Source organism: Polyangium fumosum (assembly GCF_005144585.1).
Lineage (GTDB): Bacteria > Myxococcota_A > Polyangia > Polyangiales > Polyangiaceae > Polyangium > Polyangium fumosum.
The window spans coordinates 112974-169543 of the sequence record NZ_SSMQ01000012.1 but is presented as its reverse complement, the minus strand read 5'-3'; the positions used below and the strand labels follow the sequence as shown (position 1 = coordinate 169543).

The 56570-nt window shown below is 69.4% G+C and carries 52 protein-coding genes (2 of these 52 cut by a window edge); 16 read left to right on the top strand and 36 right to left on the bottom strand.

The window, feature by feature from the left end:
- The 8 genes from gabT to E8A74_RS14240 all read right to left on the bottom strand — a co-directional run.
- Positions 1 to 626, bottom strand: the 5' end (the start) of a protein-coding gene (gene gabT / locus E8A74_RS14275; protein ID WP_136929539.1) for a 4-aminobutyrate--2-oxoglutarate transaminase. The gene continues 703 nt to the left of window position 1, outside the view; 626 of the gene's 1329 nt are visible here — the first part of the coding sequence; the start codon lies at positions 624 to 626; its stop codon lies off the left edge, out of view.
- Positions 627 to 649: 23 nt separating this feature from the next.
- On the bottom strand, positions 650 to 2116 hold the full coding sequence (locus E8A74_RS14270) for an aldehyde dehydrogenase family protein (RefSeq protein WP_136929538.1): 1467 nt from the start codon (positions 2114 to 2116) through the stop codon (positions 650 to 652).
- A gap of 216 nt (positions 2117 to 2332) precedes the next feature.
- The gene (locus tag E8A74_RS14265) at positions 2333 to 2872 is read right to left on the bottom strand and encodes a hypothetical protein (RefSeq protein WP_136929537.1); all 540 of its coding nucleotides are present in this window, start codon (positions 2870 to 2872) and stop codon (positions 2333 to 2335) included.
- 6 nt (positions 2873 to 2878) lie between these two features.
- Positions 2879 to 3478, bottom strand: a complete 600-nt coding sequence (locus tag E8A74_RS14260; protein WP_136929536.1) for a hypothetical protein — start codon at positions 3476 to 3478, stop codon at positions 2879 to 2881.
- 27 nt (positions 3479 to 3505) lie between these two features.
- Entirely contained in the window at positions 3506 to 3736 is a 231-nt protein-coding gene (locus E8A74_RS14255) for a hypothetical protein (protein WP_136929535.1), read from the bottom strand.
- A gap of 47 nt (positions 3737 to 3783) precedes the next feature.
- Positions 3784 to 4452: a hypothetical protein gene (locus E8A74_RS14250; RefSeq protein WP_136929534.1), complete on the bottom strand. Its 669-nt coding sequence runs from the start codon at positions 4450 to 4452 to the stop codon at positions 3784 to 3786.
- A gap of 400 nt (positions 4453 to 4852) precedes the next feature.
- Positions 4853 to 5698: a Uma2 family endonuclease gene (locus E8A74_RS14245; RefSeq protein ID WP_170229117.1), complete on the bottom strand. Its 846-nt coding sequence runs from the start codon at positions 5696 to 5698 to the stop codon at positions 4853 to 4855.
- Between the two features lie 152 nt (positions 5699 to 5850).
- On the bottom strand, positions 5851 to 7242 hold the full coding sequence (locus tag E8A74_RS14240) for a M12 family metallopeptidase (protein ID WP_136929532.1): 1392 nt from the start codon (positions 7240 to 7242) through the stop codon (positions 5851 to 5853).
- Positions 7243 to 7271: 29 nt separating this feature from the next.
- On the opposite strand from E8A74_RS14240, the gene E8A74_RS55485 reads away from it, so the two are divergent.
- A complete protein-coding gene (locus E8A74_RS55485; RefSeq protein WP_136929531.1) occupies positions 7272 to 7484 on the top strand; it encodes a DUF4377 domain-containing protein in 213 nt (70 codons plus the stop codon).
- Positions 7485 to 7511: 27 nt separating this feature from the next.
- Here the strand turns inward: E8A74_RS55485 and E8A74_RS14230 are convergent, their stop codons facing one another.
- Genes E8A74_RS14230 through E8A74_RS14220 form a run of 3 tightly spaced genes read right to left on the bottom strand, consistent with a single transcriptional unit; the run spans position 7512 to position 13272 of the window.
- Positions 7512 to 7814 carry a hypothetical protein gene (locus E8A74_RS14230; protein ID WP_136929530.1) on the bottom strand — a complete coding sequence of 101 codons (303 nt, stop codon included), beginning with the start codon at positions 7812 to 7814 and terminating at the stop codon, positions 7512 to 7514.
- Positions 7811 to 12346 (bottom strand): sigma 54-interacting transcriptional regulator, encoded by a 4536-nt coding sequence (locus tag E8A74_RS14225; protein ID WP_136929529.1) that lies wholly within the window; start codon positions 12344 to 12346, stop codon positions 7811 to 7813. Before E8A74_RS14225 ends, E8A74_RS14230 begins: the two co-directional genes overlap by 4 nt.
- Positions 12347 to 12366: 20 nt before the next feature.
- Complete coding sequence (locus E8A74_RS14220; RefSeq protein WP_136929528.1) at positions 12367 to 13272, bottom strand: hypothetical protein; 906 nt, start codon at positions 13270 to 13272, stop codon at positions 12367 to 12369.
- A 282-nt stretch (positions 13273 to 13554) separates the two neighbouring features.
- Here E8A74_RS14220 and E8A74_RS14215 point away from each other — a divergent pair, with 282 nt between their 5' ends.
- The gene (locus E8A74_RS14215) at positions 13555 to 14598 is read left to right on the top strand and encodes an alpha/beta hydrolase (RefSeq protein WP_136929527.1); all 1044 of its coding nucleotides are present in this window, start codon (positions 13555 to 13557) and stop codon (positions 14596 to 14598) included.
- Between the two features lie 83 nt (positions 14599 to 14681).
- Here E8A74_RS14215 and E8A74_RS14210 read toward each other — a convergent pair whose 3' ends face one another.
- Positions 14682 to 15125, bottom strand: coding sequence for a hypothetical protein (locus E8A74_RS14210; protein ID WP_136929526.1), 444 nt, complete (start codon positions 15123 to 15125; stop codon positions 14682 to 14684).
- 172 nt (positions 15126 to 15297) lie between these two features.
- On the opposite strand from E8A74_RS14210, the gene E8A74_RS14205 reads away from it, so the two are divergent.
- Positions 15298 to 15600, top strand: a complete 303-nt coding sequence (locus E8A74_RS14205; RefSeq protein ID WP_136929525.1) for a hypothetical protein — start codon at positions 15298 to 15300, stop codon at positions 15598 to 15600.
- Here E8A74_RS14205 and E8A74_RS14200 read toward each other — a convergent pair.
- The 8 genes from E8A74_RS14200 to dnaB all read right to left on the bottom strand — a co-directional run bounded on the left by E8A74_RS14200 (position 15597) and on the right by dnaB (position 25603).
- Positions 15597 to 16025: a hypothetical protein gene (locus E8A74_RS14200; RefSeq protein ID WP_136929524.1), complete on the bottom strand. Its 429-nt coding sequence runs from the start codon at positions 16023 to 16025 to the stop codon at positions 15597 to 15599. The genes E8A74_RS14205 and E8A74_RS14200 overlap by 4 nt on opposite strands.
- 225 nt (positions 16026 to 16250) lie before the next feature.
- On the bottom strand, positions 16251 to 18305 hold the full coding sequence (locus E8A74_RS14195; protein WP_136929523.1) for a PrkA family serine protein kinase: 2055 nt from the start codon (positions 18303 to 18305) through the stop codon (positions 16251 to 16253).
- 21 nt (positions 18306 to 18326) lie between these two features.
- Entirely contained in the window at positions 18327 to 19511 is a 1185-nt protein-coding gene (locus E8A74_RS14190; protein WP_136929522.1) for a hypothetical protein, read from the bottom strand.
- Between the two features lie 58 nt (positions 19512 to 19569).
- Positions 19570 to 20880 (bottom strand): YcbK family protein, encoded by a 1311-nt coding sequence (locus E8A74_RS14185; protein WP_136929521.1) that lies wholly within the window; start codon positions 20878 to 20880, stop codon positions 19570 to 19572.
- Positions 20881 to 20941: 61 nt separating this feature from the next.
- On the bottom strand, positions 20942 to 21946 hold the full coding sequence (locus E8A74_RS14180; protein ID WP_232379549.1) for an L-threonylcarbamoyladenylate synthase: 1005 nt from the start codon (positions 21944 to 21946) through the stop codon (positions 20942 to 20944).
- A 40-nt stretch (positions 21947 to 21986) separates the two neighbouring features.
- The gene (locus tag E8A74_RS14175; protein WP_136929520.1) at positions 21987 to 22742 is read right to left on the bottom strand and encodes an isochorismatase family protein; all 756 of its coding nucleotides are present in this window, start codon (positions 22740 to 22742) and stop codon (positions 21987 to 21989) included.
- A gap of 100 nt (positions 22743 to 22842) precedes the next feature.
- Positions 22843 to 24099: a hypothetical protein gene (locus E8A74_RS14170; protein ID WP_136929519.1), complete on the bottom strand. Its 1257-nt coding sequence runs from the start codon at positions 24097 to 24099 to the stop codon at positions 22843 to 22845.
- Between the two features lie 40 nt (positions 24100 to 24139).
- Positions 24140 to 25603: a replicative DNA helicase gene (dnaB, locus tag E8A74_RS14165; protein WP_232379548.1), complete on the bottom strand. Its 1464-nt coding sequence runs from the start codon at positions 25601 to 25603 to the stop codon at positions 24140 to 24142.
- An 88-nt stretch (positions 25604 to 25691) separates the two neighbouring features.
- Between dnaB and E8A74_RS14160 the strand changes: the two genes are divergently transcribed.
- Positions 25692 to 26711, top strand: a complete 1020-nt coding sequence (locus tag E8A74_RS14160; protein WP_170229116.1) for a PfkB family carbohydrate kinase — start codon at positions 25692 to 25694, stop codon at positions 26709 to 26711.
- A 64-nt stretch (positions 26712 to 26775) separates the two neighbouring features.
- On the opposite strand, the gene rplI is transcribed toward E8A74_RS14160, so the two are convergent.
- The 6 genes from rplI to E8A74_RS14130 form a co-directional block, all read right to left on the bottom strand.
- Positions 26776 to 27231, bottom strand: coding sequence for a 50S ribosomal protein L9 (gene rplI / locus E8A74_RS14155; protein WP_136929516.1), 456 nt, complete (start codon positions 27229 to 27231; stop codon positions 26776 to 26778).
- 13 nt (positions 27232 to 27244) lie between these two features.
- The gene (rpsR, locus tag E8A74_RS14150; RefSeq protein WP_136929515.1) at positions 27245 to 27562 is read right to left on the bottom strand and encodes a 30S ribosomal protein S18; all 318 of its coding nucleotides are present in this window, start codon (positions 27560 to 27562) and stop codon (positions 27245 to 27247) included.
- 3 nt (positions 27563 to 27565) lie between these two features.
- A complete protein-coding gene (gene rpsF, locus E8A74_RS14145; protein ID WP_136929514.1) occupies positions 27566 to 28105 on the bottom strand; it encodes a 30S ribosomal protein S6 in 540 nt (179 codons plus the stop codon).
- Positions 28106 to 28228: 123 nt separating this feature from the next.
- The gene (gene pth / locus E8A74_RS14140; RefSeq protein ID WP_136929513.1) at positions 28229 to 28921 is read right to left on the bottom strand and encodes an aminoacyl-tRNA hydrolase; all 693 of its coding nucleotides are present in this window, start codon (positions 28919 to 28921) and stop codon (positions 28229 to 28231) included.
- Positions 28922 to 29021: 100 nt separating this feature from the next.
- Positions 29022 to 29756 (bottom strand): 50S ribosomal protein L25/general stress protein Ctc, encoded by a 735-nt coding sequence (locus E8A74_RS14135; RefSeq protein WP_232379547.1) that lies wholly within the window; start codon positions 29754 to 29756, stop codon positions 29022 to 29024.
- A 169-nt stretch (positions 29757 to 29925) separates the two neighbouring features.
- The gene (locus E8A74_RS14130; RefSeq protein ID WP_136929512.1) at positions 29926 to 30870 is read right to left on the bottom strand and encodes a ribose-phosphate pyrophosphokinase; all 945 of its coding nucleotides are present in this window, start codon (positions 30868 to 30870) and stop codon (positions 29926 to 29928) included.
- 199 nt (positions 30871 to 31069) lie between these two features.
- Here E8A74_RS14130 and E8A74_RS14125 point away from each other — a divergent pair, with 199 nt between their 5' ends.
- Positions 31070 to 32065: a bifunctional riboflavin kinase/FAD synthetase gene (locus E8A74_RS14125; RefSeq protein WP_136929511.1), complete on the top strand. Its 996-nt coding sequence runs from the start codon at positions 31070 to 31072 to the stop codon at positions 32063 to 32065.
- Between the two features lie 10 nt (positions 32066 to 32075).
- Here the strand turns inward: E8A74_RS14125 and E8A74_RS14120 are convergent, their stop codons facing one another.
- Genes E8A74_RS14120 through E8A74_RS14115 form a run of 3 tightly spaced genes read right to left on the bottom strand, consistent with a single transcriptional unit; the run spans position 32076 to position 35459 of the window.
- A complete protein-coding gene (locus E8A74_RS14120) occupies positions 32076 to 33089 on the bottom strand; it encodes an Lcl C-terminal domain-containing protein (RefSeq protein ID WP_170229115.1) in 1014 nt (337 codons plus the stop codon).
- A complete protein-coding gene (locus E8A74_RS52250) occupies positions 33086 to 33985 on the bottom strand; it encodes a hypothetical protein (protein ID WP_170229114.1) in 900 nt (299 codons plus the stop codon). The genes E8A74_RS14120 and E8A74_RS52250 overlap by 4 nt, the downstream gene beginning before the upstream one ends.
- 55 nt (positions 33986 to 34040) lie before the next feature.
- Positions 34041 to 35459 (bottom strand): serine/threonine-protein kinase, encoded by a 1419-nt coding sequence (locus E8A74_RS14115; RefSeq protein WP_170229113.1) that lies wholly within the window; start codon positions 35457 to 35459, stop codon positions 34041 to 34043.
- Between the two features lie 318 nt (positions 35460 to 35777).
- On the opposite strand from E8A74_RS14115, the gene aroA reads away from it, so the two are divergent.
- From aroA to E8A74_RS14070, 9 genes are all read left to right on the top strand, one after another.
- Positions 35778 to 37142, top strand: coding sequence for a 3-phosphoshikimate 1-carboxyvinyltransferase (aroA, locus tag E8A74_RS14110; RefSeq protein ID WP_136929508.1), 1365 nt, complete (start codon positions 35778 to 35780; stop codon positions 37140 to 37142).
- Positions 37139 to 37861 (top strand): (d)CMP kinase, encoded by a 723-nt coding sequence (gene cmk, locus E8A74_RS14105; RefSeq protein WP_136929507.1) that lies wholly within the window; start codon positions 37139 to 37141, stop codon positions 37859 to 37861. The genes aroA and cmk overlap by 4 nt, the downstream gene beginning before the upstream one ends.
- Complete coding sequence (locus tag E8A74_RS14100) at positions 37830 to 38807, top strand: hypothetical protein (protein WP_136929506.1); 978 nt, start codon at positions 37830 to 37832, stop codon at positions 38805 to 38807. The genes cmk and E8A74_RS14100 overlap by 32 nt, the downstream gene beginning before the upstream one ends.
- Positions 38808 to 38826: 19 nt before the next feature.
- A complete protein-coding gene (locus E8A74_RS14095) occupies positions 38827 to 39987 on the top strand; it encodes a hypothetical protein (protein WP_136929505.1) in 1161 nt (386 codons plus the stop codon).
- Between the two features lie 231 nt (positions 39988 to 40218).
- Positions 40219 to 41997: a 30S ribosomal protein S1 gene (locus E8A74_RS14090; protein ID WP_136929504.1), complete on the top strand. Its 1779-nt coding sequence runs from the start codon at positions 40219 to 40221 to the stop codon at positions 41995 to 41997.
- An 89-nt stretch (positions 41998 to 42086) separates the two neighbouring features.
- Positions 42087 to 42485, top strand: coding sequence for a YfiM family protein (locus E8A74_RS14085; protein ID WP_136929503.1), 399 nt, complete (start codon positions 42087 to 42089; stop codon positions 42483 to 42485).
- A 39-nt stretch (positions 42486 to 42524) separates the two neighbouring features.
- Complete coding sequence (locus E8A74_RS14080; protein WP_136929592.1) at positions 42525 to 43061, top strand: HIT family protein; 537 nt, start codon at positions 42525 to 42527, stop codon at positions 43059 to 43061.
- Complete coding sequence (locus tag E8A74_RS14075) at positions 43058 to 44440, top strand: AI-2E family transporter (RefSeq protein WP_232379546.1); 1383 nt, start codon at positions 43058 to 43060, stop codon at positions 44438 to 44440. Before E8A74_RS14080 ends, E8A74_RS14075 begins: the two co-directional genes overlap by 4 nt.
- A 58-nt stretch (positions 44441 to 44498) precedes the next feature.
- A complete protein-coding gene (locus tag E8A74_RS14070) occupies positions 44499 to 45494 on the top strand; it encodes a tetratricopeptide repeat protein (RefSeq protein ID WP_211365356.1) in 996 nt (331 codons plus the stop codon).
- Between the two features lie 45 nt (positions 45495 to 45539).
- Here E8A74_RS14070 and E8A74_RS14065 read toward each other — a convergent pair whose 3' ends face one another.
- Complete coding sequence (locus E8A74_RS14065) at positions 45540 to 45950, bottom strand: response regulator (protein ID WP_276567948.1); 411 nt, start codon at positions 45948 to 45950, stop codon at positions 45540 to 45542.
- Positions 45951 to 46055: 105 nt separating this feature from the next.
- On the opposite strand from E8A74_RS14065, the gene E8A74_RS14060 reads away from it, so the two are divergent.
- Positions 46056 to 46481 carry an HIT family protein gene (locus E8A74_RS14060; RefSeq protein ID WP_136929502.1) on the top strand — a complete coding sequence of 142 codons (426 nt, stop codon included), beginning with the start codon at positions 46056 to 46058 and terminating at the stop codon, positions 46479 to 46481.
- A 7-nt stretch (positions 46482 to 46488) separates the two neighbouring features.
- Positions 46489 to 47913: a hypothetical protein gene (locus E8A74_RS14055; protein WP_136929501.1), complete on the top strand. Its 1425-nt coding sequence runs from the start codon at positions 46489 to 46491 to the stop codon at positions 47911 to 47913.
- Positions 47914 to 47928: 15 nt separating this feature from the next.
- On the opposite strand, the gene E8A74_RS14050 is transcribed toward E8A74_RS14055, so the two are convergent.
- The 6 genes from E8A74_RS14050 to E8A74_RS53910 all read right to left on the bottom strand — a co-directional run.
- Positions 47929 to 50604 (bottom strand): PEP/pyruvate-binding domain-containing protein, encoded by a 2676-nt coding sequence (locus E8A74_RS14050; protein ID WP_136929500.1) that lies wholly within the window; start codon positions 50602 to 50604, stop codon positions 47929 to 47931.
- Positions 50601 to 51065 (bottom strand): MarR family winged helix-turn-helix transcriptional regulator, encoded by a 465-nt coding sequence (locus E8A74_RS14045; RefSeq protein WP_170229112.1) that lies wholly within the window; start codon positions 51063 to 51065, stop codon positions 50601 to 50603. The genes E8A74_RS14050 and E8A74_RS14045 overlap by 4 nt, the downstream gene beginning before the upstream one ends.
- A gap of 120 nt (positions 51066 to 51185) precedes the next feature.
- Positions 51186 to 52577: an asparagine--tRNA ligase gene (gene asnS / locus E8A74_RS14040; RefSeq protein WP_136929498.1), complete on the bottom strand. Its 1392-nt coding sequence runs from the start codon at positions 52575 to 52577 to the stop codon at positions 51186 to 51188.
- A 57-nt stretch (positions 52578 to 52634) separates the two neighbouring features.
- Positions 52635 to 53486, bottom strand: coding sequence for a sulfurtransferase (locus E8A74_RS14035; protein ID WP_136929497.1), 852 nt, complete (start codon positions 53484 to 53486; stop codon positions 52635 to 52637).
- Between the two features lie 13 nt (positions 53487 to 53499).
- A complete protein-coding gene (locus E8A74_RS14030; protein WP_136929496.1) occupies positions 53500 to 54792 on the bottom strand; it encodes a hypothetical protein in 1293 nt (430 codons plus the stop codon).
- An 8-nt stretch (positions 54793 to 54800) separates the two neighbouring features.
- Positions 54801 to 56570: the 3' portion of a serine/threonine protein kinase gene (locus tag E8A74_RS53910; protein WP_211365355.1), read on the bottom strand. Its footprint extends 78 nt past the window's final position; the window shows 1770 of its 1848 coding nt (coding positions 79-1848); its start codon lies off the right edge, out of view; the stop codon is at positions 54801 to 54803.

Sequence of the window (56570 nt, the reverse complement as noted above, 5' to 3'; positions counted from 1 at the left end):
GCGCCGACGTGGTGCAGGACGAGTTCACGGAACGCACGCAGGGCCCACGCGGAGGCATCCGGCTCGGGCGAGCGGTAGGCGTAGGGGAACGGCGTGCGGTAAACCTCGGGGACGAAGGGCGCGAAGCCCTGCCGATAGCCGACCTTGCTGGTCATGCTCATCGCGAGGTAGGTGCGGCCGTGGAAGGCGTGGTCGAAGACGACGACGCCCTGGCGTTTCGTGTGGGCGCGGGCGATCTTGACGGCGTTCTCGACGGCCTCGGCGCCGCTGTTCGCGAGGAAGGCCTTCTTCGCGAAGCTGCCGGGCGTGATGCGGTTCAGGCGCTCGCAGAGCGTGACGTAGCCCTCGTACGGGACGACGTTGAAGCTCGTGTGCAAGAAGCGCTCGGCCTGCGCCTGCACGGCCTGCACGACGTCCTCCGGCGTGTGGCCGAGGTTCGTCACGGCGATACCCGACGCGAAATCGAGGAGTCGATTGCCGTCGACGTCCTCGATCACCGCGCCGTGCGCCTTCGCGACGAAGATGGGCGTGCCGTGGAACGGCCCCCGAGCGACCGCCGCGCGCCGCTGGTCCATGAGTGCCCGGCTCCGAGGCCCCGGGATCTCGGTCTTCAATTCGATCCGCATGCGGTCTCTCCCAAAATCTTCGGCTAGTACCAGCCGAGCGGGGCCTCGTCCAGATTGATGTTGACCTGCTTGGTCTCGAGATACGCCTCGATGCCGTAGAGCCCGAGCTCGCGGCCGGTGCCGCTCTGCTTGTAGCCGCCCCAAGGCATCTCGTTGAACGTCGGATGATACGTGTTCACCCAGGTGATGCCGGCGCGAAGCTCACGGATGACGCGATGCGCGCGCGTGAGGTTCTTCGTCCAGACCGCCGCCGCGAGGCCGTACTCGCTGTCGTTCGCGAGCGCGATGGCCTCCTCCTCGGTGTCGAAAGGCAGGACGCTGAGGACCGGCCCGAAGATCTCCTCGCGCGCGATGCGCATCGAGGGCTTGACGTCGACGAAGATCGTGGGCTCGAGGAAGTGCCCCTTCGCGAGCGCCGGATCCGCGGGTCGTTTGCCGCCGCAGACGAGCCGCGCGCCCTCGTCGACGCCGATGCGGATGTACGACTCGACCTTGTCCCGGTGCGCCGCCGAGACGAGCGGGCCCATCTTCGTCGCGGCATCGAGGCCATGGCCGACCTTCACGCGCGGGATCTTCTCGACCATCGCAGCGACGAGGCGATCGTGGATCGATCGCTCGACGAGGAGGCGAGATCCCGCGGAGCAGACCTCGCCCTGGTTCGCGAAGGCGCCGAAGAGCGCGCCGTCGACGGCGGACTCGAAATCGGCGTCGGCGAAGACGATGTTCGGGTTCTTGCCGCCGAGCTCGAGCGTGACCTTCTTCAAGTTGCCCGAGGACGCGAGGAGGATCTTGCGGCCGGTAACGGTGCCGCCGGTGAAAGCGACCTTGTCGACGCGCGGGCTCTCGGCGAGCTCCTCGCCCGCGCCGGCGCCCGGGCCCGTGATGATGTTGACGACGCCGGGCGGAAACCCGACCTCGGTGAGGATGCGGCCGAGCTCCAAGGCCGTGAGGGGCGTCAGCTCCGACGGTTTGAGCACACACGTGTTGCCGGCCGCGAGGGCGGGGGCGAGCTTCCACGCGGCCATGAGGAGCGGGTAGTTCCAGGGGATGATCTGGCCGCAGACGCCGAGGGGCTCCCGGACGACGAAGCTGACGCTGTTCGCCGGGACGTTCATGGTCTCGCCGGCGATCTTGGTGGCGAGGCCGCCGTAGAACTCGAAGCAGTTGGCGGCGTCGGCGACGTCGAACTGGGCCTCGGCGAGGGGCTTGCCGCAGCTCTGGACTTCGAGGCGCGCGAGGGCGTCGGCCTCCTTGGTGAGGGCCTCGGCGAGCTTGAAGAGGAGTTTTGCGCGATCGAGCGCGGTGGTCTTGCGCCAGGGGCCACGATCGAAGGCCACGCGCGCGGCCTCGATGGCCGCCCGCGCGTCCTCCCGGGAGGCCTCGGGGACCGTGGCGACGATCTCGCCATTGGCCGGGTCGTGAAGCTCACGCGTCTGACCGGAGACGCTGTCCACCCAATTCCCACCGATGAGCATCTGATAGCGTTTCATTGCGCGGCCCTCTCCTCCCCTCGGAAGGCGGGGAGTCTACCCGGGAAGAGGGCTGCCGCGGGAGAAAAAAGGGCGCGCGGGCGGACGAGGGAGCGACGCGGACGGAGGGGTGGGAGCAAGCGTGGGGGCGGGCGGAGGAGCAGGGCAAACGGGGGCGCGGCTACGGCGGCTCAGGCGAGCGCGACGGCAGAACGAGGAATTGTCAACGCGGGGAGGCTACGCGGCGGCTCGGCGATGGGCATTTTCGAGAAAGTCGCAGACTTGCCGCAAGGCAGGATCGTCCTTGAGCGGTGCCAGACTCTTGCCCGCCAATTTCCCAAGCAGAACCTTCTTGTAGCCCGGCTCCAATTCCCTGAGGACGCGGGGCGGATCGTACTCCGATAGCGCCCTCTGAACATCTGTCAGCTTCTTGCCGAGGATGTCTTCGAGGAAAGGGATGTTTCGAAAGAAGCAGCGCTCAATCTCCGGTTCGAACAGAGCCACCGTCCACAGGCTCGGATCGGCGACGAGACCAAGCGCGGTTTCCAGCTCCTGCCTTTGTTGGCGTATGAGGTCGGGTTTGACGGTATCGGCATCGATGACGAGCGCCAGGGGCTCTGGACTCTCGCGTAACATCGTTCGCGCGAGAGAAATTGTGTTTGACTTTCCCCCCGCATCGTCGACTTGAATGTCGAGCCCCGGCAACATTTCATCAACAAACAATTTAACCAGGTCTCGATCGAACCGACCACCTTCGATGACAACATGGCTCTTCATCGACTTTTACTCCTTGGGGGCATCGAGCTTGCTCACGTTATGGTCGGTGGCCCCGTGTGACAGAGCCTTGCGGTACTTCAACTTCAGGGCTTTGCAGAAATTGCGTCGCTCCAAGCAAGCCTCGATCTCCTCTGCCGTCCACAGCAGGACCGTTTGTGGAAACATGAATGTCGACAGGAGCCGGGCGACTTCCCTGTATTCGCCGCTCGTAAATATCGCCCCAATCGTCGAAGCAGGACGCCGGATCAGCTGGCTTCGTAGCTTGTAGATGGGTTCATGGTCCACCTCGCCAGAATCCTTGCACTCGATGATACAGGCGATGTGTTCGACGTAAACAGCACCATCAATCTGCTCGACCTTGACAGTGCCTTTGCTGTTCTCGTTCTGACGGTAGGGCCATCGTACATCGTATGGCCATTCGATGAGCGCTCCTTCCTCCTCGAAGGCGCGAAGCACCATGTATTCCAGCGCTTTGCCGTCCGGCCAACCGGGCGTGGTCTCGGCCTTGATGGCTGCCCATAACTCCTTGAGCCCATCGCGGTCGAGCGCCTTCGCTTTCGCGACGTACTCCTCAGACCTGGTCTGCTCGTCCCTGCTGTCCTTCACCAGCGTGCTCCTTAATGTATGTACGCGTCAGCCGCGCTGGGATGCCGCTGCATCGCGAATCCTGGCGAGGGTCTGCATCATCCGGGATGCGGAGCGCAACCGGTCCCAGGGCGACTGCTGGAGCGAGAGCTGGATCAGCGTGCGGTCCACGTCGAGGACCGCGGCGAGGATGTCGGGATCGAGCTTGACGATGACCGAGCGTGCCTGCGGCGGCGCTGCAGGCACGCTCGTCGGTTGTTCTTGGGACAGGCTGCCCACGCCCTCAACCTAGCACGCTCGGTCTGGCGAGGGCAGCCCCGTGGAGCCTACGCCCCCGCCCCCTCGGCCGCCTCCTCCGCGCCCTTCGCCCGGCGCACCTTCCGGAAGAACTGATCCGCCCAATCCCGCGAGAGCCCTCGCTCGCGCGCGCGGGCCGTCAATGCATCGTGCAGCCCGTCCCGCTCGCGCGTGAGATCCTCGGCGAGCTTCTCCCGGCTGATACGCGCTTCGCCGCGCACCGTGACCACCGCCGTCGTTCGCTTGAGCGAGGCCTCCGCGGCCAGCGCCCAGGGTTCGAGGTCGCCGCGGTGCTTATCGAGCACGGGGTCGCTTGATTCGAACCACCCGAGCACCCGCGCGACCTGCCGCGGCAACGCTTGCCGGATGAACTTGCTGACAGCGACCGGGAAAAACTGCGTCCACCGCGCCGCCGTGCGATCCTTGTTCACGGCGAGGACGAGCTCGTCCCCGAACCGCTGGCAAGCACGATCGAGCCGTGTATTGGCGATGATACGCGCGGCGTCCGCGTCCGCCTGCGCCTCGCGGGTCGAGCGCTCCTTCGCCCGCACCATGTCGACCCTGGCGAGCCAGCTATCCGTGAGGGGAAGGAGATCCTGCGCATCGGGGTCGGCTTTCAGCCCGGAGCGCGTGAAAAAGACCTCGGCCTCGGTGTCGTCGAGCGGTTGGGTGGGCACGATTTTACGGGGATGGGACATGAGAACCTCCTGGAAAGGGGTATGTGCGCGTCGTCGGGAGGACGACTCGCAGCAAGGATGAGGCGGGGACAGACGAGCCGGTCTGCGCGACGATGCAACGGGAGCACACGATTGACGAAAAGTCCCCGGGGAGCGTCACGGGACCCGCGTGCAGCGGTTGCAAGGCGCGATGTGCGCGTGCAGAGAGGCGCTTGCACGTGTTGCAAGGGGCATTTCGTACGCACAGTGAGGCGTTTGCAACGGTTGCAAACGGCGTTCGGTACGCGCAGAGAGGCGCTTGCAACGCGTGCAGGCGGATCCCTGCTCGGCACAAGGGCCGCTTGCCACGGATGCACGTGGCCTCGGGTGTGTCACCGAGGGCGTTTGCACGCGTTGCACGCGGCGATCGGCGCGGGAAACCCTACTCGGCAAGCACCTCGGCCATCGAGCCGACCGTGGCGGCCCGGACGAGCCAGCGCTGGAGCGTCTCGGGATCGGCGCAGGAACGGACGCGCTCGCAGTCGTCGTCCGAGCACGCGATCCCCCGGGCCGCAAGGATGGCGAGCAAGCTGTTCTGTAGGCTCGTGAGGGCTTGCTCCGCCTGCGTCTGAGCTTGCTCGACTTGCGCCTCGGCCTGCTCCGCCTTCGCCTCCAGGCTCTGCATCATGCCTTTCAGACGGCCGATGAGATCGTCCGTGCCGAAGAGCGCGGCCATTCCATAGAAGAACTCGAGCTTGCCGTTCTCGATGGCCAGGTCGAGCCCCAGCACGCCGGAGGCGTAACGTCCTCCCTGCGGCACGATGCGCTGATAACGGCGCGCCTCGGGGGTCGGCAGGCGGTAGCCGTGAAGCTGCTGCTTCTTGCGATCGTAGACGAAATACTCGGGGATCCCGAGGCGAGCATATCGCTCCACGTTGTCGACGAGGTCTTTCTTGCGATAGCCCTCATAAAGGACCTCGATGACGAGGTCGAGCCCGCGCCCCTCGTCGGCCACGACCCAGGCCATCCGCTCGTCGTCTTCGGGCTGGGGGACGTCGAGGACGGCAAAGATGTCAGGGCAGAACGCAGGCTCGCCAGGGTAAAGAACGCTGAGTTCTCCCTCGGCTAGAAAGATGCGGCGGCCGATGGCGTTGAAGTGTCCCCGTAGCCGGTCGACCGCTCGCTGCTTGGCGAGGGTGTGCGCCTGCCCGTTTCCCTCGTTCCATAGCGGATCCGAGAACGCCACGATGACCTGGTCGAGGAACCGCTGGCGAGCCTCGGGTGACATGGCGCGCCAAACCTCAGCCGCCGGCGCCACGGGCGACGTGGGCAGAACGTCATCGGCCGGAGGTGCCATGCACGAACCTATACCACGTCCACCCGCTCGACGTCGCACGCTCGCATCCCCCCACCTTTCCGATGCGCGTCACCTCGCCCGAGTCATTGCCGCGTAGCCTCCCACCGACCGCCGTCGGTCTCGTTCTGCAAGTTGCCCCAGGTCCCAGCGAAGTTCGGGTCCGCCGTGGAGCTACGCCGGAGCGAAGCGCGGCCCGCGCCGGCCCGCGGGAAAAACGTCATCCAGGTGCAGGAGAGCTGCACGCTCCCCGCGTCCTTCACGCAATCGAGGCGGCCCGGCGCGCCTCCGTCCTGGAAACTACAAGCCACCATCGAGGCGTTCTCCGAGCATTGCATCGGCCCTCGCGTGCTCGAATAGGTGCCGGTGAACGAGACCGGAGCGGACGGCACCGGCGGGGGGGCCGGAGGAGCGGGGGGCTGCGTGGTGGGGAAGGGGAACGTGGGAAGGGGGAAAGGCAGGCTCGGCAAGGGGAGACCCGCCGTGGGGAACGGGAAGGTCGTGCCGGGGAAAGGCAGGCTCGGCTGCGGCGTGGGCAGCTCCGGCGCCCCGCCAGCACCATACAGCACCTGAATCGCGGACCGATCGAGCTGGGAGAGGCCCTCGCGCTGGCCGATGCGGGCGTTCGGGTCCCGCGGGACGATCGTGGGCCTGCCGGAGCGGCTGAACGCATGCGGCGCGTAATGCATGATGCTCTGGTAATCGTAGGGCCCGATGTCCTGCCCCGCGCCGCCCCGCTGCTCGAAGTCGCTCCGATATTGCGACGGGATCTCGTCCCACACGATGGTGACGTACTGGTCGCGGTCGCTACGCGATTGCTCGTGGAAGAAGCCGGCCGCGTGCAGGATTTCGTGGACGATGCTGCCGCGCCCGCAGTCGGCGACCTGGATCTCCTGGGAGCCTCCGATGCGGCCGACGTACGAGCTGCACCCGCTGCCCTCGCCGCTGTTGCGAAAGACCACGTAATCGGCGTCGCCCGCGCGGGGGCGGAGCCGGAGCTGCGTGGTGTTCACGTGGGAGACGGCCCAGCCAATCCCTTCGACCGTGGCGGGCGGGACAGAGGCGTCGATCACATAAGGGATCTCGCCCCGCGGCCAGAGGTCGGAGCGGTTCTGGAGGCCCATCGCGCCTTTGATTTCCCCGGTGGTGCGCGGTGGCGTGCCATACCGGAAGGGCACGAGCGTCGCCGGGCCGAGCATCATGTCGCCCTCCATGACGGCCCATCCGTCGACGACATCAAAGCCGACGAGTTGCCTCGACACGTTGTTGGCGAGGTAGATGAATGCGCTGCCGAAATACCGAGGCGCGGCAGGGCGGTAGGCCTCGGTCTGCTGGGGAGCGGCCTGGGAAACACCACTCCACGTGCCCGGCGGCGGGCCTGCCGTCCGCGCCGGCGCGGAGGAAGAGCCCTGGCTGCACCCCACGACGGAGAGGAGCAAACCGAGCGCACCGGAGAGGGAGCGAAGGCTCTCGTTCATGATCGAACGATTCCAGGCGTCGAGCGACGATTCCAGGAAATTCGCACGAGGGGTCGAGGCAAGTCCGCGAGGCGGACAACAAGGAATGGGAGCGCTTCTACGGGAGGATCGAGGGGTTTCCCTACGAAGAGGGGTACGCCTACGAGCTGCGGGTGAAGCGGGAGCCAGTGGCGAATCCGCCGGCGGATGCGTCGTCGGTGAAGACGCGGCTCGTCAAGATCGTATCGAAGAAGAAGCCGTGAGCGGACGAAGGACCTCGACGAACGAGGTCATCGTTTCCCGCCGCCGCCCTTGCGACCGCCTCCGCCTCGACCAGCTCCGCTCCCCTTCCCCGCCGGCTTCTTGGGCGGCGGCGCAGGCGGCGGTTCCTTCGTATACGCGACGAGCACGGCACGCCCGCCCCTGTATTCGGGCGTGATCTGCGCGAATCCGCTGGCCTTTGCGAACCCCGCCATGTCCCCGCGGTGCTCGCCCATCCATTCGCTGAAGCGCTTCCAGAGGTCGCGCGCCTCTTCTTCGGGCAGCGCGACGCCGTCCACGAGGGCGGCGAGGTTGCCGGGCTGGGCGGTCATTGGATTCCGTACTCCTTGAGGCGCCTGTAAAACGTGCGCCGGGGCAAACCCACGAGGCGCGCGGCCTTCACGCGGTTCCAGTTCGAGGCCTGGAGCGCCGCGAGGATACGCTCGCGCTCGTCGGCCTTGTGCGCTTCGAGCGAGGAGAGCTTGCGCGAGGGCTCGGGCGAAGCGCTGCGGGGGCCTTCGCGGAGGCTCTCCGGCGGGGACGGCGGGCGCGGGGCGAGGCGGGCCTCGGGGAGCTCGAAGTCCTCGGGCTCGAGCTCGGCTTGATCCGAGAGGACCCACGCATTCAAGAGGACGTTTTCGAGCTGGCGCACGTTGCCCGGCCAGCCATGCCCCATCAGCCGGCGAAGCGCGGCCCGCGAGACGCTCCGGCGCTCACGGCCATAACGAGCCGCGAAGATGCCGAGGAAATGGTCGATGAGGATCGGGATGTCCTCGATGCGCTCGCGCAAGGGCGGGACGCGGACCTCGACGACGTGCAAGCGGTAGAGGAGGTCCTCGCGGAAGGTGCCGGCCGCGGTCATCGCCACGAGGTCCCGGTGGGTCGCGGCGACGACGCGCGTGTTCACGGGCTCTTCGCGCGCGCCGCCGACCGGGCGGACGACCTTTTCCTGGAGGACACGGAGGAGGCCGGCCTGCATTTTCGGGGGCATTTCGCCGATTTCGTCGAGGAGGATCGTGCCGCCCTCGGCCTCGCGGAAGAGGCCACGGCGATCCCGATCGGCGCCGGTGAAGGCGCCTCGCACGTGGCCGAAGAGCTCGCTCTCCAGGAGGTGCTCGGGAATGGCGCCGACGTTGATGCCCACGAAGGGTTTTTTGGCGCGCGGGCCGGCGTTGTGAATGGCCCGCGCGACGACTTCTTTGCCCGTGCCGCTCTCGCCGATGACGAGGACGGGGATGTCCGTGTCCTTGACGCGATCGATGAGCGCGTAGACGCGGCGCATGGCCTCGCTGCGGCCGACGAGGCCCTCGTAGCCGAAATGCCCCTTGATGACCGCGCGGGCCGAGCGGAGGTCGCGCTTCGTGGCCTTGAGCTCCTCGGTGCGCAGGCCGAGCAGCTCTTCGAGCTCGGCGCGGGCCACTTCGAGGTCGCCGTTCGCACGTTCGAGCTCCGCGCTCTTCTTTTCGAGCTCCCGCGCGCGGCGCGCGTTCTCGCCGACGAGGCGCGCGGTCTCGATGGCGATCGCCACCTGATCGGCGAGCGCGACGAGCGTGGGGAGCTCGTCCGTGAAGGCCATCGCAGCGCGGAGGCGCGTCTCCAGGTAAAGCGCGCCGATGACCTCGCCGCCACGCGCGCGGATGGGCACACACGCGATCGACTGGAGCATGAGCTGGTGGACCGAGACATACCCGGCCATGCGGGCGTCCTCGCGCGCGCTCACCGTGACGATCGGCTCGCCGACGTGGACGACACGCTCGGCAATCGACTGCGAGAAACGCGCGTGCGCGTCGTCGCCCTCGCGGCCGCGGAAGGCGTGGACCGAGAGCGCGAACGGGAGCGCAGCCGTCGGATTGGCCTCGTCCCGCGGCTGCGTGCTCTTGAGAATGACGAAGCCCCGCTCGGCGCCGAGGAGGGCGATCGCGTGGTCGGTGACCTTCTCCAGCAGGCGCGCGAGATCGACCTCGCCCGCGATGGCGCGGTTGATCTCCAGGATGCGCGCGAGGCGCTCCTCCGTGGGGGCCTTGCGCGGCGCGGCGAGCGTGCTCGAAGGCGAGGCGTTCGGCGGTGCGGGCGCCGCAGCCGGCGGGGTGTGCACGGAGGGCACGCAGAGCGCGCGCAAGGCACGGCGGCGCGGGTCGTCCCAGAAGACCTCACGCAGGTCGCGCGGCAAGACGGAGGCGATCTCCTCCAGCACGGCGAGCGCGGCCTCCCGGTCGCGGCGCGCGAGCATGGGCTTGCCGCCGTCCTCGTGCAGGGTGGCGCGTGCTTCGAGGGCACGGGCGACGAAGTCCTTCTGGCCCGAGGCGCGCGCCGCTTCGAGCGCCTCTTCGCAGTGCGCCGCCGCCTGCCGTTCGTCGCCGCGCAGCGTGGCCACGCGGGCGCGCGCGAGCGAGAGGAGCGGGCGATGCGCCGAGCCACCGCCGAGCGCCGCCGAAGCACGCTCGATTTCGGCATCGAGATCACGCGCGTCATCGCCGGACGTCGCAGGGGCGATCATCACGCGTTCGAGCCGCGCTTCGGCCGCGTCGACGCCTCGGCCGAGGCTCTCCCAGCTCTCGGCGCAGGCGCCGCAGAGGCGCTCGGCCGCGGCGGGATCTCCCGAGCGCGCGGCGTGTTCGGCTTCGAGCGAGAGGAGCTGCGCGCGCTGGCTCGGGCCGAGCTCGCTGCGCTGGAGCGCGAGCTGGTCGATGGAGACACGCGCCCGCGCGAGGCGGCCGAGGTAAAGCTCCAGGTTCGCGAGGTTCAAGAGCGCCTGGCGAAGCGTGGGGACGCGGCCCGAGCGGTGGCCCATGTCGACCGCCGCTTCGAGGTGCATGAGCGCAGCCGCGAGGTCACCTTGCGCCTTGGCGATGCCCGCGAGGTTCAAGCGTGTCGTGGCCACGCTGCCCGCGTCGCCCGCTTGCTCGGCCGCGGAGAGGGCTTCTTCGTAGGCAGCCTTCGCGGGGTCGAGCTGGTCGTCGCGCTGGAGCGCGAAGGCGAGGGAGCCGAGCGCGACGGAGAGGATACGCGGCTCGCCGCCGACCCCACGCGCGAGGCGCACGGCGCGCGTGAGCGTGCGCTTGGCGTCGTCGTGCCGCGAGGAGAAGCTCTGCGCGAGGCCCGAGACGGCGAGCGCATCGGCGGCGATCGCCAGCATGGAGAGCGCGCGGCGGCCCTCGGCGCGGGGCAAAGGCGCGGCGTCGTCCGCGGCCGCCGGGAGGCCCGTGCGTTCGGCCGCGGCGCCGGCCTGGGTCTCGGCGCCCGCGTAGTCGCCGGCGCGGAGGAGCGCGCGCGCCGCATGGAGGCAATACGAGGCGGCGATCTCGGCGTCGGCCGCGAGGGCCTCGTCCTGCACGCGCTCGAGCTCGGCGATCGCGCGCAGGGCGTCGCCGCGGCTCGTGAACAGGCGCGCGCGGGCGATCGCCACGGCCGGCGAGGGGTCGTCTTCGAGGCGCGCGAGCACCTCGGCGGCCTCGTCGACATGGCCCCGATCGAGCAGCTTCATCGCACGCTCACGATCGGTGCCGCGCTCGTCCTCCTCGGCGAGCAAGCGATCGACGTCCGCGGCGCTCGCGACGGGGGCACGCGCGATCGCCTCGACGATCGCGCGGATCTTGCCGGGCAAGTGGCCCGCGCGGCGCGCGACGTGAGCCGCGACGACGTCGCCGAGTGAAGGGATCGCCGAGCGCACGAGGTCCCGCGCGCGCGCCTCGTCGAGCGGCGGGACGGCGAAGAGCTCGAGCGTCGGGCCCGGCAGGTTCGGCAGGCGCTCCGGGTCGAAGGTGACGACGACGCGGGCGCCGGCCTCGCGCAGGGCGGCGAGGCGCGTGAGGTCGGGCTTCGCGAGGCGATCGGCGTCGTCCACGAGGACGATGGCGCCCTCCGCCTCCTCGGCCCCCGCGAGCTCGAGGTCCATCGCCTGGCCCGGGTCGGGCGCGAGCGCAGCTTCGACCCACGCCACGCCGCGCCCCTTCACGCCGAGCCACCACGCGACGCGTCGGAGGAGCGTGCTCTTGCCGGCGCCCGGCAGGCCCGTGACCACGATGCCGCCGCCCGAGCGCAGGTCCTCGATCTGCGCGTCGAGCGCGGCGGCGTGCTCGTCGATGCCAACGATGGGCCAGACGAGCGCGTCGCGCGAGGCGAACGCCTCGGGCATGGGCAAGGACGCAGCGCGGCGGATGGCGCTCGCGAGCTCGTCCGCGCTCGGGAAGCGGCTCGTCGGATCGGTCGCGGTGGCGCGGCGCTCGACCTCTTCGAGCGCCGCGACGACGGCCGGATCGAGCCGAGGTCCCACCGCGACGAGGGCCTCGCGCAGCGTGACGCCGAGGGCATAGATCTCGGCGCGAACGCCGAGCCGCGCGCCCGTGAGCAGCTCGGGCGCGGCGTAACGCGGCGTGAGGCCCGACGGGCGTTCGCCGCCGTCGCGGAAGTTCGCCGCGAGCCCGAGGTCGACGAGCGTCGCCTTGCCGAAGGGCCCGACGATGATGTTCGCGGGCTTCAAGTCCCCGTGCAGCAAGAGCGCGCGGTGCAGGCGCGTGAGCTGATCGGCGGCCTGCGCGATCGCCGCGAGGATCTCCAGCGGCTCGTCTGGTTCTGCGAATCGCGCGGCCAGGCTCTTGCCGACGACGAGCTCCCGCACGAGGTAGGCGCGGGGGCTGTTCGGCAGGCGTCCGAAGCCGAGGATGCGCGGCACGCCGAGGCCTTCGAGGCCGGAGAGGGCCACGGCCTCGCGCACGAGGGCGAGCATTTCTGCCTCGTTCGCGCCTTCGGCGAGGACCTTCACGGCCACGGTCGCGCCGGTGATGCGGTCTTTGGCCGACCACACTTCTCCGCCGCCGCCCTTGCCAAGGGGCGCGATGGGCTCGTATCGGGGCGGGAGCTGCAACGTTCCCCTGGGCTCCTCGTTCAGAGGATGTAGTCGATGCTGGCGCCGAAGTAGACGCCCGAGCTAATGGCGAAGCCCACGTCGGCGCGCGCCTGGAGCATCTTGATGGGCTTGTAGCGGAAGCTCACCTGCGGCACGGCGATCCACGGGAAAATGAACGGCTTGGATCCGCCGCTCGCCCAGCTCGGCTCGGCGTAGTCGCCGAAGTGGCCGTTGTCGACGTCGCAGTAGGTGGCGTCCGGTTCGCCGAAGGCCGTGCAGTCGTTCCACTGCGAGGGCACGCCGGGATCACTGCCCGAGCCCGGGTAGACCTGCCTCCGACGGAGGTCGCCGATGACGCCGCCGATGCCCACGCCGCCGCCGAAGAGGAGCGAGAAGCGGCTGCGGCTGTCGAGCGGCACCTCGTAGAGGATCTCGACCTTGCCGTAAATGACGGCGAGATCGCTCTGCACGCGCTCGTACGCCGTGACCGGCTGGCCCTTGCCTTTGAAGAGCATCTCGCCCTTCGAGTAGTCGGCGTACGAGAGCGAGAAAATGTATTCGAGCCGGTCGCGCCGCGTGCCGAACTCGAGGCCCCCCATCGGCACCCCGACCGTGGCGCCGCCGTCGGTGAAGAGGTTCAGGATCGCCTTCGGGATGATGGCGTGGCGGTAGCGGAGGCCGACGTAACGGTACGCCTTCGTGGGATCCTCTTTCGTGTCCCAGATCCCGGCGTCGCCGCTGTCCTCCTTCTTTTTCTCCTTCTCGCCCGGCATCTTGTCGCCGGCCGCCGCCTCCTCCTTGTCGTTCGCCTTTCCGGCCATCGTATCTTCGGCGTCCTTGTCGAACCCGTCCTCGGAGGGCTGCGCATACGCGGTGCCGGCCACGAAGAGGGACGCGCCGAGGGTCAAGGGAGCAAAGCGGGTAAGCAGGGCCATGCGGGACATGGGGCGCTCTTTCGTCGGTGTGCTCGAAGGGAGAAGGACGCCCGAGACAGTACACGAGCCCGCCCGTCTTGAAAGCCCCCGCGACGCACCCACCCCACCGACACGCCCAGCCACGTGATCTTCCCAACTCGACATGGCCCACGTGCCATCCAATCCGGGGCCTCATGCGCGCGGCTTCCCGGTTTTCCTTGGAAACGAGGAGACACGCGAGGCCCCAATGTCCGGGAAGTGCTCGGCGCGTTGCATGCTCGGCGCATTCTTGTAGGTAATCGGAGGGGACCGATGATCCTGCACCAACTCCGGGTCGAACAAGCGATCGATCGCGACGCGCGCGGGCGTTTCGTCAAGGAGCTGTGCGTCGTGCGGGGCGGCGGTGCCGAGGATGGAATTCCGCTGGCGATGGTGCGAAAACGCTCGGCGGAGCTCGGCGGGACGCGGGGGAGCGTGCTGCTCATTCACGGCTACGGGCAAAATCGATACGCCTGGCACCTGCCCGCCCGGAGCCTGTCGAACTACCTGGCCCGCGAGGGCTTCGACGTCTTCAACCTGGACCTGCGCGGCCACGGCCGTTCCCGACACCTCGGCGCGCGGCGGCCGACCGACGTGAGCGAGTTCGTCAAGCAGGACGTCCCCTGGGCGCTCGAAGAAGTGCAACGGCTCGCCGGGCCGCACCCGGTGTTCCTCGTGGGACATTCGCTCGGCGGGCTCGTCAGTTACGCGGCGGCGCCCCTCGCCCACGGCGCGGTGGCCGGCGTGGTGACCCTCGGCAGCCCCTACCATTTCACGCGCGGCTCGCTGCCGCTGACGCTGGCCGGCCACCTGCTGCTCGCCGTGGACCGGCGGATGTCGTTCGGCCACGGGGCGCTCGGGCTGCGCGCCATCGGCGAGGTCGTCCGGCTCGCGCGCGTGCTCGTCGAAAGTCCCGTGTTTCCACTGCCGATTCGCGGCTTCCGTCCGGGATCGATGGAGCCCGTGGTGCTCGCGCAGCACATGTCCCTGGCGATGGATAGCGGGAGCATCACGGTGCTCCGGAACATGTTCCTCGCGGCGGCGGAGGCGCGGCAGAGCGGGCACCGGCTCGGAGGGTTGTCCGGGTTCGTCGAGGGGTTCGAGGCGATGGACGTGCCGCTGCTCGTGGTCGCGGGCGAGAGCGACGATCTCGCGCCGCCCGCGTCGGTCGAGCCGGCCTATCGATCGAGCCGATCGGGGGACAAGACGTACCGCGTGTTCCCGCAAGGCCACATCGATCTGATCATGGGCAGCCGCTCGACGCATACGGTTTGGCCGCTGCTCACGCGGTGGCTCGGCGCGCGCGTCGCCCATTGAAGCGTCGCGCGGGAAGGGAAGAAAACAACGCTCGGGGGCCCGGCGCGGCCTACGAGCCGAGCCCCCGAGCGCAAAGGCCGAATTCACCAGCCGACGGTGATCGCCAGCGGATCGGTGGAGGACGGGGGCGTCGAATCCGGCACGGGCTCTTCCGGCTGGCGGAGGACGACGCGGATCGGGCGCGGCGGCGGCGGCGTCGATTGCGCCTTGCGCCCGAGGGCCACGGCCACGGTGATGTCGGTGACGGGCATGATGACCTCGGCCCACGAGACATACCCCGGCGCCACGGCGCGCAGGACACGCCAGCGAAGCTCACACGGAATACGCCCGCGATGCGGCCCGACCGAGATCAACGTATCGTCGAGGAAGATACGGGCGTCGGGCGGCATGACCTGGACGCAAAGCAGGACCGTGGAATCGGGCGACGCCTCGGCAGAGCGCTTGGTCCTGGGCTGGGTCGACGGCGGATCGTCGTCGGATTCGTGAACGCCCGGCACGCAGCCATTGGCGAGGCCGTTCGAGTGCATTCGCTCCCCTCCCCGAGCCCACGCGCGGGGAAAATCCGGCGCGAATGGCTCTGCAGGACTCTGACAAACGTAATGGCAAACGCAAATCGAACCAACTTTTTATGGAAGGACGGGGGACAGGGGGCCGCCTACGCTGCACCCTCGGCTTGCCCGGGTCTGCTAGGCTCCGTCCATGTCCATCAAGGATCGGATCGTCTCCGAGGGAATGAAGTTCGCGTCGAGCCCGCAGGTCGCGAAGCTCATGCAGGACGAGCGGTTCATGAAGCTCGTGATGACGGCGATGAGCATGCCCGGGCGCGTCTCGACGTTCACGACGGAGCAAAAAGAGGCGTTCGCGAAGTCGATGGGCCTGGCGACGTCCGACGAGGTGCGCGACCTGCGGCGGGTCGTCTCGTCGCTGGAGCAGAGTGTGTCGCGGCTGCGCGCGAAGCTCGAAAAGGACGCGTCCAAGGACGCATCCAAGGACGCGTCCTAGGGCGCGGGCTCGGTCTGCCGGACGGTCTGAAGGAAGGTCCCGTCCTGGGTGGGCTCCTCGCCCGCCGCCTTGGCCTTCTCCTCGATGCCGGCGAGTTGCCCGCGGGCGGCCTCGATCTCGCGTTTCTCGTCGGGCCGCAAGGTCCCGGGCCGCTGGGCTTCGACCTGCTCGGCAAACCCGAGCCAGCGCTCGGCGCCGTCGTGGTCCCCGAGCTTCATCAGGGACAGCCCCATATACAACCCGTAACTCACCTGCTTGCGCGGCGAGAGCGCGGTGACTTCGTCCTCATGGTCCCCGAGCTTCTCGGCCGCTTCGAGGTAGCGACCGTCCTGGTAGGCGCGCTGCGCGCTGCCGAGGTATCCGCCGCAGCCGGCGGAAAACACCAAGAGGAGGGACGAACCAAGGAGCGCGCCGAGGCGTCGCATGACCGATCTATACCCCGGGAAAGACCAGGGCCCAATGGGGAGATCCGCGAAAATAGGCGCGAAATGGGTTTTGCGTAGCGCGAAGGCGGCTGCGCAGCGATGCAATTTGCGACGTTTCGCGTGGATTCACGGGCGGGGCCGGGTTCACGGCGCACCGCGGCAAAATGAAAAAAGCTCCCCGCTCGGTGGGAGCGGGGAGCCTGGGGACGCGTTCGCGAGGGCTGGCTACTTCGTATCGCCGCGGGCGTAGATGCTGGCGACGTAGTCGAGGACGTCGCGCGCGGAGACCTCGTTGTACCCGAAGTATTTGATCATCCGCGTCTTGATGATGTCGATCTTCTCCTGGGTCTCCTTGTCGATGACGCTGGAGACGAGGGTCTGGAGCTTGATCGCGTCCTTCTGATCCTCGAAGAGCTTGAGCTCGAGCGCGCGGCGCAGGCGGTCGTTCGTGTGCCACTCGAACTTCTTGCCGTCGACCGCGAGCGCGCCGATGTAATTCATGATCTCGCGGCGGAAGTCGTCCTTGCGGTTCTCGGGGATGTCGATCTTCTCCTCGATCGAGCGCATGAGGCGCTCGTCCGGCTCGACGTCCTCGCGGGTGAACCGATCCTTGACCTTCTCCTTCAGGGTGTAGGCCTTGATCGAGTCGATGTAGTTCGCCGCGAGCTTCTGGATCGCGTCCTCGTCGGCGCTGATGGCGCGCTGGACCTCGTTCTTGACGATCTCCTCGTACTCGCGCTTCACCATGCCGATGCACTCGCCGTACCGCTTGCGCTGCTCGTCGCTCGAGATGAGCGAGTGGTGGCGCAGGCCCTTCTCGAGCTCGGAGAGGACCATGAACGGGTTGATCGTGCCCTCGCCGATGTCGTTGACGAGCGCGTTCGAGATCTTGTCCTGCACGTAGCGCGGGCTGATGCCCTCCATGCCCTCGCGCGGCGCCTCCTTGCGCAGCTCCTTCACGGTGTCCTGCGTGTAGCCCGGCAGGACCTTGCCGTCGTAGAGCTTCATCTTCTGCACGAGCGAGAGGTTGTGCTTCTTCGGATCCTCGAGCCGCGTGAGCACGGCCCACATCGCCGCGACCTCCAGCGTGTGCGGGGCGATGTGCTTGCCGCGGATCTTGTCGCGGTTGAAGTCCTTCTCGTAGATCCGGATCTCCTCCGACACCTTCGTGATGTACGGGATGTCGATCTTGATCGTGCGGTCGCGGAGGGCCTCCATGAACTCGTTCGAGAGGAGCTTCTTGTACTCGGCCTCGTTCGTGTGGCCGAGGATGACCTCGTCGATGTCCGTCTGGGCGAACTTCTTCGGCTTGATCTTGTGCTCCTGCGACGCGCCGAGCAGGTCGTAGAGGAACGCGACGTCGAGCTTCAAGACCTCGATGAACTCGACGACGCCGCGGTTCGAGATGTTGAACTCGCCGTCGAAGTTGAACGCGCGCGGGTCGGAGTCGGAGCCGTACTCGGCGATCTTGCGGTAGTTGATGTCGCCCGTGAGCTCGGTCGAGTCCTGGTTCTTCTCGTCCTTCGGCTGGAAGGTGCCGATGCCGATGCGGTCCTTCTCGCTGAGCACGAGGCGGCGCACGCGGATGTGCTGCATGACCTTGCCCCAGTCGCCGCCGTAGCGCTCCATCAGCTTGTTGAAGATGAAGCGACACGCCGGATCGAGGTCGCCGTCGACGCGCACGTGGAAGGTGGGGTTCGAGAGCTCGAGCTCCTTGACCGCGCGGTCACGCCACGTCGGCGGGATGAGGCGCAAGGGTTCCTCGTGCATGGGGCACTTGAAGCGGCCGCTCTCGGGGCCCGCCATGCCGACGCCGTCGAGGTTCACCCAGTCGAACGTGTAGAGCGCTCCGTCCGTCGACATCGAGTAGTGCTCGATGCCCTTCTTCATGAGGCGCGCGATCGTCGACTTCGAAGAGCCGACAGGGCCGTGGAGCAAGATGACGCGCTTCTCGGGGCCATACCCTTCCGCCGCCGCCTTGAGCACGTGCACGAGGCGCATGAGCGGAATGTCGAGGCCGTAGATGGCGTCCTGGCCGCCGTTCAGCTCGTCCTTGAAGAAGTTGTACCGGACGAGCTTCTTCTTGTTGTCGGTGTACTCCTCGGTCCCGTACCGGATGATCATGTCGTACGCACGCTGGAACGCGTTGCGCGTGACTTGCGGCTGCTTGCGAATGAGCCCCAGGTACTCCTCGAAGCTCCCTTCCCAAGACAGGTCCCGATACAGGGCGTAATCCTGCATCGCTGCGATCTTGCCCACCAGACTTTGCGCGTCGCCCATGTGGATACCTTACATCACGGATCACGGTGACGCGAACGCGGCCGCGCCGTTCAAGAACGCCTTCCAAGAAGCCTTTTCCTGACCCTGCTCGGTGAAGAGGCCGAGCGAGCATGCATAGGCTGCGTACGGTCCTTCCGCAGGCTCGCCCAAGACGGACATGCGCTCTCCGCACCGAACAGAGCCGAGATCGTGCAGCGCCTCGACATTCACGAAGACGAAGCGATCCCGTCGCGGCGCGAGCGCACCAAAAAACGTCTCGAGGAAAAGCGCCTGCTTGTCGTCCGATCCCCCGACGAAGGACGAGCTCGGAGCCCCGACGGATTCGAGCACGATCTCCTTGTCCGCAGCACGCGCGAGGATCGTGTCGGCATGCGCGGAGATGTCGCTCGCACGTCCCGCCTCGACGGCGCCGAGCCCGGGCAGATACGAAGCGACCGCGACGTCGCTCGTATCGAGGAGGGGCAAGAACGAGGGATCCGGAGCCGCCACGCCCTCGAACGAGAAGCCCACGCCCGCGCGGACGTCCGGCGCGGCGAGCGGATGCGCGCGGACGTAGTCGAGGACGTCGCTCGCGAAGAGTTCGAAGGCCGCGCGCTCGTCCGGGTGCGCGGCGAGGCGGACGTCGACGTCGCGGCCGAGCACGACGAAACGCGCTGCGCCGCCGAGCGCCGCGAACGCCGCGTCGATCGAGGCATACGTGAAGGCAAGGACCTCGGGCGCGTTCCACGGTTTCTCCGCGAGGTCGGGCGGGAGGAACGCGACGGCGCGATCGATGATCACGAGCGAGAAGCCGAGGACGACGCCGCGGCTGTGGAAGAAGGTTGCCTCCTCGGCGAGCGCCTGCGTGCCTTCGTCCGTGGCGAGCGCCGTCGGCGTGCGCCTGAGCATCGTGGCCCGCGCGCCGAGCGCGAGCGCGCCGAGGCGGGCCGCGATGACGTCGCCAGGCTTCGGCGCTCCATCCCCGACGGGGTTCGGCGTGAGGCCGATCCAAACGGGCGTGGAAGGGGCGTCCGGCGCGTCGGGATCCCCGGCGTCGCCGTCGGGGAAGGCGTCGGGCCAGGCGGCGTCGAAGGAGGGACCGCCGTCGCCGGGATCCCCCGGACGAACGATGATCTGAGGGTAGCCGCTATCGTCACACGCGAGCGGCGCGAGGGCGACGCCGAGGGGCACGCCGCCGAGCAAGAGCCAACGAAGCAAAGCGCGCACGAAGAGGATCGTAACGAATTCTTCGCGTGGTGGCTCGCGCGTGGGCGCGCGAGGCGCGCTACGGCGGCCCGCCGTACCGCGGGGGCGCAGGCATGCTCGCTCCGGACGGCAGGCGAGAAGACCACTCCACGACACCAGGCGTGGCCTGCGCGGGCGCCCAGGCCATGCCGCCCTTCTCGAGGACGCCCGGCCACGAATCGACGTACTGCGGGGGCTCGGAGGGGCCGGACGCGTCGATCCAGAGCGCGTGTCCCGTGCCGGGCCTGCGCACGTCGACATGGACGAACTTGCTGTTCGGATAGAAGCCACAACCCACGTCGTCGAGCTTGCGGCAGAGCTCGAAGATCGTGGCGTTCGGGATGCCGTGGACCTGGATGTCCGCGGCGCGCGCGGCCGCGTGCATGCTCTGGTGGCTCGTGCCCGCGACCTTCGCGCCGGGGCGATAGCCGCTGTAGATGTAGATCGGCCGCCACGGGAACGAGTCGGCGATGCGCTGCAGCGCCCAGAGCAGGCGCGGGTGCACGAGGCGCACGTCGGAGATCCACTCGCCTTTGCGCGCGGCCTCGGGATCGGGCTCGTCGGGGAGGAGATCGGCGGGGCGCGCGACGTCAGCCGGGCGCATCATGAGCGAGAGGCGATCGAGCGCCTCAGGCGCGACGGATCCATCACAACGCACGAGCGGGAAGACGTCACGCTCGCCGGAGCCGCGGACAAAGGTCACGGGGCGACGACGGCATCGCCAATCGCGGACGGGCTTCGGCGGCGGCGCCCAGAGCGAGTCGAAGCCGTTCGACGCGAAGCTCGGTCCCGTCGACGCGAGCAGCGCAGGTGCGCGCGCGGGATCGAGGCCGTTCCACGACCAGGACGGCAGGACATCGGGCTCGATGCGCAGGATCTCCGAGCCCTCGGAGGCCACGCGGAACACCGGAAGCGCCGCGAAGGCCGCGGACGCGTCGTCGAGCAGGCGAACGCGGCTCGATCCGAACGCGTGAAGGTCGTCGTGCGACGCGTGGGGTTCGTCCGCGGCGTCGCCCTCCGCTTGCGCGTGGCGCCACGCGAGCTGCAACCACGGCTCGTTCCGCCACTGGCCGAAGGGTCCCCAGATGTAGCGGCGCAGCGGGCCGGGGCTCTCGACCTCGGCGTTGAGGTACGAGCGCAAGAGGCCGAGGCGCGGCGCGGACGGGTCGTCGAGCTTGAAGGTGTAGAGCTTGGGCGGCTGATCGAGGAGCGGCCCCGCGTGGGTCGACGTCGCGGCCGCGAGCACGAGCGCGGCGATGCCGATCGAAGGAAGCGTGGACCCGAGCGAACCACGCGTCGTACGCGCAGGGCGCTTCGTCTTTTGATCCGAGCGAACCACGAGCTTCGTCATCCCAAGTGCTGGCTCTCCCGTTTTGCCACAACCCGCGAGGGGGCGTCAGCAATTCCCGCGCTCAAGCAGAAGAGGCGCGGCGCAGGCGATCGTGGACGGCAGCCCACGCAGAGCCCGCCGGGGGCGCTTCGACCACGACGCTGTCGCAGCCCGCGTCGTCGAGGCGATGGAGCGCCGCATAAAGCGCAGCCGCGTACCCCTCGGGGTCCGCAGGCAAGATCTCGACGGGAGGATCCACGGCGGCGCCAGGCGTAACCAGGGCAGCGCCGGTGACGAGGCCCGCAGCGCGGCGCCTCGCGAGCTCGGCGCGCGCCTCGTCGGCAGGGACGACGACGAGCGTAGCGCGAGGCGCGTAGTGCCGCGCGGAGGTGCCCGGCGAAGGCGCGCGTTCGTCGAGCGAGACGGTGATTACGCCGGGATCGACGACGTCGACGTGGCGGCGTAGTTCGTCGAGCGAGACGGCGCCCGGGCGTAAAAGAACAGCGGGACTGCGAGAGACGTCGACGATCGTGGACTCGATGCCGTGCCGGCAAGGGCCGCCGTCGAGCACGAGCGGGATACGCCCGCCGAGCGATTTCAGGACGTGCTCGGCCGTCGTGGGCGAGAGCGAGGTCGTGCGGTTGGCGCTCGGCGCCGCGATGGGCAAACGGCACGCCTCGAGGAGCGCGCGCGCGACGGGCGCGGCAGGCACGCGAATCGCGACGGTCGGTCCGCCGGCCGCGACCTCATCGGCGACGGCGCCGGGGCGCCGTGTGACGACGAGCGTGAGCGGGCCAGGCCAGAAGAGCTCGGCGAGGCGCTCGGCAGCATGCGGAAAGTCGAGCGCGAGCGCGCGCGCCTCGGCGACGCCGGCGACGTGCACGATGAGCGGGTTCGTCGCGGGACGACCCTTCGCTTCGAAGATGCGACGCACGGCGGTCGGTTCGTCGGCGCGCGCGCCGAGCCCGTAGACGGTCTCGGTCGGGAAGGCGACGACGCGCTTGCCACGGAGGAGCGCGGCCGCGCGTGCAACAGCGGGCGGGTCGAAGGGCAGGAGCTCGGTGCGGATCACGGGCGCGGCGATCATGGAGCAAGGCGAGCCGCTTCGCACGCGGCGCGCGCGTTCTTCAAGGCGCGGCGCGGAGGTAACGCGGCTCGAAAGGCACGAGGGCGGCGAGGGTCACGAGCGCGACGTGCTCGGCCACGGGGCTCATGCCCGCCTGGCAGTCGGGCGGGATCGTCACGACGAACCCTCGCTCGAGCGCGTCCTTCGCGGTGGCGAACATGCCGATCTCGGTGGCGCATCCCGTGAGGATGATCTGATCGGCGTGGAGGTCGTCGAGCAGCGGCCCGAAGGCGCTGCCCGTGAAGGCGCTGTACGTCCGCTTGTGCACGAGGTGATCGCCAGGCGAAGGCGCGATCGCAGGCCACACTTCGGCGCCCTCCGTGCCGGCGACGGCGTGGCGCGGCCAGTCGCGGAAGTCCTCGTCGTCGGGCTCGTGCGTGTCGCACACGTAGATCACGGGGACGTTTTTCTCGTGCGCCCACGTGATGCGCTCCTTCACCGCCGGGACCACGTCCCGCGCGCGCGGGACCTCGAGCGGGCGGCCCGGCGTGAGGTAGTCGTTGATCATGTCGAGCACCACGAGCACGGGCCGCCTCGGACCACGCGGCCGCGGGCGCGTCGCGAGGAGGCGCTCGCGCAGGCGCTTCGGCGGCTCGACGGGCGGCGCGGCGTGCCCGAGGCGCGCGAGGTCTTCACGCAGCGCAGCGAGGTCAGCCGCGTCCTCGGGCGAAGCGGCGACGAGCGACGCGAGGGCCCTGTCGGGCGTGCCCGCGAGCGTGAGTTCGAGGAGCCGTTCTCTGCCGAGCCGATCCACCATGGAACGCGCTTTTTTTTCGTAGCACGTCCGTGCGGACGAACCCACGGCGGAGGCGCGCGCGGGCACCAGTTCCTTTGGTGGGGCCCAGGCGCCGCGGCGGTCAGGGCGCGGGCGTACCGCCCTCGGGTACGCCCTTGGCGGGCACGGGCGCAGCTTCTGCGCCCACGGTGATCGTCGCCTGCGTCACCTCGCCCGACGTCACCTCGATCGGGACGCGGGCGAGCGCGCGCAGCCCCTTTCCGCGAAGGTCGAGCTCGTACGCGCCCGGAGGCGCCTCGGCAGCGACGCCGGCTTCCGCAACGGAAGATCCGATCCGAAGGAAGGGGACGAGCGTATCCCGTGGGGACAGGAGCTCGACGCGCGCATCTGCGGGCGGAGGGAGCGGCTTGCCAGCCTCGTCCACGAAGCGCAGTTCGATCGCGCCCGGCACGCGCGCCTCGCGGACGAGGGCGAGCTCGGTGACGACGCCGAGCGTGTCGCCGCGCGGGGCCACCACGAAGAGCCGCTCGTAACGCGCCGAGCCGCCGGGCGGCAGCGTGACGTTCCGGCCGAAGCGGAGGCTCGTCGCCCCCGCGGCGCCTTCGATCTCGAGCGTGGGTCGATCGTCGGCGGGCGCGATCGCGTATGCCACGGAGGTCCCGAGCGCCGCCGCGAACGGGGCTTCGGCCGTGGCAGCGGCGGCAGGCGGCGGCTCGTGGCCGATCGCGGGCAGCGGCTCGGCCGAGCCCCAGTGAACGGCGTCTCCAAGGCTCGGGATCACGAGCGGCTCGTCGGCCTTCGAGGCGATCAGGGTCGAGACGAGGATCACGCGCGCGCCCGGGACAAGCATGTACCGCGTGGCGATCGTCACGCGCGGATCCCCCTCGGCGTGGCCACGCGCGAGCACCTGCGCCGATCCGTCACGTCCTTGCGCGAGGCTCATCGTCACGCCGGTCAAGCAGCCGAGCGGCGCGCCGAGGCACGTCCGCACGCGCCCGAGCGCATCCTCGCGGATCTCGGAATCGGCAGCGTCCACGAGCGCGCCGTCCGAGGCGCTGATCACCGCCGCGATCGCGCTGTTGTCGAGGAGGACGTCGCCCGCCTTGGCCTCGACGAGCGCGCCGGCGAAGGGCTTTTTGTCCCCTTCGATGCGCGCGAGGGTGACCGCGGCGGGCGCTTCCGGCTCGGGCGCGCAGAACCCGGCCTTGCCTTCGGCGCCGCGGCGGAAGCGGCACATCGCGGCGACGCGCGCGCCTTCGCCGCCGTACATGACGACGCCTCCGCTCTGGATCGGCTCGACACAGGCGGTGAGGCCGGTCGCGAGACCGAGGAGGAGGGTTCCGAGGGCGAGGCGTTTGCTGTTGTTGCCGGGCGGCATGATGAGCCTCCGACGCGCGAACGCGCCGGATCTTGGGACGTCACTCGTCGTCGACCATCTCGGGGTAGTCGCCAGGCGCGAGGTTGTCGAAGCGCGTGTACGACGACGCGAAGCGCACGAGCACCTTACCCGTGGGGCCGTTTCGTTGCTTCGCGATGATGATCTCGGCGATGCCCTTCGCGTTCGTGGTCTCCGCGTTGTAGTACTCGTCGCGGTAGATGAACATGATCGTGTCCGCGTCCTGCTCGATGGCGCCGGACTCGCGCAGATCGCTGAGCTGAGGACGCTTGCCGTTGTCCTTGTTCGTGCGGGTCTCGACGGAGCGGTTGAGCTGCGAGAGCGCGATCACGGGGACACGGAGCTCCTTGGCGAGCTGCTTCAAGCCTCGGGAGATCTCGCTGATCTCCTGCTCGCGGCTGCTCACGCCGTCGCGGCCCTTCATGAGCTGGAGGTAGTCGATGATGACGAGCCCCACGCGCCGCTCGGGCTGCCCCGGCCCGGCCGTGCGGTTGTACTCGGCCTGGATGCGGCGGACCTTCGCGCGGACCTCGAGGAGCGTGAGCGCGGACGTGTCGTCGACCCAGATCGGGAGCGTCGACAGATACGAGGCGCTCTCGGTGAGCCTTCGCCAGTCGTCCGGCTGCAAGAAGCCCTGGCGCAGCTTGCCGAGATCGACGCGGCCCTCGGTGCAGACCATACGACTCGCGAGCTGCTCGCGGGGCATTTCGAGCGAGAACACGCAGACGCCGTAGCCCGGCTCCTGCCGCTCGTAGCCATGGTCCGCCTCGCCGGGACCGGCGGCCACCGTGCGCGGCGAGGCGACGTTCACGGCGATGTTGAGGACGAACGACGTCTTGCCCATGCCGGGGCGCGCCGCGACGATCATGAGATCGCCGTCGTGGAGGCCGGCGGTCTTCGAATCGAGCCGCTCGTACCCCGTGGAGATGCCCGTGATGCGATCGCCGCGCTCGGCCGCGGCCGTGATCTGCTCGAACGCGGCCTTAAGGACCTGCGCGATCGGCTGCACGCTCGTCGACTGCGCGGTTCGCGCGAGCGCGTAGATCGATTGCTCGGCGCCGTCGATGAACTCCTGCACCGTGCCGACGTCGCCGTACCCCTCGGCCGCGACGCGCTGGCAGGTGGCGATGAGCTGCCGCAGCCGCCATTTTTCATAGACGACCTTGGCGTGCGTGGCGACGTGCGCGACAGCGGGCGTCGCATCGGCGAGCTGCGCGAGATAACTGGCGCCGCCGATCTGCGCGAGCCACTCGCGATCCCGGAGCCAGGAGGCTATGGAGACGATGTCGATCGGCGTGCCGGAGAGCGCGAGCGCCGTCGCCGCCTCGAAGATGCGCTTGTTCGCGTCGCTGTAGAAATGTTCCGGCTTCAGGATCTCGAGGACTCGATCGAGCGCATCCCGCTCGAGGAGCACCGCCGAGAGCACCGCGGCCTCGGCGTCGAGGTCATGCGGAGGGACGCGGCCCGCGACAGGGGCCGGTTCCATCGGTTGGTTCGAACGTCCACGACGCTGCTGCGCGGTCTGCATGGCACTTCTTCACCAGATGGCCCCAAGCAATCCCGAAGATCTCCACATGGTGAGGCCCCAAATGGGAGACGCCCCGAAGGGCGGGCCCTCCGAGGCGTCAGGATCGTCGAGCGATCTACCAGGAAACCCCCGCGCGCGGTACCCGGATCGGCAAGACGATCACGAGGAAACGGCGACATCCGCCGACGTGGTGTGTGTGGGTGAGGCACTATGGGACCTCTCCACGCCCGAAGGCACGTCGCTCGACGACGCAACGCAGCTCTCTCTCACGCCGGGCGGCGGCGCGGTGAACGTGGCGCTCACGCTGGCACAGCTCGGCCTGCGCGCGGGGATCGTCGCGCCGGTGGGAGACGATGCGGTCGGGCACGCGCTCGTGGCACACCTGTCGCGGCGCGGGGTCGACGTGTCACGCATGCGCGCCACCAAGTCGAGCCGCACGGGGCTCGTGTTCCTGACCCACGCGCCGACGCGCGCCGTAGCGTATCGCGCCGTGCAGGAAGAAGCGCTCGCGCTGCGAGACGCCTTGCCGCGCTCCTTCGGCGCGAACGTCGTCCATTTCTCCGGGCTCTTGCCCTCGCGCGCATGCTTGCTCGCGCTCGAGCAGGCGGCGCGTCACGCAGCGCGCGAGGGATCGCTCGTCACGCTGGACGCGAACCTCCGGCCTCGGCTGTGGGCAGGCGACGCGCTCGAGCGCGCGGATCCGCGGAGCCTCCTCGGTGGGGTCGATGTGCTCAAGGTGAGCGAGGACGATTTGCGCCTGCTCGGCGCGTCGGATCCACGGGATCTCATGCCCTTGCTTCACGCCGAGGCGATCGTGATCGCGACGTTCGGCGCGGCGAAGACACGCGCGCTCGGGCCCTTCGGCGAGGTGCACGCGGGCGGCCCGGCTCTCGCCGTGGAGAGCACGATCGGCGCGGGAGACGCGTTCGGCGCGGGGCTGCTCTCGGTGCTCGCGCGCGAGGGGCGCGCGGCGCTGCGGGATCGCGAGGCGATCGAGCGCGCGATCCAGCGCGGCAACGAGGTCGCGCGGAGCTCGCTCACGGAGCGATCGTTGGGCGTGAAATGAACGAAGGCCCGGACCGATCGGCTCTTCGCCGTTCGATCCGGGCCGACGCCTGCTCCTCGTGGGATCAGGACTTCGCCGCGACCGTGACGTCGATCGTCGCGGTCACGGACGTCGCGAGGCGAACCGGAACCTGGTAGGTGCCGAGCGCCTTGATCGTGTCGAGCTCGATGCGACGACGATCCACAGTGAATCCCTGCGCCGCGAGCGCCTCTTCGATGTCGCGCGAGGTCACCGAACCGTAGAGCCGATCACCCTCGCCGACGGGCTTCGTGATCGTGATCTTCACGTTCGCGAGCTTCTGGGCGAGCTCCTCGGCCGCCTTCTTGCTCTTGACCGCGCGCGTCTCCGCGACCTTCTTCTCGTGCTCGATGCGAGCGACGTTCTCCGCCGTCGCGCCGACCGCGAGGCCGCGGGGGACGAGGAAGTTGCGAGCGTAGCCCGGGCGAACACGCACGAGCTCGCCGCTCTTGCCGACGTTGGGGAGGTCCTCGGTCAGGACCACGTGAATGTAGTTGGCCATGACGTCCTCCTCGTTACGCCGTCACGGTGAACGGCAAGAGCGCGATGTTGCGCGCCCGCTTGATGGCGAGCGTGACCTTGCGCTGATGCCGCGCGCAGTTGCCGCTGATGCGGCGCGGGACGACCTTGCCGCGCTCCGAGATGAAGTACTTGAGCGCCTGCGGGTCCTTGTAGTCGATGAAGAGCGCCTTGTCGGCGCAGTAACGGCAGACGCGCTTGCGACCGGTGCGGCGGCGTCCGGGGGCGTCGGCGTTCAGATCCGGCGTCCGCCCGAAATCGCGGTCGTCCATGTCCATGTTGCGGCTGCCCGAATCCATTCCTCGTTGATTCATGGCTCAGCCTCCCTCTTCCTCGGTGCCGGTCATGTCCGCCTCGCCCTCGAGGTCGTCGAACTCGCCCGAGGCCGGCGCCTCGCTGGTGCGCTCCTGACGACGCTCCGGCTCGATCAGACCAAGCTGACGCTCCCTCGACTCGTCGCGCTCCTCCTCGATCGGCGGCAGCTCGACGCGCTCGAACTTCACGTCCTCCTCGGCGATCGCGATCGCCGCGACCTCCACGTCGTTGCGGACGAGGACGGTCTGGTACTTGATCACGGTGTCCATCAGGCGCAGGTTGCGCTCGATCTCGGACACCACGCGGCCCGTGCCGAGGTACTTGAGGTAGATGTACACACCGCGGCGATGCTTGCGGATGTCGTACGCGAGCCGGCGGCGGCCCCAGTTTTCGACCTTGGTCAGCCGGCCTTGCTCGCGGCCGATCACGTCGGACAGGCGCGAGCCAACACGCTCGGCGGCGTCCGCGTCGATGTCGGGTCGCAGGATGTAGATCGTTTCGTATTCTCTGGCGCGGTTCGGCGCCGTCACGAGTCGACTCATGCTTCTCCTCTTGGACGATGGCCCCGGAGACGTCGTGCCCCGGAGCGAGGACGGCGCGTCCGCCGGTGTTCCTCACGGACAAACCAGCGAACGTGCCTCACGAAGGTGCGGAAAACGTCCGGGTTACTCTCCCTCGCGCTTTTCACCAGGCGAAACCGACGGCTTGTCTTCCGCCGCTTTCGCGTTCGCGGGCTCGGGCGACATGCGCGCCTCGCTCCGCTCCTTCGCTTGCTTCTTGCCGGCTTTCGGCCGGCTGTTTCGAACGTTCATCGCGGCGTCGAAGCCGCGGGCCGCGACTTCTAGCACAGAATCCGTCACGAGCTTCAAGATGTCGGGCAGGCGCGAGCGTTCGACCGCGTCGAACGGCGACAACACGTAGTCCGCCACCTCCCCGCGAAACCCCGCCGGCGGCCGCCCGACGCCCACGCGGACGCGCGCGAAGTCGCCCGTGCCGACGTGGGACATGATGGACCGCAGCCCGTTGTGGCCGGCGTGTCCACCGCCGAACTTGAGCCGGACGTCCCCGAACGGAAGGTCGAGCTCGTCGTGGATCACCACGAGCTCCTTCGGGGCGATCTTGAAGAACGCGAGGGCGGGCTGCACGCTGCGGCCCGACTCGTTCATGTACGTCATCGGCTGGAGGAGCACGCCCGGCTCGTCCCCGAGCGTCGCGCGCGACCACATGCCCGAGAACTTCTCGCGGAAGGCATCGGCGCGAGCGCGCGCCGCGAGCGCTTCGACGGCCATGAAGCCGACGTTGTGCCGATGCGACGCGTATTTCTCGCCCGGGTTGCCCAGGCCGACGACGAGCAGCATGACGAGGAAGTCGAGGCCCGAAGACGAGCGTGCCCCGCGGGACGACCTCGCTCGGAGGTGCGCGCCGCGGGGCGGATCGCTCGGACCGTTTGAGCTAAAACTACTTCTTCTTGGCGTCCTTGGCGGGAGCCGCGCCCTTGGCCGCAGGAGCCGCGCCCTTGGCCGCGGGAGCCGCGCCCTTGGCCGCGGGCGCCGCGCCCTTCGCGCCGGCCGCAGGAGCCGCAGCCGCCGGAGCGCCCGGAGCGCCCGGAGCCGCAGCCGCGCCTTCCTCACCCTTCTCGGGAATGGCCACGACGACGACCGTCTGGTCCTCGGGCAGGCGCGTCTTGACGCCCTCGGGGAGCGGAACCGCGCCCGCCTTCACCGTGTCGCCGAGGTCGAGCTCGCTGATGTCGATCTCGACGAGCGCCGGGATCTTCTCGGGCAGGCAGCGGATGGGCAGGTTGCGGAAGATCTGCTGGAGGATGCCGCCGCCCGCGACGCCCTTCGACTTGCCGACGCAACGAACGGGGATCTCGACGTCGACCGGCTGGTCGAGCTTGACCTGCAGGAAGTCCGCGTGAACGAGCTCGCGCGAGATCGGGTGGTAGCCGTAGTCGCGCACCATGACGGTGAGCTTGTCGCTGCCCTCGACGGCCAGCTCGATGACCGAGTTCTTCCCGTGCGCCGACTTCAGCACCTCGAGGAGGGCCTTCGGAGAGACGGCGACCGGGAACGCTTCGAGGCCCTTGCCGTAGCAGATGGCAGGGATGTTCCCCGTGCGGCGGAGCCTGTTCGACGGGCCTTTTCCGCTTTCCTGACGACGGGTGGCGCTGAGCTTGATGATTTCCATCATGGGACGACTCTCCGGTTCCGATCCGAGACGCGGCGCTATAGCAGAGATCGATCGGGTTGTGCGCCGATTCCGACGATCCTCCGAGGCGAAGCCGCAAGCCTGAGAGGAAACTGCACGATTGTCCAGGCGCTGAGGGACACGAAACGACGAACGCGAGGCGAGGATGCGACTAGACGAAGAGGGAGCTCACCGAGTCCGAGTGATGGATCCGGCGGATGGCCTCCGCGAGCAGGCGCGCCACGCTGACGACCTTGAACTTCCCGCACGCCTTGGCTTCCTCGGAGAGCGGGATCGAGTTGGAGACGATGACCTCGGCGAGCGGCGACTCCATGATGCGCGACAGCGCCGGGCCCGAGAGCACGGCGTGCGTGGCGCAGGCCGCGACGCTCTTCGCGCCCGCCTTCATGAGGGCGTTCGCCGCGTTCACCAGCGTGCCCGCCGTGTCGATGATGTCGTCGAGGATGAGGCAACGCTTGCCTTCGACCTCGCCGATGATGTTCATCACCTCGCTCTCGTTCGCGCGCTCGCGGCGCTTGTCGATGATGGCGAGGGTGCCGTCGAGGCGCTTCGCGTAGGCACGCGCGCGCTCGACGCCGCCCGCGTCCGGCGAGACGATCACGCAGTCGCGGCTGTAGTGCTCGCGAAGGTGCTGATCGAGGAACGCCGGCATCGCGTGGAGGTGATCGAAGGGGATATTGAAGAACCCCTGGATCTGGCCCGCGTGCAGATCGAGCGCGACGATGCGGTGCACGCCCGCGGCGACGAGGAGATCGGCCACGAGCTTCGCCGTGATCGGCGTGCGCGGCGCGGCCTTGCGGTCCTGCCGGGCGTAGCCGTAGTACGGGATCACGGCGGTGATGGAGCCCGCGGAGGCGCGCCGGAGCGCGTCCACCATGATGAGCAGCTCCATCACGCTGTCGTTCACCGGCGAGCACGTCGGTTGCACGACGTACGTGTCCACGCCACGGACGTTCTCCTGAATCACGCAGAACGTCTCCCCGTCGGAGAACCGCGAGACGCGGCACTTCCCGAGCGGGAACTCGAGGCACTGGCAAATCTCCTGCGTGAGCGTGGGGTTTGCGTTCCCCGAGAAGATGCTCACTCTCTTGAACATCGGCCAGCCTCCCTGCCTGCCGAGGGTTCGGTCGACGCTCGGCCAGTCCGAGCGACCACGACAACCCCGAACGCCGAAGGGTCAACGGCGGCGCGGCTCTACCAGTCACCCCTACTTCCGTCAAGGATCTTGTGGTCATTGCGTCATGGCACGACCTCGGCTTTGCGCGGCGCCCCGGGTTTGACTAGGTAGCGCGATCGTGGATCGGCAGAGCGGCTCCCAGCGCGGCGAGACGAGCGGGCGTACCGGCACCCTCGTCGTGATCGGCAACTTCGACGGTCTGCACAGGGGCCACCGCGCCGTCCTGGATGAAGCCGCTCGGATCGCCCACGAACGCGGGCTCGATCCGGTGGTGCTGACGTTCGATCCACACCCGGCCGAGGTCCTCGGCCGCAAGGCGCCGCCGCTGCTCACGCCGCTCGCGCGCAAGATCGCGCTGTGCGAGCGCGCCGTGCCGGGGCTCCGGGTCTCCGTGGCGCCCTTCGATCGCGCGTTCGCAGCGCAGAGCCCGCGCGACTTCGCCGAGCGCGTGCTCGGCGATCTCGGCGCGCGCGTGGTGATGGTGGGGCAGAACTTCCGCTTCGGCGCGCAGCGGGCCGGCGACTTCGCCGAGCTCGAGCGGCTCGGCAAGGTGCTCGGCTTCGAGACGCGATCGCACGCGCTCGTCGGCGACACGCACGGGCCGTGGTCGAGCACGCGCGCGAGGGAGGCGATCGCGCGGGGCGATCTCGACGAAGCACAGCGCATCCTCGGGCGATGGCATGCGCTCTCGGGGACCGTGGTCGCCGGGGACCAACGCGGGCGGACGATCGGCTTTCCCACCGCGAACATCCTCGATGCGCCGGAGGCGCTGCCACCGCTCGGCGTGTACGCCGTGCTGATCGATCGTTTGTCCCCGGAAGGCGCGGGCGAGCGCGGCGCGACGATGCTCGGGCGCGGCGTGGCGAACCTCGGCGTGCGGCCCACGGTGGATCCCACGGCGGCGCGCCCGCGCCTCGAAGTCCACGTCTTCGATCGGGACGAAGATCTGTACGGCGCGCGGCTGCGCGTGCACCTCGTTCGGCACCTTCGTCCGGAGCAACGTTTCTCGGGGCTCGAAGCGCTGAAGGCGCAGATCGCACGGGACGCCGAGGAGGCGCGGCGCGCGCTCGAAGGCATCACGCCCGATCCCGAGGCAGGCTCGGCCTGGGCCTGAGCCGCACGTATCATCGAACGCAACGCACGCGCGCCTTCACCGCCGTCGGCTGGTGCTCGATGCGGCCCGTGAGGCCGTCGAGGACCCAGGCTTCGGCCGGCACAGCAGCGACGGGCGTGGACGACCAGAAGCGGCCCTCGCCGTCGGGGAACGACGTCGCCGCGGACATGGGCTCGTCCTCTTCGCCGTGGCCGAGGCTCACGAGCTCCTTGATGCTCGGTAGCCGAAAGCCGTTGGCGCCCCCGATCGAGAGCGACGCACAGAAAGCGAGCGCGCCTTGCCACGTGCTCACCTCCGGCGTGCTCAGGCGTTGCCAGACAAAGCCTGTGCGCCTGTCGATCAGCGTCTCACCGACCGCGCCCGCTTCGAGGCACGACACGCGCGGAGGACCCACGACGCAACGAACGCGCGCCGCGAGCGTGCGATCGACCGACGTCATCGATCCGTGGACGAACCCGATGGCCCACACGCCGTCCATCGCCGTCGTCGAGGTCCAGTAGAGATCCGTGGACCACGTGGGTACGGAGATCATCGAGGGGTTGATCGCGGGCCCGTCGCGCCCGTAGTCCACGAGCGAAACGAGCTCCACACGGGAAGGGAGCCGCGCGCCGCCGCCGGACTTCTCGCAGCGCGCGCGCGCTTCCTCCCACGAGACGGGCGCCGAGGCCGCGTCGCTCTCCCACACGAGGTCGAGGATCTCGTCACGCACACCGTCGTCCGCGGACGCTCCGAACGAAGCCTCCTCGTAGCTCGGCAAGAGGCCGACGACATGGCCGTCCTGCCCCGCCGCGAGGCTCGGATCGTCACACGAGATCGCGTCGGATCCATCGGAGCAGAACCGCGTGGCCGAATCGGGGAAGCCCGCGCCCGTGCTCGCCTCGCACGCGCCCGCAGGGCCGCCCGACGGCGCGAGCGTGCGTGGCTCGATCCCCGCCACGATCTCGCAGCCGAGCGGTCCCGCGAGCAGGAGGGGCCACGCGCCGATCCGGATCAACGGAGGAACCGTCGTTCGTTTGGTGCTCAAAATGTTCCTCCCAGGAGCAATGCCGCGCCCGCTCCCGCGGACGGCACGATCGCAAGAGATGCGCGTGGATCCGCCGGGCTCTTCGAGCGCGAAACCCAGTAGAGCGTCGCGGACGTCAAGAGGCCGACCGCTCCCACGCCCAGCGCGACGTCGGCGATCCGCGCGGCCGTCCGGCCGTCGTCCGCCACGTCGAGCGACGCCACGTCGGGGCAAACCGCGCCCTCGCACCGCGCGCGCGCCTCGTTCTCCTTCACGAGCGCGCGGATCCCGAAAAACGTCCCCACACCGAGGGCGCCGAGCGAGATCCCCGCGGTCACATGCGCCGCGATGCGCGCGCCCGAGGGCCCCCCCGAGGCCCCGCGCGACGGCGCGAGCGCGGGCACCACCACGGTCACGCGGGCGCCCGGCGCGACCCGTACCGTCGCCCGAAACGGCGCCTTCCCTTCGGCCGTCGCGACGACCACGTGCTCGCCGGGATCGACCGGCGCGGGCTCACCGAGCGACGCCTCCGGGATCGACGCACCGTCGCGCTCGATCACCATCCCCGCGGCGCGCGCGCCTGGCCCGAGCACCACCACGAGCCGCGCGAGCTTGCGTTCGAGCGCGTCGAGCCGCTCGTGGGCGATCTCCGCGCGATCGGGCCTCGCGTCCGTGCGCGCCCACGCGAGGGCTTCACCGAGCTCGCGGTAGGCCGTGGCCGTCTTGCCTTCCGCCTCGTGGCAGAGGGCGACGTTCAGGATCGTCCCGCCGCCCGGATCGAGCCGATGGCTCTCCGCGAGCTTCGGACAAGCCTCGGCATACCGCTTCTCCCCCATGAGCTGCTTGCCCTCGCGGAAGAGGACCTCCGCCTCCGCCGCGGCGTCACCGTCCGCGCGGGCGGTGCCTTCACCGGCCAAGACGAGCGCAGCAAGCCCTGGAAGTAGAAATCGATTGGCACGACGAACATATCTTTTATTTTCGGCTATCCAGCGGATCAAGGAAGCGCCCTCCTTTGCGGCGCCCTGTGGGCGCTCCAGAGGTTCGATAAGACGAAGTCGTTCCACCCTTGGGCACCTTCGCCGCCGGGCTCGACGCGGGGGCCGCAGGCTCCTCGGCGCCTTGGGCGGGCGGGTCGCTCAGGCCGTCCGGCGCCACGGCCACCGAAGGCTCCTTGGGCTGCTCGGGGGCCGCGCGTGATGGCCCCGGCGAGGGAGCGCGCGCGTCCGGCGTTTTTCCCGAGGACATGACGAGCGCCCCCACCACGAGCAGCGTCACGCCAAGCAAACCGAGCCCCGCGCGGAGGCGCATGGATCGTCGGAGCGCCGCGGGCCGGAGGGCCGTCGAGAGGAGACCGCGCAGCCCATCCGCGTCGCGGCTCCCGGCGCCGGCGTACGTCGGGAGTTTCTCCGGAGGAATGCCGATCACCCGGATCACCCGGCGCACGCTGGTCTCGCTGCGCTCGGGCGCAAACGGCCGGAGCGACGCGGCGAGCTCGGCCACGTCGGGCGTGCGTTTGTCCGGGTCTTTTTGCAGGCACTGGAGGATCGCCTTTTCGAGCCCCTCCGGTACGTCGGGGCGAACGTCTCGCACCCGCGCGGGCGGGTCCGCGGCGATGCGAAAATACAGGGAAGAAATGGTCTTCGCCTCGAAGGGGCTGTGGCCCGTCAACAGCTCGTGCAGGACGATGCCGAGGGACCAGATGTCGGTGCGCGGATCGACGTCGGTCGGGTCGCGCAGCCGCTCGGGCGAGGTGTACCGGGGCGAACCCACCACGAATCCATGACCCGTGAGCGTCACGACGTCCTCCGGCTGCGCGGCGCCGCCCGGGCGGAGGAGCTTGGCGATGCCGAAATCGAGGACCTTGATGAGCGGCGAGCCGTCGGCGCGGCTCGTGAGAAAGAGGTTCGAGGGCTTGATGTCGCGGTGGACGATTCCCATGGAATGCGCCTCGGCGAGCGCCTCGCAGGCCTGGAGGATGTAATCGACGGCGTCCTCGACGGGCAGCGGGCCGCGGCGGCCGAGCATGCCCCGGAGATCGATTCCGGTGAGGTATTCCATCACGACGAACGGCGAGCCCCACGGCAGGGTGCCCATGTCGAGCACGCGCGCCACGTGCTCGCTCTTGATCGCGCTCGCGGCCCGCGCCTCGCGCAGGAGCCGCGTCACGGAGACGTCGCTCGCCGCGACCTTGGGGTGCAGGAACTTGAGCGCGACGCGCTGCCGGAGGCTCGCGTGCTCCGCCTCCACCACGACCCCCATCCCCCCGACGCCGAGGACCCGCTGGACACGGTATTTCCCCGCGACCACGTCGCCCGGGCGCGGCAGCGAGGCCTCGCCAAGATCGAGATCGACGTCGACGTCGACGTCGATCGCATCTTCCGCGCTTTTCATACCCCCCATGATCCCCGCGTTTTACGATAGCGCGCGAGGGCGGAAACACAATCGACGGCGGGCGATCTCAGCCTCCTCTGCGGCCCGCGCCGTTCGGGCCGAAACCGCACGGAATGCGGACGCCCTTGCATTGGTTTGTCATCTGCGCACAATGATGCGAATGCCCCGGACGGGGACGGGGCATTCGCCTCCCCTGCCCGGCCGCGCACGGATCCGGCCGCCCTGGGCAGCCCCCTCACGGGTGGCAACGTGCGTTCCGACGGCCCGGCGCGACAAAAATCCCCTCGGCCCTCCGCTTCCGTCTGCTAGAGCCTGCCCGTGACCGACCTCGTCGTCTTTCCCTCAGAACGCCCTCTGACGGGCAGCGTCCCGGTCCCGGGCGACAAGAGCATCGCGCACCGGGCCATCCTGCTCTCCGGTCTCGCCGAAGGACAGAGCCGCATCGAAGGCGGCGCGCTCGGCGCAGACAACATGTCCACGCTCGCCGCGCTCCGCGCGATGGGCATCACCACCGAAGAGCAGAACGAGATGTTGCTCGTCGAAGGCAAGGGCCTCTACGGCCTGCGCGCGCCGAGCGCGCCCATCGACTGCGGCAACTCGGGCACGACGATGCGCCTGCTCGCCGGCGTGCTCGCCGCGCAGCGCTTCGCCACCGTGCTCGTCGGCGACGAGTCGCTCACGCGAAGGCCGATGGAGCGCGTCGCGCGGCCCCTGCGCCTGCGCGGCGCCCGCATCGAGGGCAAGCTCGATCCGAAGCGCGTCGGAGAGATCACGGCGCCCCTCCAGATCGGTCCGCTGCCGGAGCCCAACGTGCTCGGGCCCCTCGAGTACGAGATGCCCGTCGCGAGCGCGCAGGTGAAGAGCGCGATCCTGCTCTCGGGCCTCTACGCCGACGGACCCACGTACGTGCGCGAGCCGCTCGTGTCACGCGATCACACCGAGCGGCTCTTGCTCGCGCTCGGCGTCCCGCTCTCCTCGGTGGGCGCGATCATCCAGCTCGACGGCCCCTCGTTCTCGGGCAAACTCCCGCCATTCTCGATCACGGTGCCTGGGGATCCCTCGTCCGCGTCGTTCCTCGTCGTGGCCGCGCAGCTCATTCCTCAGAGCCGCGTGACCGTGCGTCGCGTGGGCCTGAACCCGACGCGCACCGGGCTCTTCGAGGTCCTGCGCGACATGGGTGGCTCGCTCGTCCTCGAACCGAAGGGCGAGGAGATGGGCGAGCCGATCGGCGACCTGCACGCCGGCGCAGCCGATCTGCGGCAAGGGCGGCTCGGCGGGGAGCTCGTGGCGCGCACGATCGACGAGGTGCCGATCCTGTGCGCGCTGGCGGCGCGCGCGCACGGCACGACGCTCATCGAGGACGCGGCCGAGCTTCGCGTGAAGGAGAGCGATCGCATCGCGATGATGGCGCGCGTGCTGCGCGCGTTCGGCGTGACGTGTGAGGAGCGGCCGGACGGGCTCGCCGTCGAGGGCAAGCCGGAAGGCAAGCTCAAGGCCGCGGACATCGAGAGCGGCGGCGATCACCGCATCGCGATGGCCTCGTGTGTGCTCGGCCTCCTCGCGGATGGGCCCACGCGCGTGCGCGACGCCGACAACATCGCGACGAGCTTCCCGCGGTTCGTCGGCACGATGCGCGCGCTCGGGGCGCGGATCGAGGTGGAGTCGAGCGGAGGGACTCCATGAGCAGCGGAGGTCGGAAGGCCGTGCGCGTCGCGATCGACGGACCGGCCGGCGCGGGCAAAAGCACGGTCGCGCGCAGGCTCGCGGAGCGGCTCGGCTACCTGCTCCTCGACACGGGCGCGCTGTACCGCACGGTCGCGCTCGCAGCCGTGCGCGCGCCGATCCGCTGGGATGATCGAGAGGCGCTCGGCGCGCTCGCCGAGGATCTCGTGGCCCGCAAGCGCATGGTGATCGAGCGCGCCGAGGGCGCGACGGGCGGGGGCAGCGGTATGCGGGTCCTGCTCGACGGCGACGACGTCTCGACGGCGATCCGCTCGCCCGAGGTGAGCCTCGGCGCGAGCCGCGTCTCGGCCGTCCCCGCGGTCCGCGCCGCGCTGCTCGACATGCAGCGCGGCCAAGGCGCCGAGGGCGGCGTGGTGCTCGAAGGTCGCGACATCGGCACGGTCGTCTTCCCGGACGCGGAGGTGAAGTTTTTCCTGACCGCCTCCCCCGAGGTCCGCGCGCGCAGGCGTTACGAAGAGCTCGTCGCGCAGGGCAAGTCCGCCACCTACGAGGACACGTTCGCGGACGTCGAGCGCCGCGACAAAGCCGACACGGAGCGCCCCGTGGCGCCACTCCGGCAGGCCGACGACGCGACCGTCGTCGACTCGAGCCACAGGGACGTCGCCGAGCTCGTCGAGGAGATGGCGCTTGTCGTCGAAGCGCGCGAGCGCGCCGGCTGAGGTCTTCCGCCGCGCGTTCGTGCTCGGCCTCGGCGCGCTCGCCTTCGGTACGGCGGCGTGCGGCGGCGAGGTGCCGGCCCCGAAGGCACCGGCGCGCGGCAAGCGTGACGTCCTCGATCCGGCCGAGCTCTTCCCTGCCGATCTAGATCTCGTGCTGCGCGTGGATCTCGGCCGCATGCGCGCGCAGCTCGGCCCCTTGGCAGACGTGCTCTCCGCGCGCGTCGAGGAGGAGAGCGGCGGCGAGGAGGCGCTCGTTTCACAGGCGATCGCGCGCGCCAAGGTCGTGTGGATCGGCCTGCGCGCCGCCGACGCCGAGGCCGGGGATCGTGTCCTCGTCATCGAGGGCGATGTGGAAGACGTGCGGCCCGATCCCAAGCTGTTCCGCCTCGTGGATCCTCCGATCGCGGACGGCGTCCAGAGCTGGGAGCGCACGGGGCCCCTCGGCCGCGCCACGACCGCACGCATTCACACGTTCGCGGGTCGCATGATTCTGTTCGTCACGCCGGTCGAGGTGGACAGCGTCGAGCGCGTGCTCCGAAAGGGCCCAGACGAGCGCCGCCGGGATCCCGCAGCCGAGGGCCTCGTCAGCGCGGACCTGCGCGCCCGCCGCCTGCCGCCTTCACTTGAACGGCGCTTCCCTTCCATTGCGTCGATCCTCGGCGGCCTCGAGCGCGCCCGCGCGAGCGCAGTGATGGTCGGTGACGCCTTGCGTGTCGACGCCGAGATCACGGCCGGTACGGGGCAAGCCGCGGGCAAAGCCGAGAACCTGCTCCGCGCGCTGCGCGAGGGTGGGCAGGGCAGCCGCTACGCCGCGCTCTTCGAAGAGATGCGGATCGAGCGTGTCGATCGCGCCGTGCGTGTGCGCTGGGACCTCTCTTCGGACGTCCTGCGCGCCCTGCTCGAAGGCAAGCTCGCGGCGCCAGAGAGGATGCAAGGCGAACCTTGAACGCTTACGCTCGGGGGCGATGGCCGACACGCTCGTAGATCCGATCGAGCCCGTCCCCCCGACCCAGCGTGATCCCGATGCGCTCGGGGCCGCGCCCGTCCCTGCGCCGGAAGACCCCGCGATCGCTCCGCCCGAACCTCCGCCCGAGCCTCTCCCCGAACCTCCGCCCGAGCCGCGCGCCGAGACGCCGCGCCCGAAGCCGCGTGGGCCGCGCTTCGTGCTCGTGGCGGTGGCCGCGATCTTCGTGGTCGCGGCGATCGCGGGCCTCCTGGTCTGGAACTTCGTCTTGCGGTACCGCCCCACGGCGCGCGCGCACGTGCCTGGCGGGACGAACATCGCGATCCGGCTCGAAGCCGCGGACCTCGTGCTCTTCGGCCCCGTGCGCGAGCATCTCTTGAACCTCGCGCTCGACGAAGGCAGCGGGCCCGAGGTCTCCGCGCCGTCGCGTCCTTCGCGCGCCACGCGCATCCACGAGCAGACGGGCGTGCGTTTGCCCGCGGACGTGCGCGAGGTCGTCGTCGCATCGATGGACGGCAAGAGCTGGGTCGCGCTCGTCGGCGGTCGTATCGAGCGCGGGCGGTTCGTCCAAGGACTCGCCGAGGTCGCGCGCGAGGAGGGGTGGGTCGGGTTTCGCCGAGAAGGCGAGCTTTTCGTGGGACCTTCGATCGTGATCGGACAGGCGGACGACGGGACGATCCTCGTCGGCACGGATCGATCGATCGTGGAAGCCGCGCTCCCCGCGACGGAAGTAGGACAGAAGCTCGGTTTGCCCGAGAAGGGCGCGGTCACGTTCGCGATCGCGCGGCAGGCATTCGAGGTCTTGTCGGGGGCGAACAAGCTCTCGCCGCGCGCGGCCGTCCTCGGAACGGTCGAGCGAGCCACGGGCACACTCGCGCTCAGCGGTTCGCCGGAGCTCGTCGTTCGTCTCGAACCAACGAAAGCCGCGGATGCGCCAAAGCTTGAAGAAGGCGCGCGTGCGCTGCTCGCGGATCTCGGGCTCGTGCTCTTGCTCCTGCCGGATGTCGCGGGCGAGAAAGAGGCGCTGCGCGCGACCACGCTGAAGCGCGACGGGGATGTCGTCGTGCTCCGCGCGCCGTGGCCGTACGAGGGGCTGGATCGGGCGACAGCGGAGCTCGCGGGGAAGCTCCGCGGCGCGGAAAACCCTGGCAAAAAGCCTTGATCGCGCGTGCCCCGGCCGAACGCCACGTGGCTGGCCAGGGCGGACAAAACGGACCCCTTGGGGGCATTGCATTGACAAGGGGCTGGCCTCGGACTAGACGGACCGCTCTCCCGGATCCGGCTCGATGCCCGACGTGTGCCCGAGGTTGGCTCAATTCGAGCCGCACGCTCGCGCGGCGCATCGCATCCGAGCTCCGGGAAATCCTAGGGAAGGACGGTTTCAAAAGACCAGATGGCTAGTAACGCGAACGTGGAGATGACGGGATCCGACATGGGATCCAGCATGGAGAGCTTCGCCGCGCTCTTCGAGCAGCGGGTCGAGTCCGATTTCGCGCGCGAGGGCGAGATCATCGCAGGAACGGTCGTTCAGGTCGGCCGTGACTCGGTGGTGGTCGACATCGGTGGCAAGAGCGAGGGCGTAATCCCGCTCCGAGAGTTCGCGGACGCCACAGGTCAGGTCGGCGTCAAGCCCGGCGACAAGGTGGACGTCTACATCGAGAGCCGCGAGAACGACGACGGCCTCGTCACCTTGTCGAAGGAAAAAGCCGACAAGATGAAGGTCTGGGATGAGATCTCGAACGCCTGCGAGGCGGACGAGCTCATCGAGGGCACCATCAGCCAGCGCGTGAAGGGCGGCCTCTCGGTCACCATCCGCGGCGGCGTGAAGGCGTTCCTCCCGGGGTCGCAGGTCGACCTCCGCCCGATCCGCAACTTGGACAAACTGATTGGCCAGACCTACAAGTTCAAGGTCATCAAGTTCAACAAGAAGCGGGGCAACATCGTCCTCTCCCGCCGCGTCCTGCTCGAGCGCGAGCGCGACGAGATGAAGCAGAAGACGCTCGAGACCCTCACCGAGGGCATGACCGTCAAGGGCACGATCAAGAACATCACCGAGTACGGTGCGTTCGTGGACCTCGGCGGCATCGACGGCCTGCTCCACATCACGGACATGAGCTGGGGCCGCGTGAACCACCCGAACGAGGTGTTCAACGTCGGCGACGAGGTCACCGTCAAGGTCCTCAAGTACAACCCCGAGACCGAGCGCGTCTCCCTGGGCCTCAAGCAGACCCAGGAGGATCCGTGGAACCACGCCGAGGAGGCCTACCCGGCTGGCAAGAAGGTCCGCGGCAAGGTCATGTCGATCACGGACTACGGCGCCTTCGTGGAGCTGGAGCCGGGCGTCGAGGGCCTGATCCACGTGAGCGAGATGAGCTGGACCAAGAAGGTCAAGCACCCGTCGAAGCTCCTCGAGGTCGGCCAGGAGATCGAGTGCCAGGTGCTCGAGGTCGACGCACGCGCCAAGCGCATCAGCCTCGGTCTCAAGCAGCTCGAGCCCGATCCGTGGATGCTCTTCACGGACAAGTACCACCCCGGCGACAAGATCGCGGGCAAGGTCCGTTCGCTCACCGATTACGGCGTGTTCGTCGGGATCGAGGAGGGCGTCGACGGCATGGTCCACAAGAGCGACCTCTCGTGGTCGGTGCGCGTCAACAACCCGAGCGACCTCCACCACAAGGGCGACGACGTCGAGGCGATCATCCTCTCGATCAACCACGACGAGAAGAAGGTCTCCCTCGGCATCAAGCAGCTCTGGGACGACCCGTGGCCGACGATGCTCAGCGAGTTCGCGCCGGGCCGCGTGATCGACGAGTCCCAGGTGATCAGCATCGTCGAGTACGGCATCTTCGTGCGCCTGCGCGAGGGCGTCGAGGCGCTCATCTCGACGGGCGACATCCTCGAGCCCGAGGGCACGAAGATCAAGGTCGGCGACCTCGTGAAGGTCGAGATCTCGAGCGTCGACACGATCGAGCGCCGCCTCTTCGCGACGATGAAGAACATCGGCGTGGAGAAGCCGCAGCCTGCCGAGCGCCCGAAGCGCGTGAAGAGCGCGGGCGGCGGCGGCGCGACGGCCGAGGAGGAGAAGAGCGTGGCCGGAACGGTCGGCGATCTCATCCGTGAGAAGCTGGCCGGCAAGCTCGACCTCAAGAACAAGGCGAAGGACCAGGAGTAATCCTGCCCCTTCCCGGGTGACCGTTCGCGGCGCCTTCCCCCTCGCGAGAGGGAGAGGCGCCGCGGGCGTTTTGTCCTTACGATCGGCGCATGACACGACGCCTCGTTGCGCCCGTCGTCCTCGCCGCGCTCCTCGCCGCGCTCCCGGCGCGTGCAGATCCCCCGGACAACCCCGATCCTTTTTTCGGCCGTGACAAGGCCCTGCACTTCGGCTTCTCGGCTGCGCTCGCAAGCGGCGCGTACGGCGCCTCCACGCTGGCCGGGCTCGACGGGCGGGCGAACCGCGTCGCCGTCGGCATGGCCGTCGCGCTGGGTGCTGGGTACACGAAGGAAATCCTCGACGCCGCGGGGTTCGGCACGCCCTCGTGGAAGGATTTCGCCTGGGACCTCATCGGGACGGCGGTGGGTCTCGGCGTCTCGCTCGCCATCGATTACGCCCTTTCACCGTCCCCGACCGAGAAATCCGGTAGGCCAGCGCCCGCGCGTTGATCGCCACCGGCCGGAGCCGGTGCTAGCGTGCCGCGATCGATGGGCAATCCGCTCTGGGCGCCGTGGCGCATGGAGTACATCCTTTCGAAGAAGGGTGGATCCTGCGTGTTTTGCGGCATTGAGGCTGCTCCGCCGGAGGAGCTCCGCGCGCGGCTCGTGGTGTGTGACACGCCGCGCGCGTTTGTCGTGTTGAACCGCTACCCGTTCGCCGCGGCGCACTTGCTCGTCGTGCCGCACGCGCACGTCGACGCGCTGGAGAAGCTCTCGCACGAGGATCACCACGCCCTCTTCGACCTCGTGCGCGAGGCGACGGTGCGCCTGCGCGCGGCCGTGAAGCCCGAGGGGCTCAACGTGGGCTTGAACCTCGGCGCGGCTGCGGGCGCGGGAATCGCCGAGCACTTGCACGCGCACGTTGTCCCGCGCTGGAGCGGAGACACGAACTTCATGCCGGTGCTTGCCGACGTACGCGTCGTGCCGCAGGCCCTCGAAAAGACGCGCGACTACCTCGTGCCGTTCTTCGCGGACCTGCCAGGCGTACGTTTGCCCGCGGCGAACGAGGGAGCTGGAAATCCGTGAGCGAAGCGCCGCCGCCCATGTCCACCCTGCCCCCGGAGCGCAAGACTGCGCGCCGCATCTTTCTCGCCACGAGCGCGGTGCTCGTCGTCGCGCTCTGCATCGTCGCGCACGAGGTGATGCTGCCGTTCGTACTGGCGCTCGTCGTCGCGTACGTGCTGACGCCCGCGGTGCTGCGCGTCGAGCGCATGCGCGTGCCGCGCTGGGCCGCGATCCTGCTCGTCTACGCGATAACGCTCGGCGTGATCGGCGGGTTCATCGGGATGATCGTCCCGCGCCTCGTCACCGAAGGGCAGGCGCTCGCGGCCGAGTGGCCGAACCTCACGCGCAAGGTGCGGAACGAGTGGCTGCCGGCGATCGACTCGCGCCTCACGCGCTGGTCGGGGCAACGCCCCGCGGAGGAAGCACAGGCCCCCACGCCCAACCCGAGCCCGGAGATAGGCCCGGGCGAGCCGAGCAAGGCCGACGCGCGCGCCGAGGAACGACCGCCGCTGCGGATCGTGAAGCGCGACGACGGCTCGTACGACGTCTTCGTGAGCGAGGACCTGCGCCTGCACGAGGTGCATGCCGGCACGTGGGAGGTCGTGAACCAGGAGCCGAAGCGGCTCTCGAGCGCGGGCCTCTTGCGCGAAGGGTTCGACAAGGGGCTGCTCTACCTGCGCCAGAACGCGACCGTCGTGTTGCAGGTCGGCCAGCGGATCGCAGGCGCGATCTCGCGCGGGATCTTCAACCTGTTCATGACGTTGATGCTCGCGGGGTACATCATCCTGACCCACGAGAAGATCCTCGCGTTCTTCCGCGATCTTTGGGATCCGACGTCGCACCACACATTCCATCGGTTCATGCGGAGGCTCGATCGAGGCCTCTCCGGCGTCGTGCGCGGGCAGCTCCTCATCTGCCTCGTGAACGGCGTGCTCTCGGCGATCGGCTTCTGGCTCTTCCACCTGAAGTACTGGCCGATCCTGTCGATCCTCGCGGCCGTGATGTCGCTCATCCCGATCTTCGGCTCGATCTTGAGCTCGGTCCCGGCCGTGCTGATCGGGCTCACGCAATCGCCCATGACGGCGGTCGGCGTGCTCGCGTGGATCGTGGGCATCCACCAGCTCGAAGCGAACTTCCTGAACCCGAAGATCATCGGCGACGCGGCGAAGATCCATCCGGTCCTCGTCGTCTTCTCGCTGCTCGTGGGCGAGCACTTCTTCCAGATCACGGGCGCGCTCTTCGCGGTGCCGTGCATGTCCATCGCCCAGACCATCTTCCTGCACTTCCGCGAGTCCACGATGGGCCTCTCCGATCCCATGGCGTCGCACCCGCCCGCGGCGAAGGTGCGTCCGGACGTGAAGGAGACGCCACCCGAGCCCGAAGCAGGCGCCCCGGGCTGACGAAGTCGGGAGGGCCCGCGCTACTGTTTCCCGTGGCACGTGGTATGAAGCGCTCGCCTTGAAGACGTCCGACAAGCCGAAGAGCAACACCCAGGAGAAACCGAAGACCGCGGACAAGCCGAAGGCCGCGGCAAAGCCGGCGAGCCCGAAGGACGCGCGCGAAGCGCTCATCGCGTCCGCGCGCGACAAACAGGCCGCGCAGCCCGATCCGCTTCAGATGCTCGAGCCGAAGAAGCTCGCGGTCCGGATCGGCATCCCGCTCGCGATCGTCTGGATCATCGCGCTCTTCATCTCGGGCTGGGTCTCGAAGGTCGTCGCGCTCGTCGTCACGATCGCGGTCGCGGCGCTCGTCGTCTGGGTGGTCCGGTACGCGAAACGCTCGCGCGCCGTGGCGAACCTCGTGCGCGGGGCGGACACGCCGGAGGCGCGCAAGGAAGCGATCGAGAAGCTCGAGAGCGAGTTCGGCAAGGACGATCCTGCGGCCGTGTTCGCCCGCGCGCAGCTCGAGCTGCAGGAGGATCCGAAGAAGGCGCTCGCGACGCTGGAGAGCATCAAGCTCGACCGCGTGATGCCGCCCGTCGCGGACGAGGCGCGGGCGCAACGCGCGATGATCCACCTCGTGCTCGGCGAGACCGAGGCGGCAAAGGGCCTCGTCGACAAGATCGATCTCGGCCGGCACAAGGACGCGAAGAGCCGGGCCACGATCGCGGCGATCGTGGGCGAGGCGTGGGCGCGCGGCGGTCAGGCGAAGAAGGCCGTGGAGCTGCTCGACACGCTCGATCCGAACGACGCGACGTTCGCCGACATCAAGCCGCAGCTCCTGCGCTCACGCGCGTTCGCGTATGCGTGGACGAACGACACGAAGCGGATGAAGCAGATCCTGCGTCAGCTCTCGGCGATCAACCCGCAGTACCTCGCGTCGTTCATCACGAAGAAAAAGATCCCCGGCGGCGTGCCGCCGAAGGGCGTGCACCCGCTCCTCGAAAAAGAGGCATTCGAGATGATCTCGAAGAGCGGAATGATCCCGCGCAAGATGGAGTACCGCAGGTCGTAACCTCAGCGCCGCGCCCTCTCCCGCGCGGGAGAGGGCGAGGATGCGTTACGCCTTCAGGTATTGCTGGACCGTGCTCAGCAACGTCTCGATGCCGACGGGCTTGCGCAGGTAGCCGTTCGCGTGGATCTTCGCGGCCTGCTGCCGCAGGTTGCCGTCGGCGGAGATCACGATGACGGGGATGTCGGCGATCTTCGGATCGCTGCGCTGCTCGGTTCGGAAGATCCAGCCGTCCATGATCGGCATCATCAGGTCGAGCAGGATGAGCTGCGGGCGCACGCCTTCACGGAGCAGGTCGAGGGCCTGCTTTCCATTGCTCGCACCGCGCACCTCGTAGCCCTCTTCCTCGAGGATCTGCGCAATGGTCTCACGGATGTCGGGATCGTCCTCGACGACGAGAACGCCGCGCCTTCCCTGCTCGATCGTGCCCATGGTCCCCGCCCGGCGAAGGCGTGCCACTCTACTGACCCGCTCACGGCATCGCCAGCCCCCGTCCTACCCCACGGAACGAATTATCGTACGTCGGTCAGCGTACAACGCACACCTGTGACGAGATTCTCAGCCATGACCCAGGCATGCACGTTTTGTCGGATTGCGACCGGTGAGCTTCCGGCCCAGCTCGTGCTCGACGAACCCGAGGTCCTCGCGTTCCTCGATCGCAGCCCTCTGTTCCTGGGCCATTGCCTCGTCGTCCCCCGCGCCCACGTCTCGACGCTGCTCGACCTGCCCGCGCCCTCGATCGCTCCGCTCTTCGGGGCCGCCCAGCGCATCGCCCGTGCGATCGAGCCGGCGCTCTCGGCGGACGGCTCCTTCGTGGCGATGAACAACAAGGTCAGCCAGAGCGTGCCGCACCTGCACGTGCACGTGGTGCCGCGCCGCAAGAAGGATGGATTGCGGGGGTTCTTCTGGCCTCGCGCGAAATACGAGAGCGACGAAGCGATGGCGCGTGTCGCGGAGGCGCTACGTACGGCGCTGCGATCTCCCGCATAATGCGCGCATGAGTGACACCCCTCCCTCGTCCCGCCCACGCTCCCGCGTGCGCGAGGTGGCGAGGCTCTGGTTTGGCCTCGAAGCGCCTGTCGGTCGGCGCGCCTATCTGCTCACGGGCGTCACGTTGATGGCGCTCAAGTACGGCCTCGACACGCTCCTCGTGTATCTCGCGTCGGGCGTCTTGTGGTCGCCGCTCGCGTACCTGAGCCCGGCGCTCACGTTGCGTATGAAGAGCATTCCGGACGCGCCGTCGTGGCTCTTCGTGGTGCTCGCGGTCGCGACGCTGCCGTTCCTGTGGATCGGGATCTCGATGAGCATCCGGCGCGCGGCGAACGCGGGCCTGTCGCCATGGTTCGGCCTCACGTTCCTCGTGCCGGCGCTGAACTACCTCGTGATGCTCGTGCTCGCAGGGCTCCCGGAGCGCGGGGACACGTGGAAGGCGGATCCGACGTCGCCTTACCGTGCAGGCGGGCCGCAGGAGAGGATCCAGACGAAGATCGAGGGCTCGCTGCGGAGCGCGCTCCTCGGCGTCGCAACAGCCGTCGCGGTGGGGCTCGGGATGGCGGGCCTCAGCGTGTATGCGCTGGATCTCTACGGCCTGTCGCTCTTCTTCGTGACGCCGTTCGTGATGGGCGCGGTGAGCTCGTTCCTCCTGAACCGCGAGGCGCCGCAGTCGCTCAAGCGCGCGGTCGCGGTCGCGTGTTTGTCCGTGGCGATCACGGGCGGGGCGATGCTCCTGTTCGCGCTGGAGGGGCTCGTGTGCCTCTTGATGGCCGCGCCGATCGCGGGCGTGGTGGCGGTGATCGGCGCGATCCTGGGTCGCGCGATCGCGCTGCAGGCGAAGACGCCACACACGCACGCGGCCGCGGCGGTGCTGGCGCTGCCGGGGCTCGTGGGCGCGGAGGCGGCGGTGGTGCAGCCGGATCTGCGCGAGGTGAAGACGGTGATCGAGGTGGACGCACCGCCGGATCGCGTGTGGGAAAACGTCATCGGCTTCGGCGAGCTCGCGCCGCCTTCGGAATGGTTCTTCCACACGGGGATCGCCTACCCGGTGCGGGCGCGCCTCGAAGGCGAAGGCGTGGGCGCCGTGCGGTACTGCGAGTTCTCGACGGGCCCGTTCGTCGAGCCGATCACGGTCTGGGACAAGCCGCACCGGCTCGCGTTCGACGTATCGAAGCAGCCGCACGCGATGAAGGAGTGGAGCCCGTTCCAGTACGTGCACGCGCCGCACCTCGACGGTAGTTTGAGGTCCAAGCGAGGGCAGTTCCTGCTGACGGAGCTGCCGGGCGGGCGGACGCGGCTCGAAGGGACGACGTGGTACGAGCTCGAAATGGCGCCGAACGTGTACTGGGCGTTCTGGTCCGACAGCGCGATCCACGCGATCCACACGCGCGTGCTGGAGCACGTGAAGAAGCTCAGCGAGACGAAGTGACGCCGCGCGGGCGGGCTACGCCTCGACCCCCACCCGCCCCGCGCCTCCATCCACGGTGATCCGCTGCCCCGTCGTGATCCGCGCCGTCGCGCCAGCGACGCCCACGACGGCCGGGATCCCATACTCGCGCGCGACCACCGCGCCGTGCGACATGCTCCCGCCCATCTCCATCACGAGCCCGCCCGCCGTCAAAAACAGCGGCGTCCAGCCGGGATCCGTGGAGGGCGCCACCAGGATCTCGCCGGGCTCGATCTTCGCGCCCACCGGATCCAGCACCACGCGCGCCTTGCCCGTGACACGCCCCGCGGAGGCAGGCGTACCCGACAAACCTCCCTCGCCCGACGCGGCGGCGGCCATCGTCTCGGGCTCCATGCCGTCCGAGAGCAGGATCCGCGGGACGTGCTTGCGGCCGAGCTCCTGCGTGATCATGCGGCGGCGCTCGGCCACGAGCGCGCGGAGATCCGTGCCTCCGGTGACGGCGCGCAGCTCGCGCAGGTCGAGGAGGAACACATCGTCCTCGGCGGCGAGCTTGCCTTCTTGCACGAGCAGCCGGCCCGCCTGAAGCAGCAGCGAGCGCGCGTGCGCGAGGATGCGCACGATCCCGAACTTCGGCGCCTCGCGCGCGCCGAGGAGCCTGCGTACGCGTGGCACCGCGAACCGCGCGACCCCGCCGCGCAGAGCGCCCTTTTCGCGCGCTCGCTCCACGAGCTCCTCCGCCTTTCGCTCCGCCTCGCGCGCGCCACGCTCGAAGGCCACGTCCGGCGGCGACGCATCGTCGCCGAGCGAGAGGTAGTTCGCGAGGCTGCCGAGGATGTGCGTCGGATCGTCACGCCAACGCGGCACACCGATATCGATCTCCGCGACGCCACGCGCGCCCCAGCGCGCGAGGAACGCTCCGAGCTCGCGCTGGAGCACGGCCGGCAGGGATCGATCGGCGTAACGCTTCGCAAGCGCGGCCGGAGCCTCCTCGCCGAGCACGCTCCGCGATGCCGGGTCTGCACCCACGCGGCGCGAGAGCGACCAGAGCTCGAGATCCATCTCCGTCGTCGGGTTGTTCGGGAGCGATCGGAGCAACGTGTGCACCTCGTCCTCGGTCATCAGGCCCGAGAGCGCGCGACGGAAGAGGAGCATGCTCACGAGCGCGCCGACGATGCTGGGGATCGCGGTGAAGAGGAAGGGAGCGACGCCCTCCCGGATCATGCGCTCGACCGCGTCGAGATACGCGGAGGGCGGTGACCCTCCCGGCACCTCGCCCACCGCGATCGCGGCGTCGACCTTCGCGGAGATACGACCGGGCACGGCGTCGGGCTCCCGAAGGGCACGCGCGAGCGTGACGGGCGCGCGTGTTCGCGCGAGCGCGCGGAACGCCGCACGCGCGATCCTCCAGCGTGGCGTCTCCACGACGCCGAGCCGCTCATCATCGAGGACCGCGCGAACGGCGACGCCGCTGCGCGCCTCCATCCTGGACAAGGCGAACGCGGCGACACGCCGACCGAGCGGATCTCGCAAGATCGCGGTGATGTCGAGGAAGAGCCGGCTCGCGCCCACGGCGTAGATGGGTGGACCGTCGAGCGGCTCGCCGTCCCACAAGCCGAGACCACGCGACGCGACGCCTGCGAACGCGCGCCAGAACTGCAGACCCATCGGCGAGAACGGCCGGAACACGCCCTGCGCCACGTTGAAGCTGAAGAGGACGCGGAGATCGCCGTCCTTCGACAGCGGGCCCACGGGGATCGGGAACAACGTGGTGATCGGGCGTGACTGCACGAGGAGGATCTTTCCTTCGGGATCGATCGCCCACTCGATGTCCTGCGGCGCGCCGTAATGCGCCTCGACGCGCGCGCCCATCGCCGCGAGCGCGCGCGCCTCCGCGTCGGAGATGCAAGCCTCCGCCGAGCCGTCCGCGCGCTCTTCGTGGCGCGTCCCTCCGCCGGGAAGCGCCTCGATCACGACCCGTTTGTCCCCGAGGCGGCGCGTGACGATCTCGCCCGTATCGACGCGGACCTCCAGGTGATCGGGGTTCGTCGCGCCACTCACGACCGCCTCGCCGAGCCCCGGCGCCGCGTCGATCACCGCCTCGCGGCGCCGCCCCGTCACGGGGTTCGCCGTGAAAAGCACGCCCGCCGCGCGCGCATGCACGAGGCGCTGCACCACGACGGCGAGCGACACGTCGCGTGGATCGATCGAGCGATCCGCGCGGTAGACGACAGCGCGCTCGGTGAAGAGAGACGCCCAGCAGCGACGAACGGCGTCGAGCAAGGCTTCCTTGCCGAGCACGCCGAGGTAGGTGTCCTGTTGCCCGGCGAAGCTCGCGTCCGGCAGATCCTCGGCCGTGGCCGACGAGCGCACGGCCACGGCCGCGCCCCCGAGCTCGACGTCGTACGCGCGGACGCACGCCTCGGCGATCGCGTCGGGCACGGTCACGGATGAGAGCGCCGCGCGGATCTCGGCCGCGAGCGTCGCGAGCCGGGCGCGATCGCTCGGCTCGGTGCCCGCGAGCGCTTCGAGCTTCGGGCCAATGTCCGCCGCTTCCGCCGCGGCGCGGAACGCGGAGGTCGTCAGGACGAATCCCGGCGGGACCGGCACCCCGGCGCGGATCATCTCGCCGAGGTTCGCCGCTTTTCCGCCGGCGATGGGGAGCGAGGATCGATCGAGCGCCGCGAGCGGGAGCACCGTGCCTTCTGTCGTCATCGTCGGACCTCCTTCTTCGTCATCCGTTGCGCGGCCTCGCCCAGGATGACGAAGGCCCGCAGTACGAGCGCGCGCTCCTCGTCCGAGAGCGCCGCCATCATCTTGATCTGCACGTCCGTGCGGCGATCGAGCAGCTCCGCCACGAGCCGCGCCGCGCGTGGGCTCCGCGTGACGCGCCGCGCGCGCCGATCCTCGGGATCCTCCTCGCGAAGGAGCAGCTTGCGCCGCACGAGCTGATCCACGAGGCGGCTCGTCGCCGATGGCGAACGGCCGACGAGCTCCGCGAGCTCCTTCAACGTGCGCGGCGCGCCGTCTTCGAGCAGGAGGAGCACGCCGAGCTGCAGGAGCGTCAGCTCGACCTCGTCGAGCGAGGAGATCGCCTCGATCAGGAAGTCGCGCGCCGACGCCATCCGCGTGACGCGGATGCTCTCCCGGAGCGCTCGGCGGTCATCGGCCTTCATGTGCACGATTGGCATCTTTGCACCCATGCACATAATTGACCAGAAAAAAGCCGCGCTCGATTCGTGCCGAGCGCGGCGCAAGGGAGCCCGGACGCGCGGGCCGGGCTCCCTCGTCGGGCCTCAGAACTCGCAGTGGCCGGGCGTGCGCGGGAACGGGATGACGTCCCGGATGTTGCCCATGCCCGTGCAGAGCAGGACGAGGCGCTCGAAGCCGAGGCCGAAGCCCGCGTGCGGGGCCGTGCCGTACTTGCGGAGGTCGATGTAGAACGCGTAGTCCTCGGGCTTCAGGCCGGCCTCCTGCATGCGCTCGAGGAGCACGTCGTACCGCTCCTCGCGCTGGCTGCCGCCGATGATCTCGCCGATCTGCGGCACGAGCACGTCCATGTTGCGCACGGTCTTCTTGTCGTCGTTCAGGCGCATGTAGAACGCCGTGAACTCCTTCGGGTAGTCCGTGAGGATCACGGGGCGCTTGTGGTGCACCTCGGTCAGGTATCGCTCGTGCTCCGTCTGCAAGCTCGAACCCCACTTCGCCGGGTACTCGAACTTCTGGCCGGACTTCTCGAGGACCTCGATCGCATCGGTGTACGTCATGCGCGCGAACGGGCCCGCGACGATGTTCTGGAGGCTCTCCTTCAAGCCCTTCTGCACGAAGCTGTCGAGCAGGTGGACGTCCTCCTGGTTCTGCTCGAGCACGGCGCGGATGACGTGCTTCAAGAACTCCTCGGCGATGTACGCGTTGTGATCGAGATCCGCGAACGCCATCTCGGGCTCGATCATCCAGAACTCGGCGAGGTGGCGCGTGGTGTTCGAGTTCTCGGCGCGGAACGTGGGGCCGAACGTGTAGATGTTGCCGAGGGCCATCGCGTACGTCTCGCCCTCGAGCTGGCCGCTCACGGTGAGGCTCGTGCGGCGGCCGAAGAAGTCCTGCGCGTAGTCGACCTTGCCCTCGGGCGTGCGCGGGAGCTTGTCGAGGTCGAACGTCGTGACCTGGAACATCTCGCCCGCGCCCTCGGCGTCGTTCGCCGTGATGATCGGCGTCTGGACGTAGAAGAAGCCTCGCGCGTGGAAGAAGTCGTGCACGGCCATCGACAGCGTATGGCGGATGCGCGTGACGGCGCCGAACGTGTTCGTGCGCGCTCGGAGGTGCGCGATCGTGCGCAGGTAGTCGAAGCCGTGGCGCTTCTTCTGCAGCGGGAAGTCCTCGGGCGAGAAGCCGTAGACGTGCACGCGCTCGGCCTTGATCTCGATCGCCTGCTCCTTGCCCTGGCTCGCGACGACGACCCCCTCGACACGCAAGCTCGAACCGGTGCCGAGCTTCTTCACCTCGGTCTCGTAGTTCTCGAGCGTGCCGTCCGCGATGATCTGCAGGTTCTTCAAGCAGGAGCCGTCGTTGATCTCCAGGAAGGAGAAGTTGTTCTTCGCGTCCCGGCGCGTGCGGACCCAACCACACACGCTCACGCGCTGACCAACGGGCGACTGCTTGAAAAGCTCCTGTACGCGATGGATCTGCATGGCCCTACCCCAAAGCACCGCAGTTGCGACGGCGCAAGGGGCTTGCCGGATCGAGGCTCAGCCGGTCTCGATCGGGAGGGCCGCGTCCCGCGCCCAGTCGCTCCAGGATCCCTCGTAGAGAGCGACGTCCTCACGGCCGAGGATCACGAGGGCGAGGAGATCGTGGCAGGCGGTGACGCCGGAGCCGCAGTAACAAACGACGTTCTTCGCATCGAGCGCGCCGAGCGCCCGGTACCGCGCGGCGAGCGCCTCGCGCGACAGGAAGGCCCCGCCAGGCGCCACGAGGTTCTCCACGAAAGGCGCACTCCGAGCGCCGGGGACGTGCCCGGCGCGCGCGTCGATCGGCTCGGATCGGCCCTCGTACCGCTCGCGAGCCCGCGCATCGAGGACGACGGACCCCGGCGCGCCGAGCACAACGAGGCGAGCGACGTCGGCTTTGTCCACGACGGGCGCGCCGCCGGGCCGAAGCGCGAGCGGCGGCGCGGGCGTCACGCGAGGACGGTCCATTTCAAGCGAATGCCCCGCCGCGATCCAGGCGCCGATGCCGCCGTCGAGGACCCGGCCGCCTCGATGCCCGAAGTAGCGGAGCAACCACCACATGCGCGCGGCGATCGCACCGCCGGCATCGTCGTAGGCCACGACGATCGAATCTTCGGTGACCCCGAGGCGCGAGAGCAGCGCCGCGAAGGTCTGCAACGCGGGCAGCGGATGACGGCCGGGGCCTCGCGCCGGATCCCCCGCGAGCTCGGCGTCGAGATCCACGAACGACGCGCCGGGGATGTGGCCCGCGTCGTACGCATCGACGCCGCGCTTGCCCGAGAGATACCAGCGCACGTCGACGACGACGACGCGCGGATCGGACGCATGCGCCGCGAGCCAATCCACCGTGACGAGCGGGCCTTCGGACATCGGCGTTTCTCCCCTAGAACGTACCCGACAAACCCACGCTCCCCGGCCCGATGTACGGCACAATCACGGGCGCGAGGTGCGCGTCCTTCTTCACCGCTTTCTTCCCACCCCCCGACGGCAAGAGCCAGAACGTGAGCGCGAGTGCGCCCATCACGCCGCCGCCGATCGCGAGGCCGAGGCCCACCGTCTGGAACGTCCGTCGCTCGTCGTCGCGCGCCTTGATCTGGCCATAGTCCGTCGCAGGCAAGCTCGTGCCCGGCTCGCGCAACGCCGCGAGGTCTTCGATCTCGCTCGTGCGTGAAGCCGCCGTGTAGAGAAGCACGCCGGAAGCCGCGCCGAACCCGACGGTCAAACCCGTCGCGATCCACGCGAACGTCCGGCCGCCGCCCTTCGTCGGCGAGAGCGCCACGCGCGCCACGCTTCCACGCTGCACCGTGACGGTCGTGCTCGACGTCGCGCCGTCCACCTGCATCTCGACCTCGTGCTTGCCCGGCTCCACGGCGACACGCCCGTCGTCGTCAGGATCCACGGGCTTGTCGTCGACGAGCACGACGGCCGAGCCCGGCACGTCGCCGAGCGCGACGATCGCCTCCTGGGCAGGCACCGTGAGCGTCTTCGTGAGCGCGGTCGTCGCGAGATCCCCGAACTTGTCCTGCGCGACGATCGTGATGTCGAGCTTCGCCTTCGGCCGGATGAACGAAGGATCGAGCGTGCCGCGCAGAGGCCCGTCGGGCGAAGGCGCGAGCGGAAGATCAAACGAGCCTTCGATCGCGCTCGATCGAACCCGCGCGATGACCCGCAGCCACGGCGGCGCGACGCTCGCCGTCGCGGAGATCCGCACAGGCGCCCACGCCACCTCGGGCGCTTCGATCTCGAGATCGGAGAGCTTCACGCCCGCCCGCTCGATCCGATCTTTCCGCGCGCTCTCCGCGGCCGTGCGGCAAGCGGCGCGCACCTTCGGCGACTGATCCCGCGCGACCTCGGGATCGTAGCCCGCCGCGATGATCGCCTTCGTGCACGCCTGCGCGCCCGCCGCCTCGCCCTTCGTGACCAGCGCGGCCTGCGTCTCCAAGAGGCCCGCCTCCACCGCGAGCGTCGGCGGGATCTCCGACTTCGGCAGCGTGTTCAGCGTGCGCAGCGCGTCCGCGAACGCGCCGCTCTCGACCTGCTCGCGCGCCCTCGCCACGACGCTCGCGAGATCCTCCCCTCGCGCCTCCGTCCCCGCAGCGCCGAGCGCCGCACACATCGACACCGCCACCGCGACTCGCCCGAGCCGAGCGCCCATGCTCCGCGTCCCGTTCTTCATGGCAAACCCTACTCCGCTCTGCGCAGATCCACCCGGACCGATGATGGTTTGCCCGGCTTGATCGTGACCGACAGGCTGCGCGACGCGCCGAGCTCGCTGTTGCGCAAGACCACCGAGTGCGGGCCCGGCGCGAGCGAGATCGGCGCGAGCGGCGTGGTCCCGACCGAACGACCATCCACGGTCACGTCGGCCCAAGGCGAGACGGACACGACGAGCGTACCCGGCTCGTTCGAGTTCGCTTCCTCGACGGCCGCGGACGCGGTCGACGTCGGCGTCGCCCCTTGCCCGCCTTGCCGCGGATTCACGGTCCGCGCGCCCGTCCCCAGCGCCACCGTCGCCGCCGGCGTGGACGAGGTCGCGCCCGAAGCCGAGGTCGTCGGCTGCGCGTCGGGCTCCGCCGTGCTCGGCGCAGCCGCGATCGACGCCGTCGGCGCAGGCGCGACCGCGGACGGCGACGCCGACACGGCGGAGGCATCCGTGCGTGGCCCCGATGCGCTCTGCGAGAGCACGAAAAACGCCGCGACGCCGCCGAGGATCGTGAAGCCCGCGAGCGCGAGCACGGGCAGGACCATCGAGCGACGCCCGCTCGCCTGCAAGCTCGACGGCGCGCCCGCGTCCGCGAAGCTCGCGACGTTCGTCACGCCGAGGCCGCCGCTCGTCGGGTTCGATCCGGGCGACGATCCCGGCGCGCCCATCGTCGAGAGGTGATGCCCGGACGTCGAGATACGCCCCGCGTTGGTCCCGGGTTGGGCCGCGCTCCCGTACGTGCCGTACGAGGGTTGCCCCGGCGCATCCGACGAGCGCGTCGTCTCCACGGGAAATGCGCTCGGCCGCTGCGCGCCCGTGCCGAGCTGCATGCTCCACTCTTGCGGCCGCTTCGCTTGCCCCGTGCCCGGCGCGTTCGATCCGCCGGCAGGCGCGCCCGCCACCTGCTCGACGCGCGCGCGGAGCTCGGCTTGCGCGTCCTTCACGGCCGTCGGCCCGAGCGCGCGCAACGCCTCGTCCATCAAATACGCGAGCTCACTGCCGTCCGCGATGCGACGGCGTGGATCGAGCTCCGTCGCGCGATCGATCGCGTGCGCGAGCGCGTCGGGCACGCCCGGCATGATCTCGTGCACGCGCGCGACCGGCTCGCTCGCGATCATCATGAGGAGCTGCGTCTGCGTCTCGGCTTTGCGCAGCCTGCGCCCGAGGAGCCCCTCGAAGAGCGTGATGCCGAGCGCGAACACGTCCGCGCGCCCGTCGAAGGGCTCGCCGCGCGCCTGCTCGGGCGGCATGTACGGGAGTTTGCCCTTGAACACGCCGGTCTCGGTCTTCTCGCCGCCGAGGCCCGAGATGCGCGCCACGCCGAAGTCGGAGAGCCGCACGCGGCCGTCGCGCGCGACGAGGATGTTCGACGGCGTCACGTCGCGATGCACCACGCCGACGTTGTTGCCGTTCTCGTCGCACATGCCGTGCACGGCCTCGAGCGCGCGCGCGACCTCGCGGCCGATGTACGCGACCGTCGCGGGCGCGAGCGTGCCCGTGCGCTTGAAGATGCGATCGAGCGCGGCGCCGTCGACGAACTCGAGCACGAGGTAGAGCCCGCCCTCCGCGTTGCCGAGCTCGATCAGGCGCACGACGTTCGGGTGATCGAGGCGCGCGATCACCTGCGCCTCGGCGACGAACGAGTCGGTCGCGATGTCGCCGATGTCGCCCGCGGCGAGCAGGCGCTTCACCGCGACGCGGCGGCGGAAGTTGCGCGGCCCTTCCTCCTCGGCGAGCCAGACCTCTCCCAT

Coding starts and splice junctions, on each gene's coding strand:
- E8A74_RS14270 (WP_136929538.1), bottom strand. CDS start 2,116: ATGAAACGCTATCAGATGCTCATCGGTGGGAATTGGGTGGACAGCGTC.
- E8A74_RS14265 (WP_136929537.1), bottom strand. CDS start 2,872: ATGAAGAGCCATGTTGTCATCGAAGGTGGTCGGTTCGATCGAGACCTG.
- E8A74_RS14250 (WP_136929534.1), bottom strand. CDS start 4,452: ATGTCCCATCCCCGTAAAATCGTGCCCACCCAACCGCTCGACGACACC.
- E8A74_RS14245 (WP_170229117.1), bottom strand. CDS start 5,698: ATGTCACCCGAGGCTCGCCAGCGGTTCCTCGACCAGGTCATCGTGGCG.
- E8A74_RS14240 (WP_136929532.1), bottom strand. CDS start 7,242: ATGAACGAGAGCCTTCGCTCCCTCTCCGGTGCGCTCGGTTTGCTCCTC.
- E8A74_RS14230 (WP_136929530.1), bottom strand. CDS start 7,814: ATGACCGCCCAGCCCGGCAACCTCGCCGCCCTCGTGGACGGCGTCGCG.
- E8A74_RS14220 (WP_136929528.1), bottom strand. CDS start 13,272: ATGTCCCGCATGGCCCTGCTTACCCGCTTTGCTCCCTTGACCCTCGGC.
- E8A74_RS14215 (WP_136929527.1), top strand. CDS start 13,555: ATGATCCTGCACCAACTCCGGGTCGAACAAGCGATCGATCGCGACGCG.
- E8A74_RS14210 (WP_136929526.1), bottom strand. CDS start 15,125: ATGCACTCGAACGGCCTCGCCAATGGCTGCGTGCCGGGCGTTCACGAA.
- E8A74_RS14205 (WP_136929525.1), top strand. CDS start 15,298: ATGTCCATCAAGGATCGGATCGTCTCCGAGGGAATGAAGTTCGCGTCG.
- E8A74_RS14200 (WP_136929524.1), bottom strand. CDS start 16,025: ATGCGACGCCTCGGCGCGCTCCTTGGTTCGTCCCTCCTCTTGGTGTTT.
- E8A74_RS14195 (WP_136929523.1), bottom strand. CDS start 18,305: ATGGGCGACGCGCAAAGTCTGGTGGGCAAGATCGCAGCGATGCAGGAT.
- E8A74_RS14185 (WP_136929521.1), bottom strand. CDS start 20,880: ATGACGAAGCTCGTGGTTCGCTCGGATCAAAAGACGAAGCGCCCTGCG.
- E8A74_RS14180 (WP_232379549.1), bottom strand. CDS start 21,946: ATGATCGCCGCGCCCGTGATCCGCACCGAGCTCCTGCCCTTCGACCCG.
- E8A74_RS14175 (WP_136929520.1), bottom strand. CDS start 22,742: ATGGTGGATCGGCTCGGCAGAGAACGGCTCCTCGAACTCACGCTCGCG.
- E8A74_RS14170 (WP_136929519.1), bottom strand. CDS start 24,099: ATGCCGCCCGGCAACAACAGCAAACGCCTCGCCCTCGGAACCCTCCTC.
- dnaB (WP_232379548.1), bottom strand. CDS start 25,603: ATGGAACCGGCCCCTGTCGCGGGCCGCGTCCCTCCGCATGACCTCGAC.
- E8A74_RS14160 (WP_170229116.1), top strand. CDS start 25,692: ATGGTGAGGCCCCAAATGGGAGACGCCCCGAAGGGCGGGCCCTCCGAG.
- rplI (WP_136929516.1), bottom strand. CDS start 27,231: ATGGCCAACTACATTCACGTGGTCCTGACCGAGGACCTCCCCAACGTC.
- rpsR (WP_136929515.1), bottom strand. CDS start 27,562: ATGAATCAACGAGGAATGGATTCGGGCAGCCGCAACATGGACATGGAC.
- rpsF (WP_136929514.1), bottom strand. CDS start 28,105: ATGAGTCGACTCGTGACGGCGCCGAACCGCGCCAGAGAATACGAAACG.
- pth (WP_136929513.1), bottom strand. CDS start 28,921: ATGCTGCTCGTCGTCGGCCTGGGCAACCCGGGCGAGAAATACGCGTCG.
- E8A74_RS14135 (WP_232379547.1), bottom strand. CDS start 29,756: ATGATGGAAATCATCAAGCTCAGCGCCACCCGTCGTCAGGAAAGCGGA.
- E8A74_RS14130 (WP_136929512.1), bottom strand. CDS start 30,870: ATGTTCAAGAGAGTGAGCATCTTCTCGGGGAACGCAAACCCCACGCTC.
- E8A74_RS14115 (WP_170229113.1), bottom strand. CDS start 35,459: ATGAAAAGCGCGGAAGATGCGATCGACGTCGACGTCGACGTCGATCTC.
- cmk (WP_136929507.1), top strand. CDS start 37,139: ATGAGCAGCGGAGGTCGGAAGGCCGTGCGCGTCGCGATCGACGGACCG.
- E8A74_RS14095 (WP_136929505.1), top strand. CDS start 38,827: ATGGCCGACACGCTCGTAGATCCGATCGAGCCCGTCCCCCCGACCCAG.
- E8A74_RS14090 (WP_136929504.1), top strand. CDS start 40,219: ATGGCTAGTAACGCGAACGTGGAGATGACGGGATCCGACATGGGATCC.
- E8A74_RS14085 (WP_136929503.1), top strand. CDS start 42,087: ATGACACGACGCCTCGTTGCGCCCGTCGTCCTCGCCGCGCTCCTCGCC.
- E8A74_RS14080 (WP_136929592.1), top strand. CDS start 42,525: ATGGGCAATCCGCTCTGGGCGCCGTGGCGCATGGAGTACATCCTTTCG.
- E8A74_RS14060 (WP_136929502.1), top strand. CDS start 46,056: ATGACCCAGGCATGCACGTTTTGTCGGATTGCGACCGGTGAGCTTCCG.
- E8A74_RS14055 (WP_136929501.1), top strand. CDS start 46,489: ATGAGTGACACCCCTCCCTCGTCCCGCCCACGCTCCCGCGTGCGCGAG.
- E8A74_RS14050 (WP_136929500.1), bottom strand. CDS start 50,604: ATGACGACAGAAGGCACGGTGCTCCCGCTCGCGGCGCTCGATCGATCC.
- E8A74_RS14045 (WP_170229112.1), bottom strand. CDS start 51,065: ATGAAGGCCGATGACCGCCGAGCGCTCCGGGAGAGCATCCGCGTCACG.
- asnS (WP_136929498.1), bottom strand. CDS start 52,577: ATGCAGATCCATCGCGTACAGGAGCTTTTCAAGCAGTCGCCCGTTGGT.
- E8A74_RS14035 (WP_136929497.1), bottom strand. CDS start 53,486: ATGTCCGAAGGCCCGCTCGTCACGGTGGATTGGCTCGCGGCGCATGCG.
- E8A74_RS14030 (WP_136929496.1), bottom strand. CDS start 54,792: ATGAAGAACGGGACGCGGAGCATGGGCGCTCGGCTCGGGCGAGTCGCG.